Origin of the sequence: Alkalimonas sp. (genome assembly GCF_020831925.1) — a bacterium.
Classification (GTDB): Bacteria; Pseudomonadota; Gammaproteobacteria; order Enterobacterales; family Alteromonadaceae; genus Alkalimonas.
Window position 1 is genome coordinate 57,672 of sequence record NZ_JAFIFQ010000006.1, and the last position, 46,837, is coordinate 104,508.

Below are 46,837 nucleotides of genomic sequence, written 5' to 3' on the forward strand. Positions count from 1 at the left end.
TGGCTTTATGATGAGACTGTGGCAACACTTACCCGGCTGGCAGCAATTGCCACAACGAGATACTAAAAGCCGGTTGCTGGTAGTCGCTGTGTTGACGGTTTTCTGGTTGCAGCATCCCTTTATCCACGGCGGTGTCAAACAACAACTGCCAATCGCCATCCGGCAATGCAACCTTCTGCTGATGCTGTGCGGCATTAAAGACAAACAGCAAGCTGGCACCATCGCGGGTATTGCGGATACTGAACAAACAGCAAAGCCGCTCGGGATCATGCCAGTCGTGGCTTTGTTTCAGCTCCCCCGTTGGCAAATACCACTGCACCTGATGCTTATCGCCATGCAACTGATACTGCTCATCCAGCAAGGACAATTGCTGCAAACAAGGGTAACGCTTACGCAGTGCCATCAGTTGCTGCACAAACTGCAGAAAATCCTTGCTGTCACTATCCAGTTGCCAGTTCAGCCAGCTGATGTCGTTGTCCTGGCAGTAGGCATTGTTGTTGCCACGCTGACTATGGCTCAGCTCATCACCACCCAGCCAATGGATGATGCCCTGGCTCAGTAACAAGGTCGCGGCCAGATTTCGTTTGTGCTGGTAGCGCCTGGCGGTCACTTTGGCATCGCGGCTTGGCCCTTCCACTCCGTGGTTGTAACTGAGATTATGGCCATGGCCATCCTTGTTTTCTTCGCCATTTAGCCAGTTGTGCTTCTGCTCATAACTGACCAGATCCTGCAGGGTAAAGCCATCGTGGTAACACAGATAATTCACGCTGCAACTGGCCGGCATCCGATGCTTTTGAAAGATATCACGCGAACCGAGCAAGCGGGTGGTAAATTCGGCCAGACTGCCTTTGTGCCCCAACCAAAAAGACCGGAAGCTGTCACGGCACTTATCGTTCAACTCGGCCCAGTTGGCCGGAAACTGGCCTAAGTGGTAGCCAAAGGGCCCAACATCCCAGGGCTCGGCAATCAGCTTGGCTTCGCTTAGCACCGGGTCTTGCGCAATAATTTGAAAAAAAGCGGCATAGGGGTTAAAGCGTTTGTGCTCGCGGCCCAGGGTCACGGCAAGATCAAACCGAAAGCCATCCACCTGCATCTCGCTCAGCCAGTAACGCAGCGCATCCATCACCAGTTTCTGCATCACCGGCTGAGCCACATTCAGCGTATTGCCGCAGCCAGTAAAGTTACAATAGCTCTGATAATCGGTGATATCGGCATGGTTATGAAACAAGTAATACTGCCGGTTGGCCAGGCCGCGAAAGCTCAGCACCGGGCCATCGTCACCGGCCTCTGCACTGTGGTTAAACACCACATCCAGAATGACTTCGATGCCATGCTGATGGAAGGTGCGCACCATGGTTTTAAATTCGCTGACCGCATCTTCCAGCTGGTAGCGTGGATCGGGTGCAAAAAAATTGACCGGATTGTAGCCCCAGTAATTGCTCAGTTGCATGGCTTCGAGCCTGGGTTCACTCATAAAACTGGCCACCGGCAACAGCTGAATACTGGTGATACCAAGTTGCTGTAAGTGTTTGATAATAGCCGGGTGACATAAACCAAGATAGGTTCCGCGTAACTTTTCCGGCACCTCCGGATGCAGCATGGTTAAGCCTTTGACATGAGCTTCGTAGATGATGGTTTGTTCGGCCGGGATCTGCGGCTTAGCAACGCCTTGCCAGTCAAAGTCATGGCGTGCCAGCACCCCTTTGCTGATAAATAACGGGCTTTTTTGCTGATACAAATGCGACTGAAAACGCTGGGGCCGGTTCAGCCGCTTGCAGTAGGGATCAATCAGCAAGCGCTCGGCATCAAAGCGCACACCTAACAAAGAATTGTCTTCTCCTGCTGCAGACAGCGCATACAAAGCCCCATCCGGAATGCCAGCAACCGCCAGATGCCAGATGTCACCGGTGCGGCCTTGAAAAACCAGCTCAGCAATCGGCTCTTCGGTGTCGGGTTGAAATAACCAAAGATGAAGCGCCTTGGCATCGGGTGCATAGACAGCAAAATTCCAGTCGCCACTTGCCAATTGAGAAGGCCCCAAGGGTTTGGGCTGGCCAACCTGACTTTTTAGCAAGGGTACTTGCAATCCCATCATCAACTCCGGCGTCGCAGGTAAAGGGTGGATAAAGGCGGTAAGTCGAGCACCAGACTGGCGGCCTGGCCCTGGTGGGGTTGCGTCTTCGCCTGTAAAACGGTACCGACATCAAAATTACTACCCCAATAATAGCTGCTGTCGGTATTTAGGATCACTTCAAAGTCTCCTTGCTGGTCTACCCCTAACCGATACTGGTTACGCGGAATTGGTGTAAAGTTCGAGACCACATAAATACGTTCACCTGAGGCATCCTCACGGTAAAAGCTTAGCACCGAATGCTCGGCATCGTTGTGATCCAGCCAGCCAAAGCCCCGATTGTCGTAATCCAACTCGTACAAAGGCGCACAGCGGCGGTAACTGAGGTTCAAATCGCGGAACAGTTGCTGAATGCCGCGATGCTTGTCGTAATCGAGCAGGTGCCAATCCAGACTGCGTTGATGGCTCCATTCGGCAGCCTGCGCGAACTCCATGCCCATAAAGTGCAGTTTTTTGCCCGGGTGAGCAAACATATAGGCAATATAGGCTCGCAGGTTAGCCGCTTGTTGCCACTCATCACCCGGCATTTTGTGCAACAAGCTGCCTTTACCGTGCACCACTTCATCGTGCGACAGCGACAGCACGAAGTTTTCGTTGTAGTGATACACCATGGCAAAGGTCAGATCGTTGTGATGGAACTTGCGATAAGCAGGATCTTTACTGATATAACGCAGGCTGTCGTTCATCCAGCCCATGTTCCATTTAAAGCCAAAGCCGAGGCCGCCCTGATCGACCGGTTTGGATACCCCGGCAAAAGAGGTTGACTCTTCCGCAATGGTAATGGCATGCGGGAACTGGCGGTAGACTTCGGTATTGAGCCATTGCAGCAAACTAATAGCTTCGTAGTTGTGATTGCCACCATCCACGTTCGGTACCCACTCGCCCGCTTTGCGCGAATAATCCCAGTACAGCATGGATGCCACGGCATCGACGCGCAGGCCATCGATATGAAAATGCTCCAGCCAGTACAAAGCACTGGCCACCAAAAAATGCCGGACGGTGTCTTTGCCAAAATCGTAGATGCAGGAATTCCAATCCGGGTGCCAGCCACGACGAGGATCTTCGTATTCATAGAGCGCGCTGCCATCAAACCGGGCCAGGCCGTGGCCATCGTCCGGAAAATGCGCCGGCACCCAGTCAAGGATCACGCCGATACCGGCCTGATGGCAGGCGTCTACCAGAGCTTTGAATTCGTCTGGGCTGCCAAAACGCGAGCTGGGCGCAAACAAGCCCACTGGCTGATAACCCCAGGAGCCATCAAAGGGATGTTCCATCACCGGCAGCAGCTCAATGTGGGTGTAGCCCATATCCAGCAAATACGGGATCAGTTGCTCTTTTAATTCGAGGTAACTGAGCGGCTCGTTGTTGTCTTTGCGCCGCCATGAGCCCAAATGCAGCTCGTAAATGCTCATTGGTGCCTGATAAGGCGGTACTTGCTTGCGGTCTTGCCAGGCCTGATCCTGCCACTGATAACGGCTGTGATCATACACCTGAGACGCATGGGATGGGTACTGATCGGCCAAAAACCCGACAGGATCGGCTTTGTGTGGCAGCAGATGCCCCTGACTATCTTTAATTTCAAACTTATACCGCACCCCAGCGGCAACCTCCGGCATCACCAATACCCAATGGCCACAGTCGGTTTTTTGCATCGGGTGGCAACGACCATCCCAATCGTTCATATCGCCAATCAGACTGACACTGCTGGCATTGGGCGCATAGACGGCAAAGCGGGTTGCTTTCAGACGGCTTTTCCCCAGATCCAGCTCAATCAGTTGCGCACCAAGCTGCCGGTAGAGATTTTCTGGCTGACTGTGAACAAAATGCACCGCGTGGTAGGCTTCCTGCTGGAACTGGTAAGGGTCGACCAGACGGTACTGATGCTTGCCCTGGGTTACCAGCAACTGATACGGCGTGGTTTTACGTTTGCGCGGTAGCTCTAAGCTAAAGAGCCCTACCACCGCGGCATCCGGCTGACAAACGCCCAGGGATTTACCCGAAGCTAAATCCAGTACTTCCACCTGCTCTGCCTTTGGCAGATAGCAGCGAACAAGCCAGCCTTTTTGCTGGCCTTGCTCTTTATTTGGCTGCCCGTTGGGCTGCCAACCCAGTAAAGAAAATGGTTGTGCACAACGTACTGCTGTTAAGTCTAGCGCCTGAGTCATCCTGCTTCCTTTTTCGTTATCCGTTATTCGTATGCTTTACTGTTCATGCTCTAGTGATCATGGTTTACTGATAAAGCCAGTCACGCCGGGCCTGGCTAAGTTGTTGCATCAACGCCAGTTGCTCAGGCTGCCCGGCCAATTGTTCGAGTGTCTGGCTTAGCTTACGCCGCCAGTTCGGGTACTCGTCGCTGGTACCCGGCACATTCACCGGCTGGGTCATCTGCATCCAGTCTTCCAGCTGCAAACACAGCAACTGGCTCTGTCCTTTCGCCAAATGTAACTGCAAAGCGCGGGCCAATACCGGCTCCATTCCCACTTGTTCCACCTGCCTTGGATAATCCTGTGGTAAGGCACCATGGCCGTGCAGGGAGTCCAGGATACGTTGCTTGTTGCGGTGACGCTGCTCAAACAATTGCTGCAATTGAGCCGCATCCGGATACAAACCAAGCTGCTCGCCCAGCTTTAAATCGTCGCAATGCCAAAAGCCGATTAAGGTTGGCAAGTCATGGGTACAGAGTGTAGCCATAGCCTGCAACGGGTAATGGCCCGGTGAAATAAAACCACCATCTTCGGCCTGTTCAAAGAAAAACACCCGGTACGAATACACACCGTGCTCTTGCAACAAATCACGAATGCCATCCGGCACTGTGCCAAGGTCCTCGCCTATCACCAACACCTGATTGCGCTGACTTTCCAGTGCCAGAATGCCCAGCAAGTCCATAATCGGATAATAAAGATAAGCTCCACCCCGCGCATCGTCTGCGGTCTTGGGTACCCACCAGAGTCGCAGTAAGGCCATCACATGATCGATACGCAGTGCACCAGCATGTTGCATATTGCTGCGTAACAGGTCAATAAAAGGCTGGTAGCCTTGCTGAAACAGCTGCAAGGGCGACATCGGTGGCAAGCCCCAGTTCTGCCCCTGAGGGCCCAGAGGATCCGGCGGGGCGCCGATACTGGCAGCCCGACAGTACAAATCCGGGTTGGCCCAAATGTCCATCGACGCTTCGCTGACCCCAACCGCCAGATCGCGGTAAATGCCCAGCAACATACCATGCACTTTCGCGGTTTGCTGGGCTGCGGCTAACTGACGATCGCCACAGAACTGCAGGTAACAGTGCATATCCAGCTCATCAGCATGCTGTTGGGCAAAGGCTTTGCTAGCAGCAGAGGTTGGATCTTTGTAGTCATCCGGCCAGTTTGGCCAGCCCCAGTAGCTGCTATCTTCTGCATACAAATAGGCATGCAAGGCATCGTACAAGGCTTGCAGGCGTAAGCTATCGCCACCTGCTTGCTTAAAGGCGGTAAAAGCGGCTTGTTCATCCGCGCTGGCATGCGCCAGGAACCATTGATACGAAGCGCGCATCACCGGCTGTTTTAACTGCATGACTGCGCTGTAATCGACCCAGTCGCGACCGCGCTGTTCGCTCAGCTGCTGTTTAAAAGCGGGCGCATTGACCAATTGCTGGCATTCCGCCGAGGCGGCAAAGCCCGGCAGAGCGGTGACATCAAGATAAATGCAATTAAGCCAGCGCCGGGAAGAAGGACTGTAGGGACTGGCGTGCTCCGGCATAGCCGGGTACAGCGCATGAATAGGATTGAGGCCAACAAAGTCTGCACCCTGCCCGGCCAGCAATTGCAGCAGCTGCTGCAAATCGCCAAAATCGCCAATGCCCCAGTTGCGCTCTGAGCGCAAACCATACAGCTGCACACTGACACCCCATTGCTTTTTATCAGCAAAAGCGGCTGGCTGAAAACAACGGGCCGGTGTCACAATGAGCGACTGCTCGCACTTCACCGCTGCGGGGCTGGTCACCCGCAGCCGGTGGTAGCCTGGTTCAAGGTGGACCGAGATGGCATGCTGGTACAGATGGTATTCCTGCTCATCCTGCTGATAAACCTGTAGCAGCTCGCCGTCGACCGGGATGAACGAAAAACGATGCTGCTTGCCCGCTTCAGTGATGAGATTCAGTTTCAGTACTTCATTGGCCAGCGACAGCGGCACACGCAACTCCAGATGCAGTGGCTGATCTTGCTGTTGCACCGAGACCGGTAATAAAAGTTGTTGCCACAGTGCTTGCTGTTGTTGCTGCAAACTCTGGCTCAGGCTTGCTTCATCCGTGGTATCAAAGCCTTGTGCAGCCAGTAAGGCCAACAGATTGTTTTCACTTACATGTTGCAACTGGCCATAGGCATCGGTGTAACTGGCTTCAATGCCGGCAAATTCCAAAGCCTGTTGTACGAGCGCTTTATTCATGGCGTCCTTCCTGCTTATTTTCTTTGCTATGCTGAGAATACTCTGAATTCAGGCTTTTTGCGTTATTTAATTACAAGAATTCGTATGCAACTGCATTTACCGCTTGAATATTTCGCCAAATAATGTAATTTTACTACAAAATAACGTTTAACCAAGGGGTGTTCTATGACCATTCGTGTTGCTATTAACGGTTTTGGCCGTATCGGCCGTAATATTTTACGGGCTCTGTATGAAACGAATAAGTCGTACGACATAAAAATTGTCGCAATCAATGATTTAGGCGATGCCGCCATTAATGCGCACTTACTGAAGTATGACACAGCTCATGGTATTTTTCCGGCTCAGGTTGAACATTCTGACAGCGCTATTTTCGTTAATAAAGATGAAATCCGCACTTTAAGCGAGCGTAACCCGGCCAACTTACCATGGAAAGAGCTGCAGGTAGACGTGGTGCTGGAATGTACCGGCCTGTTCACTGATCGCAAAAGCGCTGGCGCCCACCTGGAAGCCGGTGCCAAAAAAGTCATTATTTCCGCCCCGGCAAAAGATGTGGACGCCACCATTGTTTATGGCGTGAACCACGACATTATCACAGCGGATATGACCATTATCTCCAATGCCTCTTGCACCACCAACTGCCTGGCCCCTATTGCCAAGCCGCTGAACGATGCTCTCGGCATTGAGTCCGGCCTGATGACCACCATTCATGCCTACACCAACGATCAGCGTTTAAGCGATGTGTACCACACCGATGTGCGCCGCGCCCGCGCTGCGGCTATGTCGATGATCCCGACCAAAACCGGCGCCGCCGCAGCCGTTGGTTTGGTGGTGCCAGAGCTGCAGGGTAAGTTCGATGGCCTGGCGGTACGGGTTCCTACCCTGAACGTCTCGCTGGTGGATTTATGCTTTATCGCCGGACGCAACACCAGCGTCGATGAAGTCAACGATATCATTCGCAAGGCTGCTGCAATGTCGCCACTGAACGAAGCGCTGGCGGTGAACGATCTGCCGCTGGTGTCAGTCGACTTTAACCACAACCCAATGTCGTCCATCTTTGATGCCAGCGAAACCCGGGTCAATGGCCGTCTTGTCAAAGTGATGTCCTGGTACGACAATGAGTGGGGCTTTAGCAACCGCATGCTGGACAACACCGTCCAGATGATGAAGTAACAGCGCCACCCTGATGCCAAGCAGCATCCGGCAACAATCTGGTTTTGCCCATCTTGACGAGCTGCCTTGCTGGCAGCTGCGTTTTGGTGAGGCCAGTGCGGTGATTACCAGCTATGGTGCTCAGGTTCTGTCCTACCAGCCAAGCCCTGGCGATGAGCTGTTATGGCTATCGCCCCAGGCAAACTGGCAACAACAAGCCATTCGTGGTGGCATTCCGCTGTGCTGGCCCTGGTTCGGGCCGGCCGATCCCGCGGTCATTCCTGACGCTGCTTCACAGCCAGCGCATGGCTTTGCCCGAACCCGGCACTGGCAACTGCTGCAACACCAGTGCAGCGAAACCTTCGCTTCACTCACCCTGCACTGCATCTTTGCGGACTTACCGCATGTCACTGCCCCAACCGAGCTGCAACTTGACGTTCGTCTAAGCAACGATGCGCTGCAGGTGACGCTCCGTTGTGAGCAACCACTGCCGCAACAGGCGGCTTTGCACAGTTATTTTCGCCTCCATCAGCTGAAGCAACTCAGTGTCAGCGGGCTTGGCAGTCATTATCTGGATAAAGTCAGCCAGCAAGAGCACAAAGATGGCCGTGAGCCGGCCCGGCTGGAGGGTGAAACCGATCGCATCTATCTGCAAGCTGGATCAGAGCTGTTGCTACAGGATGCTGACCACGCGGTTTATTTGCAGCAATCAGGCCATGACAGCTCGGTGCTGTGGAATCCCGCTGCAGCCAAAAGTCGTGCTTTAAAAGACGTAGCGGATAACGGCTATCAAGAATTTGTCTGTGTAGAAACGGCCCGGCTCAACTGGCAAACGGCTCCTTTGCTGCTCACACAAATTATTTCTCGTCGCCCAGGAAGCCACGGTTAACGCCAGCTACTTTGAAATAGCTCCGTAATCAGCTGTTCACGACCATCCGTATAGTGAATGTGCAGCTGCAATTGCCACTTCATAGCAGGATCGGTACAGGCCCCCAGTAAAAACTCTGCCTGCCATAAGGTTGCTTCAATTTGACGAAACCGAATAGGCACCCGCCCCATGTACATGGAAACACCCGTCACCTCGGCGGTGATGGCAGCAATAGCTTCCACCGATTGCAGCTTTAAAGTAAGAATTGATTCGACAGGAATGCTGGCAGGGCTTATCGACAGCTGCTTTGCTGTGCTATCATAGAGCAAAAGCTCGGATTGATCAGTCACTTGCGCTGGTTGGCAGCCTATTGCATTTAAGATGCAGCATAACAGTATGCATACACGAAGCTGTGTGGCATTCACCATGGATGGTACCAAGCCCATTTGCTAAAGAAAGGCAGCTGATTCTACATCGAATACAGCAAGACGGCCAAGTTAACCTAGACTTGTTTACTAAGTAAACAAGGACTTTGTTCTAAATCATAAAAGCGGCGGATTCAACTATCTTTTGCAAAGTGAAAACTTTATCATCCGCACCCAGAATAGCCCAAAGTGGGTACTGCACAGTGACGTGTGTATCGGCTTTGAGTGATAAAAAAAGGGCCACTTCCCGCAAGTGGATATTTTGTAACCAGCGAAACTGCAGTGGAACTCGATATGAGCCAGACTAAATCGTTAGAAGTTGACTACAACTATAGCGTTGTCCGCCTCTTTACCCTTGCTACCATCCTTTGGGGCATTGTCGGTATGGCGGTAGGTGTACTGATTGCAGCCCAATTGTATTGGCCTGCCCTGAACTTTGACATTCCATGGCTGACCTACAGCCGTCTCCGTCCTCTTCATACCAATGCGGTCATTTTCGCCTTTGGTACCAGTGCCTTGATGGGGACTGCTTATTACATCGTGCAACGTACCTGTCAGGTCCGGCTCTTTGCGGAAAAGCTGGCTATGTTCACCTTCTGGGGCTGGCAAACGGTGATTGTGCTGGCTGCCATCACCCTGCCACTTGGCATCACGCAATCAAAAGAATACGCCGAGCTGGAGTGGCCGATTGATATTCTGATTACCGTGGTCTGGGTATCCTTTGCGGTGGTCTTTTTTGGCACCCTGGTAAAACGTAAGACCAGTCATATTTATGTCGCTAACTGGTTCTATGGTGCTTTTATTATTACCGTAGCGGCTCTGCATCTGGTCAATAATATGGTGATCCCACTGAACCTGGTGAAATCCTACTCAATTTATGCCGGTGCTGTCGATGCGATGATTCAGTGGTGGTACGGCCATAATGCGGTAGGCTTCCTGCTGACCGCCGGTTTCTTAGGGATGATGTACTACTTTGTACCTAAGCAAGCCGGTCGTCCGGTCTACTCTTACCGTTTGTCGATTGTACACTTCTGGGCGCTGATTGCGCTTTATATCTGGGCTGGCCCTCACCACCTGCACTACACCGCCCTGCCAGACTGGACCCAGTCGCTGGGTATGGTGATGTCGGTTATTCTGTTCGTTCCAAGCTGGGGTGGCATGATCAACGGTATCATGACGCTGTCAGGTGCCTGGCATAAACTGAAAACCGACCCAATTCTGCGTTTCCTGATTGTATCCCTGTCCTTCTACGGCATGTCGACCTTCGAAGGCCCGATGATGGCGATCAAATCAGTGAATGCCTTATCACACTACACCGACTGGACCGTTGGTCACGTGCACTCCGGCGCTCTGGGCTGGGTTGCCATGATCACCATAGGGGCTACCTATTACCTGATCCCCACTCTGTTCAATCAAGGTCGGATGTACAGCATCAAACTGATCAATACGCATTTCTGGTTGCATACCATAGGCGTGGTGCTTTACATCGTTGCCATGTGGATCTCCGGTATTATGCAAGGCATGATGTGGCGCGCAGTAAACACTGACGGCACCCTGACTTATAGCTTCGTTGAGAGTGTTGAAGCCTCTATGCCGTTCTACCTGATGCGCTTTATTGGTGGTGTTTTTGTACTGGTGGGTATGTTTGTTATGGCATACAACGCCTACAAAACCCTGCGTGCAGAGAACCACTCTCTGAAGCCTGTTGCTGAAGCTGTGGCCTAAGGAGCGAGCAATGTCGAATAAAAATCATCACGAGAAAATTGAAAAAAGCGTTGGCTTGCTGGGTATTTTCACCATCATTGCGATCAGCTTTGGCACCTTGGTACAGATTACTCCACTGATGTATCTGGAAGAAACCACTACTCCGGTGCATGGGCTACGCCCTTACACTGCACTGGAAATGGAAGGTCGGGATATCTACATCCGTGAAGGCTGCAATAACTGCCACAGCCAGATGATCCGTCCGTTCCGTTCAGAAGTGGAGCGTTATGGTCACTATTCAGTCGCCGGTGAGCATGTCTGGGAGCATCCGCACTTGTGGGGCTCAAAACGGACGGGACCGGATCTGGCCCGTGTTGGTGGCCGCTACAGCGACGACTGGCATTATGCCCATATGATGGATCCACGCTCTGTGGTGCCTCAATCCAATATGCCAGCCTACCCATGGTTAGCTGATCGGGTCCTGGATGGTCGCTATACCGCCCGTAAGCTGGAGATTTTCCGTAGCCTTGGCGTGCCCTACACCGACGAAGATATTGCCGGTGCAGCCGCAGCCGTTCAAGGTAAAACTGAAATGGATGCTCTGATTGCTTACCTGCAATCACTGGGCACACACTTGAAGTGATTACGATGGAATTTGCAACCTTACACAGCATTTTAACCGTCATTTTATTTGTAGGTTTTGTTGGCCTGATTATCTGGGCTTACGGCAAAGGCCGGAAAAAAGATTTCGACGAAGCAGCGAACCTGGTGTTCGATGATGAGCCGGAACTGACAAAACCAGAACAAAAACAAAAACAGGAGTCCGATCATGAGTAGCTTCTGGAGCGCTTGGATCATCATTTTCACGCTGGTTGTACTGGTTGGCTGCCTGGTGCTGCTGACCTGGAACCTGAAAAACTACGTCGGAGTGTCTGAGGATGAAACGACTGGCCATGAACACGATGGCATCTCAGAACTAAATAACCCTTTGCCGAAGTGGTGGACTTACATGTTCTACATCACTTTGGCGTGGTCGTTGCTCTATTTGGCGGCTTACCCAGGGCTTGGTAATTACAAAGGCTTTTTGAACTGGACCAGTTCGAATCAGGGCATTTTGTCACTGGAAGAGTCGGAACAGGCCACCATTGCAGCCCGCGAAGCTGGCATGAATGTTCAGCTGGATCGCGAAGTGGCACGGGCTGATGAAGTCTATGGCCCGGTATTTCGCCAGTTTGCCGAACGGGATATTCTGGATTTAGCCTATGATCCGGAAGCACTGCGCATTGGTCAGCGGCTGTTTCTGCAAAACTGTGCCCAGTGTCATGGCTCGGATGCGCGCGGTCAGCGGGGTTTCCCTAACCTGACCAACAACGACTGGCAATGGGGCGGCACACCGGACAAAATTAAAGAAACTCTGCTGTATGGCCGTAAAGCCGCTATGCCTGGTTTTAAAGATGCGCTGGGTGAGCAAGGTATTCGTGAGATGACCGCTTTTGTGCTTAGCTTGTCTGGCCGTACTGTGAATCAGCGTGATGCCGAAGCCGGCCAGGCTAAGTTTGCCATGTGTGCAGCTTGCCACGGCAATGATGGCAAAGGCAGTGTGGCGCACAACCTGCCGTTCGGTGCACCGAACCTGACCAACAACATTTGGCTCTATGGTGGCTCAGCAGCCGACGTGACGGAAACTCTGGTGCAAGGACGCTATGGTGAAATGCCAGCCTTCCGCCATACCCTGGGCGAAGACAAGGTGCATATTCTCACCGCATACGTGTACCGTTTATCGAACCCAGAACCGAAACAGAACTGATCCGCACGCTGGATTAAGATAGAATAAACCCCGGCTTCGGGGTTTATTTTTACGAGGAGTTCTTTGATGCAAACCGATACCAAACCCTGGTACAAACAGCTTTGGCCGTGGATTTTGATTTTACTGCCAGCTATCGCATTTGCTCGTGGTGGTTGGGCCTTTTACATCATGATGCAAAACCAGCCAGAAATGGTAGTCGATGATTATTACCGTGAAGGCCGCACCATCAACAACCGGCTGGAAAAATACCGCGAAGCAGCACTGCGTAACCTGGAAGCGCATGTGTTGGTGATTGGCAACCGGGCCGTGGTGCGTTTTGCTGAAAATGCGGTGCTGGATGAGACCATCCACCTGGACTTTCATCATACCACCCTGGGCGCCAATGACTTCAAAGTTGAAGCTTCCCGCAGTGGTGAGTTGCTTTATGTCGCTACCCTGCCACATACCCCACGTGGACGCTTTCGGCTGGTAGTATCTGACGACAGCCAGGAGTGGCGTTTGCGTGTCACGCTGGATGTTCCTGCCGAGCAGGAAGTGAAACTGGGTTACTAAGCAGACCATGAGCACAGAGCGCTGTTTTCACTGCCACGAGCCGGTCCTGACCGGCCAGCAGTTTGTACTGGAATTTGAACAACAACAACGCACTTTCTGTTGCCTTGGTTGCCAGGCTGTAGCAGATACCATTATTCAGCAAGGGCTCGGCGATTATTACCGTTTTCGCACCGAGCCGGCCACCAAAGCCGATGCCATGCCGGCCGATTTAGCAAGTGAACTTGCCAGCTTTGACAGCCCGGATGTATTGGCCGATTTGACCAGCCAACAGGGCGAACTCAGTAAAATTGAGCTGTCTGTCAGCGGCATTAGCTGCGCTGCGTGCGCCTGGCTGATTGAACGGCGCTTAAAGCAATTAAAGGGAGTTGCCAGTATCACGGTTAATTCCGGCACTCAGCGGGCCCAAATTGAGTGGTTACCAGAGCAGTTGAAATTAAGCCGTATTCTGCAGGAAATCAGCAAGCTGGGTTATCAGGCCAGTCCCTTTGCAGCCGATCAGGAAGAAAAAATACACAAAGCAGAGCTGGGCCGCTACCTAAAGCGGCTGGCAGTATCTGGCATCCTGTCGATGCAGGTCATGATGCTGGCAATCGCCCTCTACTTTGGTGAGTGGACCGGCATTGATCCTGAGCATCAGGATTACTTGCGCTGGATCAGCATGCTGCTCACTACACCGGTAGCGTTTTACGCTGCCCTGCCCTTTGTCACCAGCGCCTGGCGCAGCATTGTTAACCGAAAAATGAACATGGATGTGCCGGTCAGTCTGGCAATCTACTACACCTACTTTGCATCGGCTTATGCCACCGTGACGGAGACCGGCGAAGTCTACTTTGAGTCGGTCTGTATGTTTGTGTTCTTTTTGCAGCTCGGCAAATTTTTCGAGTACAGAGCCAGAGCCAAAGCCCGGGATGCCACCAGCAACCTGTTAAAAATCATGCCGGTGACCGCAACCCAACTGATCGACGGCCAGCCACAAAGCACCTCGGCCAGACGGCTGCAACCAGGCGACTTGATTCTGGTGAAAGCCGGCGAAACCCTGCCTGCCGATGGTGAGGTTTTCGACGGCAACAGCAGTGTTGATGAATCCATGCTAACCGGTGAATACCACCCCATTGCAAAAGCACGTGGCGATGCCGTTCTGGCTGGCAGTGTCAATCACGATGGCGTGCTGCAGGTTAAAGTTAGCCAGCCGTTGGCCCTGTCCAGGCTGGGTCAAATCATCGCTTTGCAGCAAGATACCCTGAACCAAAAACCCAAACTGGCCGAGAAAACCGACGAACTCGCACAGTATTTTGTTGAGCGCTTGCTGCTGATCGCTCTGGCTACGTTTTTGGTTTGGTTCTTCTGGATTGATGCTAGCCGGGCTTTTTGGGTTACCTTATCCGTGCTGGTTGCCACCTGCCCTTGCGCACTGGCGCTGGCTACCCCTACCGCTATTACCTGTTCATTGGCACGGCTGAACCGTAAGCACATTCTGATTAAAAACAATCAGGTGCTGGACAGGCTGCCCGACATTCAGCACATTGTGTTTGATAAAACCGGCACCCTGACACAGGGACGCTTTAGTGTGCATCAGGTACAGCTGCTGGCTACAGAGTACGACCAAGCCAGCTTACTGAACCTAATCGCCAATCTGGAGCGGCACTCTGAACACCCAATCGGTAAGGCTTTTCAGCCGTATTTGCTGCAGGAGCTGGAGCTCAGCGATGTACAAATCAGCATAGGCGCTGGTATATCGGCCCTGTGGCAGGGACAGCGGGTACGGGTAGGCAATGCCGCTTTCTGCCGTGCCGAGCCAGTCCAGGGCGCTATGGTGTACCTGACCATAGACAGCAAGGTGCTAGCGGCGATTGAACTGCAGGATGATCTTCGGCCGGAAGTGCCGGCCTTACTGCAGGCACTCAAAGCCCAAGGTTATCAGTTGGGTTTGCTGACCGGTGACAGCTCCAGCCAGGCTGAGCGGGTCGCTGAGCAGTTAGGGTTTGACTGGCTGGAAAAAGGCTGCAGCCCGGAGCAAAAGGTGACGGTAATTCAGCAACTGACCGCACAAGGGCAAAAAGTGATGATGATTGGGGATGGCATTAACGACAGTGCCTGCTTTCATGCCGCCGATGTCTCTGTCACCCTGCAAGGCAGTACCGATTTAGCCAAAAACCAGGCCGATGTGCTGATATTGCGCAATGATCTGAGTCTGTTAACCACCCTGCTGAGCGGTGGCGAATTGGCCGCCCGTACCATCAAACAAAATCTGGCCTGGTCGGTTGGTTACAATGTGATCATCATTCCGCTGGCTGTGGTAGGCTTGGTCTCTCCTTACATCGCCGTGCTGGGTATGTCATTCAGCTCTTTATTGGTGGTGTCCAACTCGTTGAGGTTACTCAAGTCATGAGTGTGATTTATGTTTTGATCCCCATCGCAGTCCTCTTTGTGATGATAGGACTGGCCATATTTTTCTGGGCCGTCAAGAGCAAGCAATTCGACGATCTGGATAAACAAGGTTTTAGTATATTATTTGATGATGAGCCGAAGGCCCCTGCCAACACAGAATTAACCGACCAGTCAGACAACAAAACCAGCAACACTGACCATGAACCCCGCTGATCTGACCGCCGCCCTGCTGATAGGCCTGATTGGCAGCAGTCACTGTCTGGTGATGTGCGGAGGCATTGTAGCAGCACTGCAGCTCTCCATGCCCGGCATGTCAGGCCGACGCCGCTTTGCTTTTCAGCTGCTACTCAGCCTGGGTCGTTTAACCAGCTATGCCTTTTTTGGTGCTCTGGTCGGTTACTTTGGTTTAGTCGCCATGCAAGTAAGCGGAGCTTCCATGGTATGGCTGCGTTTGCTGGCCGGTCTTTTGTTAGTTGCTATGGCACTCTACATTGCCAGGCTATCCACTGTCTTAGTCTATCTGGAGCGCTTAGGCCAAGGTATCTGGCGGCAAATTCAGCCCATCAGTAGTCGCCTGATGCCACTTGATTCGCCATACAAAGCCTTCGGTTATGGACTTTGCTGGGGCTGGCTGCCCTGTGGCTTGGTTTACAGTACACTCAGCTGGAGCCTGGCCAGTGGCAGTGCCGGAGCCGGAGCCGGAATCATGCTGGCCTTTGGGCTGGGTACCCTGCCCGCGATTTTGCTGACCGCGACTCTGGCAGCGCGTCTGAATCAGCTAAAGCAACAAAGCTGGTTTCGCTACAGCACAGCTCTGTTGCTTGGCAGTTACGGTTTTTATACGGTTTATCTTGCCTTGGCGCGGCTAGTTTCTTAAGCTATCACCAATATAGCGACAACTATGGATGTCTTATGGCGCACTCGTCAATCAACTGTCAGGATTGTGGCTTCAGTCAGCTTTGTTTACCTTTTACGCTGAATGACAATGAGCTGGATACGCTGGATGACATCATTCAGCGCAAAAAGCCGTTGCATAAAGGCGACTACTTATTCGAAGCAGGTCGGCCATTTCAGGCACTCTATGCCATCCGTACCGGCTCTTTTAAAACCTTTACGCTGACGGAGCAAGGTGAAGAACAAATTACCGGCTTTCATTTGCCAGGTGATGTGCTGGGTTTTGAAGCCATCAACACCCAGCAGCATGTCAGTTATGCCCAGGCGCTGGAAACGGCCATGGTCTGTGAAATTCCCTACCACAACCTAGAGCAACTGCTGGGCGAACTGCCTAAGCTACGCCAACAAATGATGCGCTTAATGAGTCAGGATATCTCGGCTGATCAGCAACTGATGCTGCTGCTGAATCGGAAAAATGCTGAAGAGAAGTTGGCCGCTTTCTTAACCAATCTGGCACAGCGCTTTCATAGCAGAGGCTTCTCTGGCAAAGAGTTTCGCCTAACCATGACCCGGGGTGAAATTGGCAACTATCTTGGCTTAACGGTTGAAACCATCAGCCGTTTACTGGGGCGTTTTCATAAAGAAGAGCTGATCCATGTAGATGGTAAATTTATTACCATTGTCAACCACACAGCTTTAGCGGCGCTTGGTGGTATGGCAGCAATTGCCAGCTAGTATCCAATCTGAAACGGTACCTTGCCGTTTCATTTTTATTTGCTTTCTGTTTGATACAACGCATGTTTTGAGTTCGGCAATGCTCTGAAAATTGACTACACTGTTGGGTAGGCAATGCAGCAAAAGGAGCGATACTGTGTCCAAACCTCAACACATCATGGTGGTGATCGATCCCACCACTGAACAACAAAAAGCCCTGCACCGGGCCGTCGAATATGCCCGCTATCAGGATTGCAGTCTGACCGCTTTTTTATCCATTTACGATTTTTCTTACGAAATGACCACCATGTTGTCCGGTGAAGAACGCGAGTCGATGCGTCAGGCAGTGATTAAAGATCGCGAGCTTTGGATCAGTGAGCAAGTTGCACCCTATCGGGAAAAAGGCCTGGTGATCGATATTCATGTCGAGTGGCACAACCGGCCTTTTGAGGCCATGGTCAAAGCTGTTCTCGAAGAAGGCTACGACATGGTCTTTAAAGGCACGCATGATCACGATGTGCTTAAATCAATGATCTTCACCCCGACGGATTGGCATCTGCTGCGCAAGTGCCCCTGCCCAGTCTTGCTGGTAAAAGATCATGACTGGCCTCAAGGCGGTAATGTGCTGGTGGCTGTGAATGCTGGCAGTGAACAGGACTACCATAAATCACTTAACAGTCGCCTGATTAACAAAGCAAAAGCCGTTGCTGGCATGCTGTCTGCGCAGGTGCATCTGGTCAATGCCTACCCTGGTACACCAGTGAACATTGCCATTGAGATCCCGGAATTTAACCCGGATGAATACAACAGCACCATGAAGCGCCACCATGTAGATGCTGTCAGGGAGCTGGCTGGCCAGCATGGCATTGCCGATGGACATACCCATGTGCTGGAAGGGATGCCCGAAGACGTGATCCCCAAAGTTGCCCGTGAGCTCGATGCAGAAATGGTACTGATTGGCACCATAGGTCGTACCGGCTTTTCTGCAGCCATTATCGGCAACACCGCGGAACATGTGATTGACCGGTTGGATTGTGATGTGCTTGCAGTGAAACCCGAGAATTTTGTCAGCCCACTGGAGAAATAGTATTTAGCCTTCTTGGCTACTATGGAAACGGCGCCGGATCCGCTATACTGAGCGCCGTTTTTTCCCAGGGTGGTGATATGTCGCATTCTGCACAAGCTAAAGCTCAGTACAGCCTGAATAAGCTGCACAAAAAACTTCGTCGTGGTGTCGGCCAGGCCATTGCCGACTTCAACATGATTGAAGCTGGCGATAAAGTCATGGTGTGTTTATCCGGAGGCAAAGACAGTTATACCTTGCTGGATATTCTGCTGAACCTTCAGTTGTCAGCCCCAATCGACTTTTCCATTGTGGCTGTTAATCTGGACCAAAAACAGCCCGGCTTTCCAGCCGAAGTACTGCCAGGCTATCTCAGCCAGATCGGGGTCGATTTTAAAATCGTCACCGAAGATACTTACGCCATTGTCAAAGAAAAAATCCCGGAAGGAAAAACCACCTGCTCACTGTGCTCAAGGCTAAGACGCGGCATTTTGTATCGTACAGCTAAAGAACTGGGTGCCACAAAAATTGCCTTAGGTCACCACCGTGATGACATGCTGGAAACTTTGTTTCTGAATATGTTTTATGGTGGCAAAATGAAATCCATGCCACCTAAGCTATTGAGTGATAACGGCGAGCATATGGTGATCCGGCCTCTGGCCTATTGCCGGGAAAAAGACATTGCCCGCTACGCGGAAGCAAAAGCCTTTCCGATTATTCCCTGCAATTTGTGCGGTTCGCAAGATGGTCTGCAGCGCCAGGTAGTCAAAGAAATGCTGCAGGATTGGGATAAACGCTTTCCGGGACGTATTGAAACCATGTTCCAGGCGCTGCAAAACGTGGTGCCTTCGCACCTGGCCGATGCTAACCTGTTTGACTTTAAGCAGCTGTCCAAAGCAGATGCAATCTATGCTGGCGATACCGCTTTTGATCCTATCTCCTTACCTAGGTTGCCCCTGGTGGTGGAAGAGGACGCAGCTACAGCTGCATCGGCTAGCGTTCAGATTGTGCAGCTAAGCTAAAAACCACAACGATGCTAGCAGCAACAAAAAAGCCAGCAAATGCTGGCTTTTTCTCTTTGAAGAGCTGTTTAGCAAGACGGTGATATCGCCACCACTTGTTGGACTTCCTGCATAATGGGGCAGTTAAAGCGGATCATGCCGCTGATTTCAGCAATGTAATCCTCGCCCCGCTCGGAATAGCGCAACAAGCCTCGAGCAAGATCCTCGCCCCGTACCGGCTTATTACGGCTTCGCAATTGCGCCCGAATATCCCGCAGCTCTTCATAGCTATGAAAAGTATTCAAATTGTAAAAATAGCTCCGTATGCTGGCAGCTGCCGATTCAAAGCGAGCCACTTCATGGAACTGATCTTCACCTCGGTATAAAGGCACCAGCCCGCAGCCTTCACGAAAGCACCACTGACCAAAGAAGTTCAGCCCTTCCACAGCAAAACGGCTGGTACCCCAAGCCGATTCATTGGCTGCCTGCATTAATACCAAAGAGGCTGGCAGTACATCCACTCGCTTCAATAGCTCGTTAAAGCTGTCTTCATCAGTATGCGCCACATCCATCCGAAACTCATCGTACAAGGCATACAAGAATGCATAATCCTGCACAGTCAGCGGCTGGTGCTTTTCAATCTGAGCCTGCATTTCCAGCAGCTGCTTGCGTAAAGCCCGTAAACGCGTATTCTCACGTGCTACATGAGGCCCAAGGTAAGCAAAAAACGCCTGCTTCTTTTCATTAATATCGGCAATGGCATCAAAATCCGGCAATGGTTTTTTAGCAGGTGCCGGAGTTGGGTAAGCCAGCCGTTTGCGTACCAGCTCGGAGCGGACATAACCCATCACATCCGTTCGCAATGGATGCTCTAGTGGCTCATGCCAGACCAATGGCTCCTCTTCTGGTACAGCAGTATCCATAAATGGAAAATACAGTGCATACAACACCAAGGCTGTTATTGCCATCAGTAAAGGGTACTTCAACAATCGCATCAATCACCTTTTCGCTGCTTAAATTTATCTGGCTGTTGCCTCTGGATACTAGCTTGTCAGCCAGGCCCTTTTGCTTTAACTTAAAAGCATCAACAGCACTCTTGTAGTCTATTTTACCCTGAATTCATCAAATGCACGAACTATTCTGTACACTTGATGCGCACTTTTCAGCCATAAGTAGTACTACAGTGTTGATCTTAAAAACAAAAAAATTACTGGTATGATTCGTGCTTAAATGGTGTAAAACCATGCTTTTTTAAGCGCAAACCAAAGGAAATCACCATGAAAAGATTGCTGTTTATTACCTTACTGCTGACTTTTTCAGTGGCGCACACCGCCTTTGCTGATGAAAAACGGCTTGAATTGGACATTGATGCCTCAGCTCTGACTCTACTGGCTCTGGAGGTCGGTGTTGGGCAAATTCAGATCAATACAGCAGATACCGACCGTATTTTGCTTAGGGTGGATGTACGTGGTGAAAAACGCTGGTGGTTTTTCAGCCATAAAGTCGGCGATGTTGAGCTAAAGCAGCAATTGCGTGATGGTCGCTTGTATCTGAGCATTCCAAAAGACAACACCAAGCAACATTGGCAACTGACGCTTCCAGCTGAGTTGGCCGTTAAGGTTGAGCTTGGCGTTGGACAGTTTTACGCCAACCGTATCCACAGCAGTTATGATGTAGATGTTGGGGTTGGTCAGATTAGCAGCAGCCTGAATGCGGAGCAGTTCCAACGCATTGAATTATCAGCTGGTGTTGGTAATGTCAATTTGCATAATGCGCCAAGCAGTTTTAAAGCCGAGCGTCATTTGGTGGGGGGCAGCCTTGAATGGAGTGGTCCCGGTAGCACTGTTTTTAAAGCCAATGTTGGCGTTGGCGATATTAGTCTGACGCATAAGAATTAAAAAAACGTTTGCTTTACAGCCAAAAGCCATGCTTTTGGCTTTCTTTTGTCCTGCAACTTCAGGTAGTATCTGGCTATCCAGACGTATAAAAAAACTGAAGCAAAAAATTCTATGAAGCCCATTCAGCGTTCAAGCAAACTTGAAGGTGTTTGTTACGATATCCGTGGTCCGGTGGCTCAAGAAGCTAAGCGGATGGAAGAAGAAGGTCACCGCATTTTAAAACTCAATATTGGCAACCCTGCTCCTTTTGGCTTTGAAGCACCGGATGAAATTTTAAAGCATGTGATCCACAATCTGCCAACCGCGCAGGGCTACTCCGACTCCCAAGGCATTTACCCAGCCCGGGTGGCTGTTGCTCAGTACTATCAACAGCGTGGCATTCGTGGTGCCGACGCCGATGATGTCTTTATTGGTAATGGTGTCTCTGAACTCATACTGATGGCGCTGCAAGGCTTGCTGAATAACGACGATGAAGTTTTGATCCCCTCCCCCGATTACCCACTCTGGACTGCGGCCGTGAACCTGGCAGGAGGCAAGGCCCGGCATTATCGCTGCGATGAGCAACAGGACTGGGCACCAGATCTGGACGATTTGCGCAGTAAAATCAGCAAAAAAACCAAAGCTCTGGTACTTATCAATCCGAACAACCCAACCGGTGCGGTTTATTCCGATGAGGTATTGCTGGCCTTATTGGAAATTGCCCGACAGCACCAGTTGGTGGTGTTAAGCGACGAAATTTACGACAAAATTCTGTACGATGGTACCGAGCATACCAGTACCGCCGCTTTGTGTGATGATTTGCTGTTGCTCACCTTTGGCGGTCTGTCAAAAAACTACCGCATTGCCGGATTTCGCGTTGGTTGGCTCTTTATCTCCGGTGCCAAGCGCCAGGCCCAGCACTATGTCGATGGTTTGCGCATTCTTGCTTCGATGCGTCTTTGTGCCAATGTACCCTGTCAGCATGCGGTACAGACTGCACTGGGCGGCTATCAGAGTATTTTTGAGTTAACGGCTCCTGGCGGCCGTCTGTACGAGCAGATGGATGCCGCATGGCAGCAAGTCAATCAAATACCAGGGGTAAGCTGCACCCGCCCTAAAGGCGCCATGTACCTGTTCCCGAAAATTGATCGCAGCAAAATAAAAGTGAAAGACGACGAATTGATGGTGCTCGATTTTTTACGTCAGCACAAAGTCTTGCTGGTTCATGGACGGGCCTTTAACTGGCCTGAACCGGATCATTTTCGTATTGTGTTTTTGCCTCACAAAGAACAACTGGAGCAAGCCATCGGGCGGCTGGAACAGTTTTTAGGCAGTTATCAACAATAAGGCGTTAGCATGAATACTGAACCGGGATTTCGTCACGCCTTTGAGTGGTTTACTAATCAACTGTCCTCTGTGGTGTTCTATGCCATTCCGGTTGGTGGCGCCGAACTGCCGATGGTGGTGGTCTGGTTGATGGCCGGTGCCCTGTTCAGTACCTTTTATCTGGGCTTTATCAATGTACGCGGCTTTGGACATGCCCTCAAAGTGGTGTCTGGCCGCTACAAAGACCCACGCCAGCAAGGCGATATTACCCCGTTTCAAGCTTTATCTACTGCTTTGTCAGGTACAGTAGGTACTGGCAATATAGCCGGTGTAGCCGTGGCCATTACGCTGGGCGGTCCTGGTGCAACCTTCTGGATGATATTGGCCGGTATCCTCGGCATGTCGCTGAAGTTTGTCGAGTGTACCCTGGCGGTCAAGTACCGTCATCAGGCAGCGGATGGCAGCTATTCCGGCGGCCCCATGTACTACATTGAAGTGGCGCTTAGCAAATTCAACTTGCCACGACTTGGCAAAGCCCTGGCAATTTTCTTTGCCATGGCCTGCGTCTTTGGCTCGGCCGGTTTTGTCCATGTGAACCAGGGCTATGCGCAGGTCAAAGGCGTGACCGGCTTTGATAATGCCTGGTTATTTGGTGCTATCTACGCCCTGTTGGTCGCTGTGGTGATTATCGGCGGCATCAAAAGCATTGCCAATGTCACCAGTCGGCTGGTTCCTTTGATGTGCGCTATCTATCTGCTGGCGGCGCTGATCATCATTGGCAGCCATCTGGATGCGGTGCCAGCAGCGCTGATGACCATCGTCTATGGCGCCTTTGCCCCTGAGGCGGCTTACGGTGGCTTTATCGGTGTGCTGATTCAGGGCTTTCGCCGCGCTGCCTATTCCAACGAAGCCGGTATTGGCTCTTCCCCCATTGCCCATGCGGCGGCACAAACCCGGCATCCGGTTTCGCAAGGCTTTGTAGCCCTGCTGGAACCCTTTATTGATACCGTGGTGATTTGCACCATTACTGCTCTGGTGATCATTCTGACCGGCGCTTACCTTGGCAGCGATCTGGATGGCGTACGCCTTACTTCCAGTGCCTTTGCCAGCGTATTTGACTGGTTCCCGCTGGTGCTGATGGTGGCCTTACTGCTGTTTGGTTTTTCCACCGTCATCAGCTGGTCTTACTATGGCCTTAAATCCTGGAGCTATATTTTCGGTGAAACCAACCGGGTGCAAAACCTGTTTAAAGTGCTGTTTTGTCTGGTCGTGTCGATTGGGGCTGTGCCCAATATCCTGGCGGTGTTTGATTTTATCGACTCGATGATTTTTCTGATGGCAGTACCGAATATTCTGGCCATTTATCTTTTGATGCCCGAAGTGAAACGCGATTTAAAAGAGTACCTGCGCCAGCTGAAATAACACGGGCTCACTTTAAGTGAGCCCGTATTTTGGCCGATGCATAGTCCATCAACCAGACAATAGCAGCAATGACGATTACCAGCATGCCGACATCATTCCAGCGCGCCAGGCCCTGATACTGCATCAGCATGGTGCCTATCCCGCCGCCACCGACCAAACCAATCACCGTCGCCATCCTGACATTGATATCCCAACGATAAATGGTGTACGACAAATAGGGCAGCACCACTTGTGGTACTACGCCATACCAGATTACCTGGATAGGATGGGCGCCGGTTGCCGTCATGGCTTCAACTGGCCCATCCTGAATGGCTTCGATTTGCTCGGAGTACAACTTGGTCAATGAAGCGACCGAGTGCAGAAACAGCGCCAGCATGCCAGAGAATGGCCCTATCCCGACCCAGACCGAGAAAATAATGGCCCAGACCAATGGCTCAATGGAGCGGGTCAGGTTCATCAAAAAGCGCAATACCGCATAAATCGCAAAGCTGAGCGCTGAGTTTTTCATCAAGTTGCGAGCGGCAAAAAAAGCCAGCACAAAGGCAACCGGAATGGCCAAAGCGGTGGCAATAAAAGCCATGTAAACGGTCTCAACTGCTGCAAAGAGCGCGTCTTCGAAAATGGCAAAATTCGGGTTCAATAACGCGGTGAAAATCCGCTGTGCACCCGCCAAACCAGAGTCGGAAAAAAATTCCCGCATTGAGACCTGGGATATCTGCAAGCCAGCGATAAAGGTCAAGAGCAAAAACAGCAGGCCAAGCCGTACCGAGGCCGTGCGAAATAAAGAGCGCCCTTCATCAAAAGCAATGAGCCCATAGCAAGCCTTACCAACAGATGCTTTGGTGTAACTCAGAACGCTCGCTACCAGGCCTCCCACCAGCAGAGAATAGAGTGGCTCGGACCAGAAGAAATCGACATGGCGCAAATCAAGCCACCAACTTTGATAGCCTAATTTGTAAAGCACCAGAAAACTGTAACTCCATAGCAGCACATCCATGCACCAGGCTTTGATGCTGGCCTGATAGCGTTTCACCGGCATGGCCTCGGCCAATGGTTGCTTTGTGATCATGGTATTTTCCATCAGTTGATACTCACTTCGACGGCTTCTTCGCCATAAATGGTGGTAAACCATTGCTCATCAATATCTTCCGGCGCGCCCTGATACACGATCTTGCCGTCTTTCAGTGCCAGCACCCGGCTAGCGTAGGTTCTAACCAGGGATAAAAAGTGCAGATTGCAAATCACGGTCACGCCAAGCTCACGGTTGATTTTTTGCAGGTACTTCATCACCGAATGCGAGGTGGACGGGTCCAGGCTGGCTACCGGCTCATCAGCCAACAAAATTTTGGGGTTCTGCATCAAGGCTCTGGCAATGGCGACGCGTTGCTGCTGACCACCCGATAAATTATCGGCCCGCACATAGGCTTTATGCTCCAGCCCAACAATGCGTAAGTAGGCCAGGGCTTGCTCTCGTTGCTCTTTGCTGTAGAGCCCTAACAAGGATTTCCAAATCGGGGTAGAGGCCAGAGCCCCGGCTAGCACATTGGTAAGCACGCTTTTACGGGGGATCAGATTAAACTGCTGAAAGATCATCCCTATCCGGCTACGCTGCTGGCGTAAGGCCCGGCCTTGCAGCTGATCCAAGCGCTGTTGTTCAAAATGAATGGCACCACTACTGACCGGATGCAGTTGATTGATGCAGCGCAGTAAGGTCGATTTCCCGGAGCCGGATAAGCCGATCACCACCAGAAACTCGCCTTCTTCGACACTGAAATTAATCTGATTCAGGGCCTGGGTGCCATTCGGATAGGTTTTGCACAGATGTTCACTACGAAGTAATGTCATGGCAGCCTCCTACAGCAGCAGTCGGTTGGTATCAAGTTCAATGGCGCGGATCATCTCGCGAAGCGGGTCATAATCGGCATCCGTGGCATCCACTAAGCCTTCAACACTGTAGATATTGCGAAAGATGTCCTGCCCTTCGTCACTGGACAGAAACTTCTTAACAGCCAATAAAGCGATCCCGAATGTCATCCGGTAAATCTTTGCGAAACACAAAGGGATCATTGGGGATTTTTTCGGTCACCGCCAGGATCCGTACCTGCTGCTCCACATCGGGAAATTGCGTCAATACCCGCTGGCGGGCATCACGGATGCTGCCATCGGCGGCCGGAGCTGAATAATAGGCGGATCCTGCATCCACCTGGCCCTGGTACACCATGGTAATGACACTGTCGTGTTTCATCGCAAAGGTCTCATTGCCCAGGCGTATGCCGGCATCACGCAGCATTTTTAAGGGGAAAAAATAGCCCGAGGTCGAGGCCGGATCGGTAAAGGCAAAGCGTCTGCCTTCTAAATCGGCCAGCGTTTCAATGCCGCTGTCGGCCCGCACCACAATCTGCCCCTGATAGTAATCGACGCCATGGCGGATCATTTTTAAATGCGCCCTGGCACCGTAGCGCTCATGTGCCATCAGGTAACCAAAGGAATTCATGGCGCCAATATCCGCCCGGTCAGAACCAAAAGCTTCCACCACAGCGATGTAACTGGTCGGTATGCCGGTTACATAGTAATCGCCGGTCTCTTTTTCCAGAAAACGAATAAATTCCCGCGAGTTACTGGCGATGGTGTCGGCATCAACCGAGGGTGTAAAATACAGCCGGACTGGGTTATCCCGGCTACCGAGCTCTCCTTTCGGCTGGCAGCCTGCCAGCAGCAGCATTGTACTTAACCAGAACAATGAAGATACAATCCTGACTTTGAGCCCCAGCTTCATACAACTTATCCCTTATTTATTCATTTCGGGCACTGTTGTAACAAGCGAATATGACCTGCAGATGACAAGGCCGTCATCTTTTTGTCGTAATTGGCGTGAAAAATGGCTGTAGCTTGCTCGATCCAGAGTGGGCTTTGGCGTAAGATAATCGCCTCAACATAAGGAAGATGGCATGAGTACACCTTGGCTGGAGCGGCGCTCTGACCGCTCGTTGAACCGGCAAGATGATCAACGTACCCCTTGGCAGCGCGATCGCGCCCGCATTTTGCACTCGGCAGCCTTTCGTCGCTTGCAGGCAAAAACCCAGATCATGGGAGTCGGCCAGAATGACTTTTACCGTACCCGCCTGACCCACTCGCTGGAAGCCGCTCAGATAGGCACAGGTTTAGTGAATCAGCTAAAACGTCGTTACCAGCAACAATCCGAACTAGCCAGTCAACTGCCGGAAGAAAGCCTGATGGAAGCTTTATGCCTGGCGCACGATATTGGCCATCCACCCTTTGGCCATGGTGGCGAAACAGCACTGAACTACAAAATGCTGCATGTGGGTGGTTTTGAAGGCAATGGCCAGACTTTTCGTATCGTTAGCAAACTGGAGCCCTATACCGAGCACCATGGCATGGACTTAACCCGTCGCACCTTGCTGGGCTTACTGAAATACCCGGTGCTGCCGCCCGAGCAACTGGGCGATAACACCGAGCCGGCACCGCTTAGCCTGGCGCGCTGGAAAGCAGTGAAGTCCGTGTTCCATGAGGATGCTGATGTACTGGATTGGGTATTGGCGCCACTTAGTGCCACCGATCGCTCGCTGTTCCAACAAGTGGAGCAGCTGCCGCAAAGCCCCTGGCAAAAGTCGCGTTGCAAGTCATTGGATGCTTCCATTATGGAACTGGCCGACGACATAGCTTACGGCGTGCACGATTTGGAAGATGCCATTGTCACCGGCTACGCCACCGAGGAGCAGTGGCGCGCTCAAATTCCGGCGGCGGTGGATGCCCTGCCTGAAAATATGCAGCAGTTGATGCAGCCTGTGACGAAAGCACTATTTCGCCCTGAGCACCATATCCGTAAAAATGCCATTGGCGCTTTGGTCAATGCCTTTATTACCTCGGTTGAATTGTTTGAGAGCCTGCCGGATGCAAGCGAGCCGCTGATCCGTTTCAATGCCAGACTGCCAGCACCACAACAGCAACTTTTGGAGCTACTAAAAGGTTTTGTCTTTCGCAATGTCATCAGCCAACCCGATATTCAGCAAGCCCGTTTTCGTTGCCAGAACATGCTGTTGAAAATGTTTGACGCCTTTGCTTCGGATCCCAGCCGTTTGCTGCCACAAAATACCCAACAGCGCTGGCAGCAGGCACAAAGCGATGGCCTGGGCTTGCGGGTCATTTGTGATTATTTGTCGGGCATGACCGATGAGTATGCCGAAACCATGTATCAAAAGTTGTTCGGGGCTTTATGAGGTTACGCGTTCTTGCTGGGCCGACGGCTCTGGCCCATATTCAACAACATGGTTTGAGAGCAGACGATATCAGCACCCTGGTCGGTGCCAGCGGCGGCCCTAAATGGTTTAGTTTGTTTGGGCTGGATCAGTATTTGGCCGGCGAGTATTTTAAAGGCCGTCAGCAGCCGCTGCAATTGCTGGGCAGCTCGGCCGGTGCCTGGCGCTTTGCCTGTTACGCTCAGCAGGATCCGGTAGCCGCCAGTCAGCGTTTTTGTGACGCCTACTCCACTTTGTGTTACCCGGCTAAAGCCAGTAGCAAGGAAATTACCGCCATTTCCATGACGGTGATTGCGCGGGTCTTTCCAGATAGCGACAAAATCCGCCAAGTGATCAGTAACCCAGTGTATAAGCTCAACTTTACGGTGGCTCGCGCCAGAGCACTGAACCGCTCGCGCCACAAAATCGGCCAGTTAGCCGGTTTAAGCCTGACGGCAGCAGCGAATTTAACCAGTCGCAGGCACCTGCGTTTTTTCTTTGAGCGCTGCTTGTTTCATGCGCCTGGCAGTCAGCTGATACAAACGCAGCTGACCGATTTGCCTACCCGCAGAATTGAACTGACCGAACACAACCTGCTACCCGCTCTGCAAGCCAGTGGTTCAATCCCGCTGGTGCTGGATGCGGTGCAAGACATCCTTGGTGCCGGTAAAGGGTTGTTTTACGATGGCGGCGTCACCGATTACCACTTTGACTGGCCTTTTAGTCAGCAAGGCCTGGTGCTCTACCCGCATTTTTACCCGCACATAGCTCCCGGCTGGTTCGATAAGTCCTTGCCATGGCGGCGTAAGTTTTCACCGCACTATCACAATGTGGTATTGCTGTGCCCTTCGCAAAGCTGGATTGCTTCGCTACCGGCTGGCAAGATCCCGGACCGCAAGGATTTCAGACTGCCCGATGCAACAAGGATCCGGCACTGGCAGGAGGTAATTAGCCGCTCTTTTGAGCTGGCCGAGGATTTTAAAACCGGCAATTACCAATTGGAGCCACTGTACTGAATCTCACCGGGCTATAGCCAGGATCCGACTTTGGTGGCCCCAACTGAGCACACGCTTTACCGACTGTCCGGGCCAAGCTCCGTGATACTAAAACGGCTTGGTACTACATCAAGTAGAACAAAAGCAGCGCTGCTATTGTCTTTCATGCCATCCAGATACTGCCAGTAGCCCTGTGTTTTCTCATCCTGACGAAAGCGCAAGGTAAAGCCTACACCTTCGCCCTGATGAAAGTAACTGACTACTTCACTGGCCCCTTTGTTATCCACCAGGTCAAAACCAATCAGATCTTTCAGTCGGCTGTTGCGGCTAAACACACCGGAAACGACCACAGGCTCAGCAATGTTCAGATACTCCTGGCCAATGGTGGCTGATTTAGCCGGGTGCGGCGTGAAGCGATGCTCTGTTACATGGTAGCGATCACCGCCCTGAATAAAGCTGATACGGACATCCTTGATATGGTAGCCATAAGGATTGTTGATTTTGCGGGCTTCCCGCACATCGATAATGGTTACCCCACCATAGCCCAAGGCTTCAATTTCCTGTCGCTGTGGGTAGTACACCAAGGCCGCATCTTCATCAATACCGTAGCCTACCGGGAATTGGTCTTTGTGCTGTTGCACCGCCACCAACAAGCGGCCGAAGCGCGATTTACGATCAAAGTGCTGATCGATGATGCCGTCTTTGAAAAAACCAAGACCAGATCGCAGGATCAAAGGGCCAACCTCCTGGTCCTGCATGCCATCGTAACGATCACGAGGTGGCGCTGTCAGTGCATGCCAGGAGTCGCCACCGGCAATCATCACTTCGCTCATCATGGCAGCACCGGCACTGGTGCCGGCCACCACGCCCCCCCGCTGGTACAAATCCCTCACCGCCGTTAAGACCGGAGTCGGCTTATTATCCGGCAGCAGGGTTTGAGTTATGTTGGTCTGATCGCCGCCTAAAAACCAAACTGCCGTGTATTGCGCTAATGATTGGGCCAATAGTTCATCGTGGCCACCGAGTGCCCACTCACTTTCATCCACATCCGGTGTACTGCGGTCGTCTTTGACGGCAATAGGCAGCAAGGTGACCTGATCTTTGGTCAGGCCATAATGCACCATGTCGTCACGGAACTGTTCAAAATAACGCACTGGCTGGCCACTGGCAGCTGGGATCACCGCTATTCGAGCCTGAATAGGCCCACCCGCCAGCTCAATAAAACGCTGATAAACAGCTGCATTTGAGGTGCTAAGCGAGCCACCAACCATCACCAGGGCGCCTTTTTCGTTGCTGCGAGGCTCTGGATCTTTTTTAGAACATCCGGCCACTGCCAGGCAGGCAGCCAGTATCAGGATTGAGTACTTCACGTTTTTTGCTCCATTGTTATCTTTATGATTTAGCTACCCTGTTGCTTTTATTAGTGGGTATCGGCCTTTAGCCAGCCAAAATCTTAGCAAAAAAAACGCTTCACTTGCAGCAAAATCACGGTGCTGTTTGCGCGCGGATCTGATCAATGCCTTCGCAAAGCGCTTTGGCACCATCCAGGCTGCGCCTGCTAAAGCGGTACATCAAATCAGCATCTACTGTCAGAAACTGCTGTTTTCGTACAGCTTCCAGACTGGAAAAGCGTTGCCATTGTTCGGTGAGGATAGGCCGAGCACCTTTGGTTGGCTGAATGATCAGCTCTGGATTTGCCAGCATTAACTGTTCAGGTCCAAGCTGCGGATAATCATTGCTATTAACCGCAAAAGGGTTGTCCGCGCCACAGAGCTCAAGTATCTGCTGGGGCCAGGCTTTATTAGCAATGGTTGAGAGTGGCTGCTGGGACATGGCAAAAAACACCCGCACTGGCGCTTGCTGCTGATAGCGACTACGCAGCGCAGCCAGCTCTTGCTCATAACGCTGGGCCAGTGCTTCTGCCTGTTGCAGATGGCCGGTTAAAGCTCCCAATTGCCGAAGCTCTTTCGCGACGTCCTCCAGCAGCAGCGGATCAGAATACACCACGGTCACACCCAGTTGCTTTAAGCGGTGCAGATCAGCCTGCGGATTACCGGTACGCCAGGCAATCACCAGATCGGGCTTTAGTGCCAGTACGGCTTCCAATTGGATGTGCGCATAATTGGCGACACTGGGCAGGGCTTTGGCCGCTTCCGGGTAGTCACTGAAATCACTCACCGCCACCAGTTGTTCACCTGCACCGATATCAAACAGCAGCTCGGTAATGTGTGGTGCCAGCGCGATAATCCGCTCTGGCCTGGCCTGGACTGATGTTGCCAGGCCTATTATCAGTAAGGCCCATAAAAACCGCATCACCAATCCACGCCCTGCTGCGCCCGAATACCGGCATCAAATGCATGCTTGACCACCTGAATATCACTCACAGTATCAGCCATATCCAGCAAGCGGCGGTGGCAGTTGCGGCCCGTTACCACCACATGCTGGCCTGCGGGGCGCTGGCGAATGCAAGCCAGCACTTCGTCCAGATCCAGATAATGGTAACTAAGCATATAGGTCAGTTCATCCAGTAACACCAGGTCGATACGCTCATCGGCTAAAAAAGCCTTCGCTTGTTGCCAAACACTTTGTGCAGCCGCCATATCTGCGGCTTTATCCTGGGTATCCCAGGTAAAGCCGGTAGCCATCACCACAAATGGTACCCCGTGTTGCTGCAACAAATTACGCTCACCACAGGCCCAATCCCCTTTGATAAACTGCACTACTGCAGCTTTATAACCATGGCCGACTGCGCGGGTAACGGTGCCAAAACCAGCGGTGGATTTGCCTTTGCCATTGCCGGTTAGCACCAACAACAAACCTTTATCGTCGGTTGCTTTGGCGACCGCCTGATCGACTTGTTCTTTTAATTGCTGCTGCCGTTGTTGATGGCGCTTTGCTTTGTAATCTTCCGTCATCATTTATCCAGGTTGTTGTCGTCTAAGTAACAGCAGAAAAAACACACTGCCGAGCATCGAAGTAATCACACCGAGCGGAATTTCCTGTTGCATCAGTAAACTACGGGCGAAATTATCCACCCAGATTAGAAAAATGCCTCCGACCAGGGCCGACCCCAGCAACAATGGCAGCATGGTTACACCAAACCATTGCCGAACCAGATGCGGAATCATCAAGCCAACAAAGGCGATACCACCGCACTGTGCCACGATAAAAGCCGTCACTGCCGAAGTACAGAGCAAAAACAGCAAACGGATCCGGTCAACGGATACCCCAAGCGTACGGGCACTTTCGTCATGCAGCAGCATGGCATCCAACTGTCGACGAAACGCCAACCCCAGCAATAGCAAAGCCAGCACGGCTGGGGCGACGATTGCCACCCCTTGCCAATCGCTTCGGCTTAAGCTGCCCATCAGCCAAAAAATCACCCGGTTCGCTGCAAAAGGCTCGGCGAAGTACAAAATAAAACTACTGATGGCACTGAGCATAAAGGACACCGCTACCCCAGCCAGCAACATCACCTGCAGCTGCTGCCAGCCATGACGAATACACACCAATACCACTAAAAATACCGCCAGGCTGGCACCGGCAAAAGCCGACAGCGCGAGCGGTAATTGCTGCTCTGGGAAAACAATCATGGCTAAACTTGCACCCAGGCCAGCGCCAGCGGTAAGGCCAAATAAATAGGGATCAGCCAGCGGGTTGCGACTCATGTTTTGCAGCAAAGCACCGCAGATCGCCAGCCCGGCCCCGGCAAAAAATGCCATGGCAATACGTGGCAAGCGAATTTGCCAAACAATGGCGTCAAATGTTGGGTCAGCTGCAGTCCCGGTTAGCAGCTGCCACAATTGGCCATAGGATATAGCGGCACTGCCCAGACGAATGCTCATTAAGAGGGTTATGATCAGCAGTATCAACGCCAGCAACCAGCGCCAGGGGCTTTGCTTAGTCATGATCCTCTCCCTGGTGCTTCGGGTAGAAATGAATAACCGGTCGAGCTAACTCGTCGTGCGCTAACAGCAAACAAGGCTGATGAAATACCCGCGTTAAGCGCTCTGGTGTTAGTACCTGCTCAGCAGGACCAAAGGCTTGTACCCTGCCCTGATCCAGCAACAGAATATCGTCGCAATAACTGGCCGCCAGATTTAAATCATGCAGGCAACAGACAATAGTGAGATTGAGTTGCCGGATCAGTTGCAGGATCTGATGCTGATAATGCACATCTAAATGATTGGTGGGCTCGTCCAGTAGCAGTACCTTGGCGTTTTGCACCAGCGCCCGGGCAATAAAAGCTCGTTGCAGCTCACCACCTGATAGCTCAACCAGCTTTTTGCTTCGAAGCGCCAGTAGACCGGTTTTTTCCAACGCCAACTGCAACTGATGATGATCCTGACTGGTGGTTGGATCAAACCAACGTTTGTGGGGCACCAGCCCAAGCATCACCATTTGTTCAGTGGTTAAGTTAAACACCGGGACTGGACTTTGCATCACCACCGCCATCTGACGTGCCAGCTCGGCTCGGCGATAGGTGTTGATCCCTTTGTTATGAAACAGCACCTGACCCTGACTCGCCTGGAGCTCACCATACAATAACCGCAGTAAGGAGCTCTTACCGGCACCATTGGGACCAACAATACCAAGCGTTCTGCCTGTCATAACGCTGCAGCTTACCTGCTCGAGCACGGTGCGCTGCCCCAGCTGCAAGGATACATTGTGCAATTGCAACACTGCCGCCACGTTAGGATCCATGATTGAGTTAAGTTGACGGATTGTAACAGAAAACAGTTGAAACAGGGTGTCGTTTTAAGAAACGAAAAAACCAGCCGGAGCTGGTTTTGTTATAAAACGCGGTTCATTAATTCAATACAGACAACAGCGTTTCATCCAAGCCCTCAGTGCTAAGAATTTGGACTATAGCCTGACAATGATCGACCGTGAAATCATTGTCTTCAATTTGCTCATTTAACAAAGCCCGGCGGCGCAGCACGATCCCCGACAACATGGCTGAATCAAAATCATTCGATGCCTCGATTCGGGCTTGCAGCTTTTCCAACCAGGGATAAAGTTGCGCTTCAGCCTGATAAGCCGATTGCCGCACAGCCGGGTGAAAATCCTGACAAGCATTTAAATTCAGCAAATAAAAATTAAGATACCCCGCCACTGTAAGCAACCGGTAATCCTTTGTCGAGGCTTCGACCTGCCAACTCGCTGTGGCCATTGCTCCGAACACCATCGCTATCAACCATCTTTTCATCGTACGTCATCCCTTGCTTATTGCTGTAGATTCAATCTAAACAGAAATCTGTACTTTTTCAATGTTGCCGGCTAAATAAGCACAGTTTTTTAAGTAGTAGCTATGTTGTCGTTACAACCGATCAAATACTGAGCCCATATCCGGGCTAAACACCTTGTGGTACAACTTAATCGCATAACTGTCGGTCATACCGGATACGTAATCACAAATCACCCGCTCTTTATATTCAGACTGCTGGTAGCGCAACAGCACCGCCGGCGGCAGTAGACGCTCCGGATTATCCCTGAGCACCGCAAAGAGTTTCAGTACTAACTGCTGCCCTTTGTACTCTAGAGTCTGCACTTCTGGCCGGCGGATCACATGCTTGTAAACAAAATCTTTTAAGATTTGCAGGGTGGCGTTCGCCTCTGCCGATAGTTGCACCTGCAAATCCAGCAAAGGTGTGGCAAACCGTTGCTGGGCTTCAATGGTTATTTCTGGCAAAAAATAACGGATTAACTTACTGATGGCATGTTTACGTTCGGTGCTCGACTCTGAGAACAACTTACGGTTGTAAAAATCCAACTCGCGGGAAATCACATCATCACCGCTGAGCCGGCTAAGCACATCGTCTTGCCAGGCACGCTCAGTCACCAAGCGAAGCGCCAGTACATCTTCTAAGTCATGCACGCCATAGGAAATATCATCAGCCAGCTCCATAATGGCGGTGTCAAAGCCTTTAAAAGCAGCTTTGCGTTTATCTCCCCGCGGCTCCGTGCTACGAAATAACCGGATATCTTCATCTGGTAAACCAGCCAGGATCCATGCCAGCACAGCTTCATCCTCATCATGGATGCACTTGGGTGGTTTATAGCTGTCAATATTGCTGGTAGTTTCCGCCAATTCTATCGGATAGTTGGCCACTTCCCGGTGTAACACCGGGTATTTCAGCACGCCCAGCATGGTTCGCCGGGTTAGATCCAGCCCATGGTGAGGTGAATACTCACCAAGATGGGCCATCATTCGCAATGTTTGACCATTGCCTTCAAAACCGCCCATTGAGTGCATGTAATAATTCAGCGCCACTTCGCCGCCATGGCCAAAAGGTGGATGGCCAATGTCGTGCGCCAAGCATATCGCTTCAATCTGGCTCATACTTGGCAGCCAGTTGAGATAATCCTTGTTGGCAGCATAACGTTCACGCAGCTGTTCACAAATACCGGAGCCGATTTGCGCCACTTCCAGCGAATGCGTTAAGCGGGTACGGTAAAAATCATGCTCCCCAACACCAAGCACCTGGGTTTTTGCTTGCAAACGTCGAAAAGCCTCGCAATGAATAATACGGGCTCTATCGCGTTGTGCCGCACTGTCACTGGCACCGGAATGAAATTGACTGAACTCATTGCCATCCGGCTGACTTCGTCTGGCTGTCCACATTGTGTCGTCCATCCTGTTTTTTAAGCCATTTCCAGCCTGACACAGGCAACCAACTTTGGCAACTGCGGCTATCGTAATGGAAAACCACCATCCGCCGGATTTATGCGGCCAGCTACCGCTTTCGCTAATAGGCTTTATGCAGTTAATTTGTTAACCTTGCTAAAAAACAACAACCACCACTGGAGTCCACCATTTTATGAAGTATGCCGTCCCTCTGCTTACTGCCGCACTATTAACTGCTTGCGGTGGTGGCCAATCTGTCTCGACTGAACACCATCAGCAAGCGCGCAGCCATAACCTTACCTATCCAGACACGGCTCGAGGCACTGTGGTTGATAGTTACTTTGGCCAGCAAATTGCTGATCCTTACCGTTGGCTGGAAGATGATCGCAGCAGCGAAACCGAGGCCTGGGTCAAAGCTCAAAATGAACTGACTTTCTCGTATCTGGAGCAGATCCCTTATCGCGGCGCTATCCGACAACGCTTACAGGACTCATGGAATTTTGAACGTTTAGGCGCGCCTTTTAAAGAAGGCGACTACACCTATTTTTACCGTAATGATGGCCTGCAAAATCAGTTCGTGTTGTACCGGCAAAAACAGGATGGCGAACCGGAAGTTTTTCTCGACCCTAATACCTTCAGTGCCGACGGCACCACCTCGATGGCGACCATTCGCTTCTCACGAGATGGTAGCCTGGCCGCTTACGCCATCTCCGAAGGGGGCAGCGATTGGCGCAAGATTATCGTCATCGATACCCAAACCGGCGAACAAATCGGTGATGTGCTGGTCGATATCAAGTTCAGTGGCATCAGTTGGCTGGGTAATGAAGGCTTTTATTACTCCAGTTACGATAAACCGGATGGTAGCGAACTATCGGCCATGACGGATCAGCACAAGCTGTATTACCACAAGCTTGGCACACCGCAATCAGAAGACCGGGTGATCTTCGGTGCGGCTGATGGTGAACAGCACCGCTATGTCGGTGCTACCGTGACTGAGGATGATCGCTACCTGTTGGTATCTGCCGCAGTTTCGACGTCAGGCAACAAGCTGTTTATCAAAGATCTGAGCAATCCAGAGGCTGGTTTTACCACCATAGTGGATACCACAGCAAACGATGTAAACTTCCTGACATCCAAAGATGATCAGTTGTTCTTCGTTACCAACCGCGATGCGCCAAATCGTCGGGTGGTAGTGGCCAACGCAGCCAAGCCACAACCAGAACACTGGCAGGAGCTAATCCCACAGACGGAACATGTACTGCGCGCCAGCACCGGTGCCGGCTTCATCTTTGCCAATTACATTGTTGATGCCGTGGCCAAGGTCAAACAATTTGACTATGCAGGTAAGCTGATTCGTCAGATTGATTTGCCGGGCGTAGGTAGTGCCGGTGGTTTTGGCGGCAAAACCGATGCCGACACGCTGTATTTTAGTTTTACCAACTACATCAGCCCGGGCAGTATTTATCAACTGGATCCGCACAGCGGCGAAACCGAGCTGTACAACCGACCAGACACTGGTTTTGATCCGGCCAATTACACCTCGGAGCAAGTGTTCTACACCTCAAAAGATGGCACCCGCATCCCAATGATCATCAGCTACCGCAATGATATCAAGCGAGATGGCAGCAACCCGACTATCCTGTACGGTTATGGTGGCTTTAATGTTAGCCTGACACCGTCGTTCAGCGTCTCCAATGCCGTATGGATGGATATGGGCGGTATTTATGCTGTAGCCAACATCCGTGGTGGTGGTGAGTACGGTAAAGACTGGCACGATGCCGGCCGCCAGATGAATCGTCAAAATGTGTTCGACGACTTCATAGCTGCCGCTGAGTACCTGATTGACAGCAACTACACCAAAGCAGAAAAGCTGGCGATCCGTGGTGGCTCCAATGGTGGCTTGCTGGTTGCTGCAGCATCTACCCAGCGCCCGGAGCTATTCCAGGTGGCTATCCCGGCCGTTGGGGTACTGGATATGCTGCGTTACCACACTTTCACCGCTGGTGCAGGCTGGGCTTACGATTACGGCACCGCTGATCAGAGTAAGGAAATGTTCGAATATCTGCTTGGTTACTCGCCGGTACACAACGTACGTGAAGGTGTGAACCATCCAGCCACCATGGTCACCACGGCCGACCACGATGATCGGGTGGTACCCGCGCACTCGTTCAAATACGTGGCGGAACTGCAAGCAAAAGATGGCGGCAAACATCCGCAATTGATTCGTATCGATGTAAAAGCTGGCCATGGTGCAGGTATGCCGGTATCGATGATCATTGATCAGGCAGCCGATGTGTTTTCTTTTATTCTGTACAACATGGGTTATGACGAGCTGCCACGGCAGTAACAGCATGTCCCACCTGTAAACAAAACGGCGCCCGAAAGCGCCGTTTTTTTATCTCAGCAACAATTGCCCCTGCAAATACGTCCGTGCCTGACCGGATAACAGCACCCGCGACCCTTGCAGCGCACAATGCACTTCACCACCCCGCTTTGAGAGCTGCTTTGCTAACAATTGCTGTTTTTGCAATCGCTCAGCCCAATAAGGTGCCAATTGACAATGGGCTGAGCCGGTCACCGGATCTTCGTTGACACCAAGTTTTGGCACAAAAAAGCGGCTGACAAAATCCACGCCATCGGTGCCTGGTGCCGTCACGATAACACCGCGCTTTTCCAGACGGGTCAGCAGATCGAAATCCGGTGTCAGCGCCAAAATGGCAGCCGCATCTGGATACACCACCAGATAATCGTCTGCTACCAACACCTGATCGGGTTTCGTGCCAAGCGCCTGACGAATCAGAGCCGGTTCATCACATGGCTGCGGCATGCTGGCCGGAAAGTCCATTTGCAGCCAGTCGCCTTGTTTTTGCACGCTAAGCGCACCGCTACGGGTATGAAACACCAACTGTTGACCGGCAAAACCAAGGTGTTCAAACAACACATGGGCACTGGCTAAAGTGGCATGGCCACATAAGTCCACTTCCGAGACCGGGGTAAACCAGCGTAGCTGATAGCCATCGCCTTCGGGCACAAAGAAGGCGGTTTCCGATAAGTTATTTTCCGCTGCGATTTGCTGCAGTAAAGAGTCGTCCAGCCAGTGCCCCAGTGGACACACCGCAGCCGGATTGCCGCTAAAAAGCTCGGCAGCAAAGGCATCGACGATAAATTGTTGCTGGGCCATATTCACTCCCCAAAAGGTTTTAACTGTTGGTACCATACGAAGCTGTGCGCACCAGAGCAAGCCTTGATTCGCCAGATCCCCTTTAAAGGCAGCTAAAGCGTTTTGTAACTGGACCTGCTGCAGGCTTTACGGCATGCTAGCGCCGGTAAACAACCCGAACACTGGAACACCAGCATGCTGTATCTATGGGCCATTACCCTACTCTGGGCTTTTTCTTTTTCGCTGATTGGCGTTTACCTGACAGGCCAGGTGGATGCTTATTTTGCCGTGCTAAGCCGGGTGGTGCTGGCAGCAGTGGTGTTTTTACCGTTTTTGTTGCGCCATAAAGTCGCCCCGCGCTTAGCCGCTCAACTGATGGGCATAGGTGCCATTCAGCTTGGGCTGATGTATCTGTTTTATTATCAATCGTTTTTGTTGTTAAGCGTTCCCGAAGTGCTGATTTTCACCATTTTCACCCCGGTGTACATCACCCTGTTGCATGATCTGCTGGAGGGGCGCTTTCACCACCGCTACTTGCTCAGTGCCCTGCTGGCCATTGCCGGTGCCGCCGTGATGCGTTGGAACAGCCTGAATGAAGACTTCTGGCTGGGTTTTTTGGTAGTGCAAGGAGCCAACCTCTGTTTTGCCAGCGGCCAGGTGCTGTACAAGTACCGGCTGGCACATTGGCCAGCCGCCGAGCAACCGGCCCAGCATACCATTTTTGGCTGGTTTTATGTCGGTGCCCTGTTGATTGCCCTGCCGGCCTGGCTGCTGCTCGGTACTCCTCAGTACCCTACCACAGAGCTGCAATGGGGTATCTTACTCTGGCTGGGGGTGGTGGCATCTGGCCTGGGCTATTACCTGTGGAATCTGGGTGCGACCAAGGTCAACAGTGGACAACTAGCCACCATGAACAACGCCCTGATCCCGGCAGGCCTCTTGGTCAATCTAGTGCTCTGGAACCGGGATACCGATTTGCTGCGCCTGTCGGTCGGAGCCGGTCTAATGCTGCTTGCGCTCTGGTTGGTAAGCCGGAAGTAGTTTTATGACCGATTGCGATCTGCTGGATGGTTTACCCCAGCATAGGTTGGTACATCTGGTATTTTGAGTGGGTTGATCCCCTCGAGGCACGCAACATTAAACCCGTACTGCGTGGGGTTGGACCTGCGTTGATGATGCGTGTAGATGCCACAGTTACTGCAAAAATAATGCTTGGCTGTTTTGGTATTAAATTGGTAGAGCTTTACTATTTAAAACAGGCAACTCGTTACGGGACATGCAAAAATCATCATGATCACGCACATTGCATAACAGTATAATTACATACATCAAAATGGCATTCAACTTGTTGCCAGCTCAGCCAGCGAAGCCACACGGGACTTTTTTTGGAGTGTAAGTGATGAAATACTCATTGCTGCCAGGCTTCACCCTTGCAACGAAAAGCGGGCGAAACATTATTTAACAGCCCCTCTGGTAAAGACATGCAAAAGGATTTAGTGTGTTTGTATGTTAAGGCCTTGTTCAGCCTTTGTCTTCAACGTCAGTTGACAACCGCTTCATCAGCCATAGAAACCCGGAGCAGATATGGGTTCCACGCTATACAGCAAATACTGGCCCCTTGCAGTTACTGCTCTATTTGGATATTTGTTGCCCCTACAAGCTCAGCCGCACGAGTCTGTTCTCCCCTATCAAAACTGGACCGACGTAGTACGCAGCAAGCAGTATGCCGAAAGTCAGGGTGTCTATGAGAATGTGATGAACGTCAGGCGCTGGATCCTGACCCAGTCGGGTCACTGCACTGAGCGCAATCGCCATCTACTGTTTGATATGCGCGGTAACTTCCTGGAGTTTATTGAAGACGCAGCAGACTCGATGCAAACCCAGTTATTACTGAATCAAACCCGTCAGGGCATGGCACAACAAGGGCGGGTTCATGCCTGGGTGGAAGGCAACAGCCAAACCCTTGGCTACCCTTTTGCCATTCGTTGCCATCAACCATCCGTTGATCTGCCGCTGGCTATAGCGCGCTATTTAGGGGAGCACCCGGACGGTCGTCTGTCGGGTAACTGGGATGGCATCTCGGTTGGCAGTCCTAAAAATCAAGCATCCTTGCATGACGCCGTGCGCCTGGTCTATGCCCGCAGGGCTCAGCAGAAGCGCATCAGCCTGCCAGACGACCTGCTAGCGGATTTAGCGGGCATGTTGATTATTGAAAGTGGTGGTGTGCGCGAAGCTCACTCGAAAGCCAATGCCAGAGGCATCCTGCAGCTGACACCACAGGCTTTGAAAGATTGTGGAATACCACAGAATAGACAACTGCACCGTATAGCTCAGGTAGATTGCGCACTTTGGTTGTTTGAACGAAATCACCGCATGCTACGACCGGCATTTCTGACGCGCTTTTCCCATCTGCCAGATGAGAAGCAGGAGCACATTTATCGGCTGTTACTGATCCAGGCTTATCATGGCGGTCCTGGCCGGGTAAGATCACTGCTGCTAGATGAAGAGCTCAGCAAGCCCGCAGCCTATTTTGCCGAGCACCACCAAGACTTTAGTGCCGGCGATATTGCCTTTGGTATGGTGTTCCATAACCTTGGCCGCAATCGCCTTGGCTTCGCCTCACTCTATTACACTGCCGATATTCGCATTGCACTGCAGCTACTGGAGTCCAAACAGAGTCATTAATTCGAGTGGGATTTCCATAAGCCACGAATTATGGCAACGTAAACTCCTACGGCAATTACGCCTAGCGACAGGCCGATAAAGGGGTGGGACTGAAAAATTACCAGAGACAGCGCTATTGCCGTACCAATCCCCAAAGTAAGGCCGATGAGTTGCCGCCGATTTTTTGATGATTTCGTTTTCATAGATCTTTATCTACTGGAGCGCACGCTCAATACATCTGAACCAAGTTTCTTAAATAAGCCAGCTATCATCTATTTACCTGCCATAACGCAAAGCACACGGGCGACGAGCCGCGCAGTGGGTTGGTGGCGGCCCATCGACCAACGGGAGTGAGTGATGCGTATTGTTAGGCATTTTTTACACCTAAAACTGCCCACTGCTGCCAAGAACCTACAGCAAACAGACCGCCAATAAACAAACATATGCCTGAACTAATTAACCAAAACGTCAGGCTGTTTTCAGGGAACATTGGCATTAACCCAACGAAGGAAACGCCACGCAGTAGAAATATACCAGTAATGAGGATTAGCGCTAATCTTGTAAGCGGTAACCGCTTAATTGCACCTGCGCCCGACAGGCCATATAGAGCCCAAACCAGTAGTACCAAGACGATGAAAGAGGTAACAATCGTCGGATACCATAGCCCTTGCTCTGCCATCAGAGCCATCTGCTCACCTGCACCAAAGAAGCGATACCAATCTCCTCCGAAAACGATACAGCCAAGATGAGCAAGTGCGGCAGCAAAACAACATACTGCCGCAGCCAGAAGATACTTATTGCTACAACTGTGCATTTTTCCTCCCTGAATGCCTGGCGCTCAAAGCATCAGCGCTGCTGTTTGGCGTCGGCTGATTTTGCTTGTTAGCAGCCCACATTGGACTTGCGCGGCCAACCTTACCGGCAAGACCCAATAAGCCCACTGCAGCTTGTATTAAAACTAAACCGCGCATGATTTAAAACCTTTGTTAGCAGCTAACTCCAACATTCTTTAAAGACGATTTGTTTGTAATTTTCCAGTGCAGTAACTTGTTAAATTGCTATCGCTCACTTTCAAGCTCATGCCATACTCGAAGAACAATGACTGCACTGGTGTGAATAGAGTAGCGAACAACGTAATTTCCAAAAACCATATCACGGATGACATCTGGAACAGGAGCCATCTGAACCGGCGTGCCCATCCTTGGAAATTCTGGCAACAACTCCATTTTTGCGATCAATTCTGCTGCTATTCTACTGGCTGCGGTTGGATTATGAACTGCAATAAACTCCCGCAAACGCTTTAAATCTTCGATTGCATCATTGGTATACACTAGCTTCACTTACCAGACCTCGGGGCATCCTGCTCTTTTTCTGTACCCCAACTGTTTAACCAGTTGTGCACTTCACTAGCGTCAACCACTTTTCCTTGAGCAGCTGATTCCATCGCATCCAAGGTTTGTTTCCAGCGCTCTTGCTGCAAATGCTGTTTATCAATATATTCCGATAAGGCTTGATTGATCACCCATCCTTTGCTCCGATCAAGCCTGCTCGCAATAGCTTCCAACTGTTGCTCAACCTCTGCCTGTAAGCGAACTGTGGTAACACTCATGATGACACCCCTCTCAAAAAACAATGTAATACATTGTAGTCAACGAGGGCTCGCAAAGCAATTTAACGCCAGCGGCAGGGTGCGACGTCAGGAGCTTCCCTTGAGCGCACTTGTTACACATTGACTGAATACTTGAGATCACGTGCCTCATCTCCAGTCATACCCCGAAATCCCCAGCAGTGAGGTGGCTGTTCCTTTATTGTCACCTCGACGTCCACAGGTGAAATGCCAAGCTCTGACTCGATCTTGCTGAATAACTCCTTTATCAGCGTCTTTTGGGTGTCTGGAGTACGACCCTGCATCATGTTTATCTCAATAGCCGTGTAGGCATGCGTTCTGCCACCTGGATAATAAAAGTCTTCGGCTTCCATTGGGACAAAACGATGAGCCCGCTTGTCTTCGGGCATGCCCAAGACTGACTGCATACATCCGTGAATGACCTCAGAAAGCTGGGCCTTAATCGGATTAAGGTGGTCCTTGATACCATAGATGACTATCACGTTTCCTCCTGTGATGTGTAACGCCGCGCTATGGGGAAATTTAGGAGCGCAAGCGAGTAAATTTTCCGTAGCAGCGCATTGTTAGGCCAAGGCGGCATGTCGCTCAACCTTCAGTAACCATTTTGACCGCTGCGCTTCTGAGCTGCCACGAACTGGGCCAAATGAAGTGATCTTAACTGGCTTGATGCCGCAGAACTCGAGAATAGTCTTTTTAATCTGATGATGCCCTGGCATGGTGTAGATGAGCCGGTAATACCATGGCGGGGTATCCATGGTAACTATGGCATGAGCGCTGCGACCTACCAGCAGTCGATCCCACCATGGCGAATCCTTGCGGTACTTGAATGCATATCCTGGCAAAAAAATGCGATCAAACATTCCTTTAAGAATCGCTGGCATTGATCCCCACCAAATCGGGTAGACGAAAACCAGGTGCTGCGCCCAACTAATTGATTCACGAATATCGACAAGTGCAGGCTCTAACTCTTGCCGTTTGTTGTACCCATGACGCAGCACTGGGTCATACTCGACTTCTCCGAGCTTAAACAGCCTGACAGTATGACCCGCTTTCCGTGCCGATGTAGCGTACTTCTCCGCAATGGCATTGCAAAAGCTCGACCCATCGGGATGGCCGAGAATAACTGTGATGTTCTTGGGCACTGTGAAGGTGCTCCTTATCATGTATGCCTAACGCCCCGCACACGGGCGACAGGCCGCGCAGCGTAAGCCGTCCCAGTCGCGCATACGGCGACAATAGCGCCTTGTTAGAGTTTATCCTACCACCCTGGCAGCACCGACCGCTAATGAATAGATTAATCCTCCGATGCTCTTTCTTTTTCTTGATGGGATTAACTCTTCGATAATTACTTCGTTGTTTACAGTTAGTTTTGAGCGCCAAAGAATAAGCGCGAAAACATGAACTTTGTATATTTTTGATCCAATTTCAATTTCGCTTTCATATTTCGAACTGAAGACAAAAGACTTTGAAACCAGGACTTTGCCGTCGAGCGACAAGGTAAAAACTGTGCTGAAACGATCATAGCTAGCTGTAAGCTTTCTATCATCAACTATATGAGTTTGCTTTTGAATTCGCTCGAACATCTTCATAAACTCTAACGCCCGCCACAAACGCGAGCAACTTGTTGCGAGCCCAGCGCCCAACGGGCGCGTTTGTGATGGCGCTTGTTATACGTTGATTATTCACCATACTTTAATTTAAAAAGTTGTTTTAATAAATCAGTCCGTTGTACATTTGAATGACCAACACTACCAATTGCGATCGCAATTAATAATAAATTCATTGGCGTCCATGAAGCGTTCAACCACGTAGACAAAAAAAACCACATTATTAGTCCCGCACAAGTAGATGCAGGAACAAAACTGAGTCGATGTATTTTTTTCTCAATACGTTCAATTTGTTTTACTTTTTGATACTCATTTAGAGCATTAACATCATCAATTGAATTGATTTCCATCTACTGAATATCCTCTACGTATAACGCCAAGCACACGGGCGGTAAAAGTGTTAGCGTTTGACGTCCCAGCGGCTGTAGGCCGCGAGTGATGAGCCTTGTTAGTTTTACGTACCAAAAAAGACAGCAACTGTCCATGCTCTGCCAGCTTTATGAATCTTAAGATTTAATCCATTTTTATCTGAGGGCCAAATAGCATATACCATTCCCCCCAAAAAACCTGGTTCACCAGACATTACTTCGAACAAATATAGTGATTCAGCAAACTCATGCGTCTTCACGGTATCAATCTCTTCATGAACTAATTTGAGATTCCTCTCGAGAGCTTTGTACAAGGATATGGCAGTATCAACAGACTCCACCTCAAAAATAATCATTGCTCTTCGAAAGTTTTTATCGTCACAAAAAACAGCAGCTAACCCTTCGAAACCTTCAAAGTAGACAATTCCAGCAGACTGATCTTTTTCACGTTCAATAAAGTCAAACGTATTTATGATTTCATCGCATGAACCGTTAAGCTTGGGAACCAAACTCTCTGCAATGGAAGTAAGGCTATATATGAGGGCCATAAGAGCAAAAAAGTATTTCATAAAACTCCTTAAACTAACGCAAAGCACATGGGCGACGGCCGCTCAGCGGTTGGCGACCCAGCGACCGAAGGGAGCGAGTGCTGCGCATTGTTAGCCGAGCCTGATTTACAAAGCACGTTTTGTGTATTTATTTTTCGCTATCATAAAAGCTGGTAAAGGAATAATACAGATTGCCATTATGATAAGCGAATACCCTACGAGACCGACCCACTTAAAATAAACCGCAAGTCCCAAGAAAAGCATTAGAATACCTGTTATGGTAAAACTTTTTCCAAGGTACTTCGCAAACGATACAGCATCCGTAAGACTTGAAAAATCGACGCCATTAATCAGATTTAATCGTTGTTTTACTGAAATCAGATAACCAAGCATAACCAACACAAAACCTGAAGCGACAGTTAATACTCCAAGGAATACAGAAATATCCACTAAAATTTCTCCCAAGTGACAAGAAAGCCAAAACCGTAATAGCGGCTAACGCCCCGCGCATGCGTGCGAACTGGTGAGCGTCGCAGGGGCCGCAGGCACCGAATGACGCGGTTTGTTATGTGATATTCCAACTATGTGCTACAATGTCTAACATTGCAACACACGCTGGAGTAATTACCATGAAAAGCGAAATGCTTAGCACACGCATCGATCATGACACAAAAGTAGCTTTCACCAACATTTGCGATGATGTCGGGCTAAGTCCATCCCAAGCATTGAAGCTTTTTGCCCGTGCAGTTATCAATCATGGCGGTATACCTTTTGAGCTTAAGGCCCGTCAGCCAAATGGAACAACTGCCGCTGCAATTAAAGAATTGGTTGACGGCAAAGGCAAACAAAGCGCATCTGTCGATGATATGTTCAACGAGCTGACCGAGGGCAAGATTCCAAATGCTCACGCTTGAATATTCGACACAATTCAAAAAAGATTTTAAAAAAATCACTAAAATGCCCATTCCCGACATTCTCGAAGTCGGGAATATTATTTCCCAGTTACAACGCGGTGAAACGCTACCACCCAGAAATGTTGATCATCCCCTAACGGGAAACTGGCACGGCTTTCGCGATTGCCACATTAAACCAGACCTTGTTCTGATCTATAGAACCAACAACGATACACTACAACTTGCACGCATTGGCTCTCACAGCGAACTTTTCTAGCTGCCGCAAACATCACATAACGCACTGTTAAATTGCAGTAAGGAGCATAGCGAGTTAATGTCACTTTAAAC

49 protein-coding genes and 1 pseudogene are annotated in these 46,837 nt (G+C 51.0%); 23 read left to right on the forward strand and 27 right to left on the reverse strand.

Annotation, left to right across the window (positions count from 1 at the left end; genetic code table 11):
- Positions 1 to 28: 28 nt before the first annotated feature.
- From glgX to malQ, 3 genes are all read right to left on the reverse strand, one after another.
- Positions 29 to 2,092: a glycogen debranching protein GlgX gene (glgX, locus tag JJU14_RS03720; RefSeq protein WP_228611260.1), complete on the reverse strand. Its 2,064-nt coding sequence runs from the start codon at positions 2,090 to 2,092 to the stop codon at positions 29 to 31.
- A gap of 2 nt (positions 2,093 to 2,094) precedes the next feature.
- Positions 2,095 to 4,296 carry a 1,4-alpha-glucan branching protein GlgB gene (gene glgB / locus JJU14_RS03725; RefSeq protein ID WP_228611261.1) on the reverse strand — a complete coding sequence of 734 codons (2,202 nt, stop codon included), beginning with the start codon at positions 4,294 to 4,296 and terminating at the stop codon, positions 2,095 to 2,097.
- A 64-nt stretch (positions 4,297 to 4,360) separates the two neighbouring features.
- The gene (gene malQ, locus JJU14_RS03730) at positions 4,361 to 6,553 is read right to left on the reverse strand and encodes a 4-alpha-glucanotransferase (protein WP_228611262.1); all 2,193 of its coding nucleotides are present in this window, start codon (positions 6,551 to 6,553) and stop codon (positions 4,361 to 4,363) included.
- A gap of 165 nt (positions 6,554 to 6,718) precedes the next feature.
- Here malQ and gap point away from each other — a divergent pair, with 165 nt between their 5' ends.
- Both gap and JJU14_RS03740 read left to right on the forward strand, forming a co-directional pair.
- Positions 6,719 to 7,723: a type I glyceraldehyde-3-phosphate dehydrogenase gene (gap, locus tag JJU14_RS03735; RefSeq protein WP_228611263.1), complete on the forward strand. Its 1,005-nt coding sequence runs from the start codon at positions 6,719 to 6,721 to the stop codon at positions 7,721 to 7,723.
- 13 nt (positions 7,724 to 7,736) lie between these two features.
- Positions 7,737 to 8,591, forward strand: coding sequence for a D-hexose-6-phosphate mutarotase (locus tag JJU14_RS03740; protein ID WP_228611264.1), 855 nt, complete (start codon positions 7,737 to 7,739; stop codon positions 8,589 to 8,591).
- Here JJU14_RS03740 and JJU14_RS03745 read toward each other — a convergent pair.
- Complete coding sequence (locus tag JJU14_RS03745; RefSeq protein WP_228611265.1) at positions 8,588 to 8,920, reverse strand: hypothetical protein; 333 nt, start codon at positions 8,918 to 8,920, stop codon at positions 8,588 to 8,590. The two genes, JJU14_RS03740 and JJU14_RS03745, sit on opposite strands and share 4 nt — an antisense overlap.
- Before the next feature lie 369 nt (positions 8,921 to 9,289).
- On the opposite strand from JJU14_RS03745, the gene ccoN reads away from it, so the two are divergent.
- The 11 genes from ccoN (at position 9,290) to ttcA (ending at position 19,139) form a co-directional block, all read left to right on the forward strand.
- Positions 9,290 to 10,720 carry a cytochrome-c oxidase, cbb3-type subunit I gene (gene ccoN / locus JJU14_RS03750; protein ID WP_091345348.1) on the forward strand — a complete coding sequence of 477 codons (1,431 nt, stop codon included), beginning with the start codon at positions 9,290 to 9,292 and terminating at the stop codon, positions 10,718 to 10,720.
- A 10-nt stretch (positions 10,721 to 10,730) separates the two neighbouring features.
- On the forward strand, positions 10,731 to 11,342 hold the full coding sequence (ccoO, locus tag JJU14_RS03755) for a cytochrome-c oxidase, cbb3-type subunit II (RefSeq protein WP_091345347.1): 612 nt from the start codon (positions 10,731 to 10,733) through the stop codon (positions 11,340 to 11,342).
- Between the two features lie 5 nt (positions 11,343 to 11,347).
- A complete protein-coding gene (locus JJU14_RS03760) occupies positions 11,348 to 11,536 on the forward strand; it encodes a cbb3-type cytochrome c oxidase subunit 3 (RefSeq protein WP_228611266.1) in 189 nt (62 codons plus the stop codon).
- On the forward strand, positions 11,529 to 12,506 hold the full coding sequence (ccoP, locus tag JJU14_RS03765) for a cytochrome-c oxidase, cbb3-type subunit III (RefSeq protein ID WP_228611267.1): 978 nt from the start codon (positions 11,529 to 11,531) through the stop codon (positions 12,504 to 12,506). Before JJU14_RS03760 ends, ccoP begins: the two co-directional genes overlap by 8 nt.
- Positions 12,507 to 12,572: 66 nt before the next feature.
- Positions 12,573 to 13,058: a FixH family protein gene (locus JJU14_RS03770; RefSeq protein ID WP_091345342.1), complete on the forward strand. Its 486-nt coding sequence runs from the start codon at positions 12,573 to 12,575 to the stop codon at positions 13,056 to 13,058.
- 7 nt (positions 13,059 to 13,065) lie between these two features.
- The gene (locus tag JJU14_RS03775; protein ID WP_228611268.1) at positions 13,066 to 15,447 is read left to right on the forward strand and encodes a heavy metal translocating P-type ATPase; all 2,382 of its coding nucleotides are present in this window, start codon (positions 13,066 to 13,068) and stop codon (positions 15,445 to 15,447) included.
- Positions 15,444 to 15,659 (forward strand): cbb3-type cytochrome oxidase assembly protein CcoS, encoded by a 216-nt coding sequence (gene ccoS, locus JJU14_RS03780; protein WP_228611269.1) that lies wholly within the window; start codon positions 15,444 to 15,446, stop codon positions 15,657 to 15,659. Before JJU14_RS03775 ends, ccoS begins: the two co-directional genes overlap by 4 nt.
- Positions 15,646 to 16,323, forward strand: coding sequence for a sulfite exporter TauE/SafE family protein (locus JJU14_RS03785; RefSeq protein WP_228611270.1), 678 nt, complete (start codon positions 15,646 to 15,648; stop codon positions 16,321 to 16,323). The genes ccoS and JJU14_RS03785 overlap by 14 nt, the downstream gene beginning before the upstream one ends.
- Before the next feature lie 35 nt (positions 16,324 to 16,358).
- A complete protein-coding gene (gene fnr, locus JJU14_RS03790) occupies positions 16,359 to 17,075 on the forward strand; it encodes a fumarate/nitrate reduction transcriptional regulator Fnr (RefSeq protein ID WP_228611271.1) in 717 nt (238 codons plus the stop codon).
- Positions 17,076 to 17,211: 136 nt separating this feature from the next.
- Positions 17,212 to 18,141 (forward strand): universal stress protein UspE, encoded by a 930-nt coding sequence (gene uspE / locus JJU14_RS03795; RefSeq protein WP_228611272.1) that lies wholly within the window; start codon positions 17,212 to 17,214, stop codon positions 18,139 to 18,141.
- Between the two features lie 77 nt (positions 18,142 to 18,218).
- Entirely contained in the window at positions 18,219 to 19,139 is a 921-nt protein-coding gene (ttcA, locus tag JJU14_RS03800) for a tRNA 2-thiocytidine(32) synthetase TtcA (RefSeq protein ID WP_228611273.1), read from the forward strand.
- A 68-nt stretch (positions 19,140 to 19,207) separates the two neighbouring features.
- On the opposite strand, the gene JJU14_RS03805 is transcribed toward ttcA, so the two are convergent.
- Positions 19,208 to 20,113, reverse strand: coding sequence for a glucosaminidase domain-containing protein (locus JJU14_RS03805; RefSeq protein ID WP_228611274.1), 906 nt, complete (start codon positions 20,111 to 20,113; stop codon positions 19,208 to 19,210).
- Positions 20,114 to 20,395: 282 nt separating this feature from the next.
- On the opposite strand from JJU14_RS03805, the gene JJU14_RS03810 reads away from it, so the two are divergent.
- The 3 genes from JJU14_RS03810 (at position 20,396) to JJU14_RS03820 (ending at position 23,743) form a co-directional block, all read left to right on the forward strand.
- On the forward strand, positions 20,396 to 21,016 hold the full coding sequence (locus JJU14_RS03810; protein ID WP_228611275.1) for a hypothetical protein: 621 nt from the start codon (positions 20,396 to 20,398) through the stop codon (positions 21,014 to 21,016).
- 111 nt (positions 21,017 to 21,127) lie between these two features.
- On the forward strand, positions 21,128 to 22,342 hold the full coding sequence (locus tag JJU14_RS03815; RefSeq protein WP_228611276.1) for a pyridoxal phosphate-dependent aminotransferase: 1,215 nt from the start codon (positions 21,128 to 21,130) through the stop codon (positions 22,340 to 22,342).
- A 9-nt stretch (positions 22,343 to 22,351) separates the two neighbouring features.
- Positions 22,352 to 23,743 (forward strand): alanine/glycine:cation symporter family protein, encoded by a 1,392-nt coding sequence (locus JJU14_RS03820; protein ID WP_091345327.1) that lies wholly within the window; start codon positions 22,352 to 22,354, stop codon positions 23,741 to 23,743.
- Between the two features lie 7 nt (positions 23,744 to 23,750).
- Here the strand turns inward: JJU14_RS03820 and phnE are convergent, their stop codons facing one another.
- From phnE to JJU14_RS03840, 4 genes are read right to left on the reverse strand one after another with little or no spacing between them, the layout of a single operon-like run.
- Positions 23,751 to 24,812 carry a phosphonate ABC transporter, permease protein PhnE gene (gene phnE / locus JJU14_RS03825; RefSeq protein WP_228611277.1) on the reverse strand — a complete coding sequence of 354 codons (1,062 nt, stop codon included), beginning with the start codon at positions 24,810 to 24,812 and terminating at the stop codon, positions 23,751 to 23,753.
- Positions 24,813 to 24,823: 11 nt separating this feature from the next.
- Positions 24,824 to 25,588, reverse strand: a complete 765-nt coding sequence (gene phnC, locus JJU14_RS03830; RefSeq protein WP_228611278.1) for a phosphonate ABC transporter ATP-binding protein — start codon at positions 25,586 to 25,588, stop codon at positions 24,824 to 24,826.
- Between the two features lie 9 nt (positions 25,589 to 25,597).
- Positions 25,598 to 25,777, reverse strand: coding sequence for a hypothetical protein (locus JJU14_RS03835; RefSeq protein WP_228611279.1), 180 nt, complete (start codon positions 25,775 to 25,777; stop codon positions 25,598 to 25,600).
- The gene (locus tag JJU14_RS03840; protein WP_228611280.1) at positions 25,746 to 26,519 is read right to left on the reverse strand and encodes a phosphate/phosphite/phosphonate ABC transporter substrate-binding protein; all 774 of its coding nucleotides are present in this window, start codon (positions 26,517 to 26,519) and stop codon (positions 25,746 to 25,748) included. Before JJU14_RS03840 ends, JJU14_RS03835 begins: the two co-directional genes overlap by 32 nt.
- 172 nt (positions 26,520 to 26,691) lie before the next feature.
- Between JJU14_RS03840 and JJU14_RS03845 the strand changes: the two genes are divergently transcribed.
- Complete coding sequence (locus JJU14_RS03845) at positions 26,692 to 27,981, forward strand: anti-phage deoxyguanosine triphosphatase (RefSeq protein ID WP_228611281.1); 1,290 nt, start codon at positions 26,692 to 26,694, stop codon at positions 27,979 to 27,981.
- Positions 27,978 to 29,015, forward strand: coding sequence for a patatin-like phospholipase family protein (locus JJU14_RS03850; protein WP_228611282.1), 1,038 nt, complete (start codon positions 27,978 to 27,980; stop codon positions 29,013 to 29,015). The genes JJU14_RS03845 and JJU14_RS03850 overlap by 4 nt, the downstream gene beginning before the upstream one ends.
- 56 nt (positions 29,016 to 29,071) lie before the next feature.
- On the opposite strand, the gene JJU14_RS03855 is transcribed toward JJU14_RS03850, so the two are convergent.
- The 7 genes from JJU14_RS03855 to JJU14_RS03885 all read right to left on the reverse strand — a co-directional run bounded on the left by JJU14_RS03855 (position 29,072) and on the right by JJU14_RS03885 (position 35,619).
- Entirely contained in the window at positions 29,072 to 30,364 is a 1,293-nt protein-coding gene (locus tag JJU14_RS03855) for a cyanophycinase (RefSeq protein ID WP_228611283.1), read from the reverse strand.
- Between the two features lie 115 nt (positions 30,365 to 30,479).
- Positions 30,480 to 31,307 (reverse strand): cobalamin-binding protein, encoded by an 828-nt coding sequence (locus JJU14_RS03860; RefSeq protein WP_228611284.1) that lies wholly within the window; start codon positions 31,305 to 31,307, stop codon positions 30,480 to 30,482.
- The gene (cobO, locus tag JJU14_RS03865) at positions 31,307 to 31,909 is read right to left on the reverse strand and encodes a cob(I)yrinic acid a,c-diamide adenosyltransferase (RefSeq protein ID WP_228611285.1); all 603 of its coding nucleotides are present in this window, start codon (positions 31,907 to 31,909) and stop codon (positions 31,307 to 31,309) included. Before cobO ends, JJU14_RS03860 begins: the two co-directional genes overlap by 1 nt.
- 3 nt (positions 31,910 to 31,912) lie before the next feature.
- Entirely contained in the window at positions 31,913 to 32,902 is a 990-nt protein-coding gene (locus JJU14_RS03870; RefSeq protein WP_228611286.1) for an iron ABC transporter permease, read from the reverse strand.
- The gene (locus tag JJU14_RS03875) at positions 32,895 to 33,686 is read right to left on the reverse strand and encodes an ATP-binding cassette domain-containing protein (RefSeq protein ID WP_228611287.1); all 792 of its coding nucleotides are present in this window, start codon (positions 33,684 to 33,686) and stop codon (positions 32,895 to 32,897) included. The genes JJU14_RS03870 and JJU14_RS03875 overlap by 8 nt, the downstream gene beginning before the upstream one ends.
- A 118-nt stretch (positions 33,687 to 33,804) precedes the next feature.
- Positions 33,805 to 34,203, reverse strand: coding sequence for a hypothetical protein (locus tag JJU14_RS03880; RefSeq protein ID WP_228611288.1), 399 nt, complete (start codon positions 34,201 to 34,203; stop codon positions 33,805 to 33,807).
- A 111-nt stretch (positions 34,204 to 34,314) separates the two neighbouring features.
- On the reverse strand, positions 34,315 to 35,619 hold the full coding sequence (locus tag JJU14_RS03885; protein ID WP_300976147.1) for an anti-phage deoxyguanosine triphosphatase: 1,305 nt from the start codon (positions 35,617 to 35,619) through the stop codon (positions 34,315 to 34,317).
- 196 nt (positions 35,620 to 35,815) lie between these two features.
- On the opposite strand from JJU14_RS03885, the gene JJU14_RS03890 reads away from it, so the two are divergent.
- Entirely contained in the window at positions 35,816 to 37,969 is a 2,154-nt protein-coding gene (locus tag JJU14_RS03890) for a prolyl oligopeptidase family serine peptidase (protein ID WP_228611290.1), read from the forward strand.
- Positions 37,970 to 38,017: 48 nt separating this feature from the next.
- Here the strand turns inward: JJU14_RS03890 and JJU14_RS03895 are convergent, their stop codons facing one another.
- Positions 38,018 to 38,803 carry a PhzF family phenazine biosynthesis protein gene (locus JJU14_RS03895; RefSeq protein WP_228611291.1) on the reverse strand — a complete coding sequence of 262 codons (786 nt, stop codon included), beginning with the start codon at positions 38,801 to 38,803 and terminating at the stop codon, positions 38,018 to 38,020.
- Between the two features lie 174 nt (positions 38,804 to 38,977).
- Between JJU14_RS03895 and JJU14_RS03900 the strand changes: the two genes are divergently transcribed.
- Positions 38,978 to 39,823 (forward strand): EamA family transporter, encoded by an 846-nt coding sequence (locus JJU14_RS03900; RefSeq protein WP_228611292.1) that lies wholly within the window; start codon positions 38,978 to 38,980, stop codon positions 39,821 to 39,823.
- 2 nt (positions 39,824 to 39,825) lie between these two features.
- Here JJU14_RS03900 and JJU14_RS03905 read toward each other — a convergent pair.
- A pseudogene (locus tag JJU14_RS03905) lies at positions 39,826 to 40,029 on the reverse strand (GFA family protein); the annotation flags it as partial.
- A gap of 400 nt (positions 40,030 to 40,429) precedes the next feature.
- Between JJU14_RS03905 and JJU14_RS03910 the strand changes: the two are divergent.
- Positions 40,430 to 41,467, forward strand: coding sequence for a transglycosylase SLT domain-containing protein (locus tag JJU14_RS03910; protein ID WP_228611293.1), 1,038 nt, complete (start codon positions 40,430 to 40,432; stop codon positions 41,465 to 41,467).
- Positions 41,468 to 41,813: 346 nt separating this feature from the next.
- Here the strand turns inward: JJU14_RS03910 and JJU14_RS03915 are convergent, their stop codons facing one another.
- From JJU14_RS03915 to JJU14_RS03955, 9 genes are all read right to left on the reverse strand, one after another.
- On the reverse strand, positions 41,814 to 42,260 hold the full coding sequence (locus JJU14_RS03915) for a hypothetical protein (protein ID WP_228611294.1): 447 nt from the start codon (positions 42,258 to 42,260) through the stop codon (positions 41,814 to 41,816).
- 244 nt (positions 42,261 to 42,504) lie between these two features.
- Positions 42,505 to 42,786: a type II toxin-antitoxin system RelE/ParE family toxin gene (locus tag JJU14_RS03920; RefSeq protein ID WP_228611295.1), complete on the reverse strand. Its 282-nt coding sequence runs from the start codon at positions 42,784 to 42,786 to the stop codon at positions 42,505 to 42,507.
- Entirely contained in the window at positions 42,783 to 43,055 is a 273-nt protein-coding gene (locus JJU14_RS03925; RefSeq protein WP_228611296.1) for a ribbon-helix-helix protein, CopG family, read from the reverse strand. The genes JJU14_RS03920 and JJU14_RS03925 overlap by 4 nt, the downstream gene beginning before the upstream one ends.
- A 113-nt stretch (positions 43,056 to 43,168) precedes the next feature.
- Positions 43,169 to 43,555, reverse strand: a complete 387-nt coding sequence (locus JJU14_RS03930; protein WP_228611297.1) for a tautomerase family protein — start codon at positions 43,553 to 43,555, stop codon at positions 43,169 to 43,171.
- 81 nt (positions 43,556 to 43,636) lie between these two features.
- Entirely contained in the window at positions 43,637 to 44,215 is a 579-nt protein-coding gene (locus JJU14_RS03935) for an NAD(P)H-dependent oxidoreductase (protein WP_228611298.1), read from the reverse strand.
- A 111-nt stretch (positions 44,216 to 44,326) separates the two neighbouring features.
- Positions 44,327 to 44,662 (reverse strand): hypothetical protein, encoded by a 336-nt coding sequence (locus JJU14_RS03940; RefSeq protein ID WP_228611299.1) that lies wholly within the window; start codon positions 44,660 to 44,662, stop codon positions 44,327 to 44,329.
- A gap of 89 nt (positions 44,663 to 44,751) precedes the next feature.
- Positions 44,752 to 45,030, reverse strand: coding sequence for a hypothetical protein (locus JJU14_RS03945; protein ID WP_228611300.1), 279 nt, complete (start codon positions 45,028 to 45,030; stop codon positions 44,752 to 44,754).
- Between the two features lie 104 nt (positions 45,031 to 45,134).
- The gene (locus JJU14_RS03950) at positions 45,135 to 45,617 is read right to left on the reverse strand and encodes a hypothetical protein (RefSeq protein WP_228611301.1); all 483 of its coding nucleotides are present in this window, start codon (positions 45,615 to 45,617) and stop codon (positions 45,135 to 45,137) included.
- A gap of 105 nt (positions 45,618 to 45,722) precedes the next feature.
- On the reverse strand, positions 45,723 to 46,046 hold the full coding sequence (locus JJU14_RS03955; RefSeq protein WP_228611302.1) for a hypothetical protein: 324 nt from the start codon (positions 46,044 to 46,046) through the stop codon (positions 45,723 to 45,725).
- 179 nt (positions 46,047 to 46,225) lie between these two features.
- Between JJU14_RS03955 and JJU14_RS03960 the strand changes: the two genes are divergently transcribed.
- Together JJU14_RS03960 and JJU14_RS03965 are read left to right on the forward strand one after the other, a co-directional pair.
- A complete protein-coding gene (locus JJU14_RS03960; RefSeq protein ID WP_228611303.1) occupies positions 46,226 to 46,510 on the forward strand; it encodes a type II toxin-antitoxin system RelB/DinJ family antitoxin in 285 nt (94 codons plus the stop codon).
- The gene (locus tag JJU14_RS03965; RefSeq protein ID WP_228611304.1) at positions 46,497 to 46,766 is read left to right on the forward strand and encodes a type II toxin-antitoxin system YafQ family toxin; all 270 of its coding nucleotides are present in this window, start codon (positions 46,497 to 46,499) and stop codon (positions 46,764 to 46,766) included. The genes JJU14_RS03960 and JJU14_RS03965 overlap by 14 nt, the downstream gene beginning before the upstream one ends.
- Positions 46,767 to 46,837 lie beyond the last annotated feature (71 nt).

What these genes read in the sequence shown, in the direction of transcription:
- glgX (WP_228611260.1), bottom strand. Translation starts at nt 2,092, where the DNA reads ATGGGATTGCAAGTACCCTTGCTAAAAAGTCAGGTTGGCCAGCCCAAA.
- glgB (WP_228611261.1), bottom strand. Translation starts at nt 4,296, where the DNA reads ATGACTCAGGCGCTAGACTTAACAGCAGTACGTTGTGCACAACCATTT.
- malQ (WP_228611262.1), bottom strand. Translation starts at nt 6,553, where the DNA reads ATGAATAAAGCGCTCGTACAACAGGCTTTGGAATTTGCCGGCATTGAA.
- gap (WP_228611263.1), top strand. Translation starts at nt 6,719, where the DNA reads ATGACCATTCGTGTTGCTATTAACGGTTTTGGCCGTATCGGCCGTAAT.
- JJU14_RS03740 (WP_228611264.1), top strand. Translation starts at nt 7,737, where the DNA reads ATGCCAAGCAGCATCCGGCAACAATCTGGTTTTGCCCATCTTGACGAG.
- ccoN (WP_091345348.1), top strand. Translation starts at nt 9,290, where the DNA reads ATGAGCCAGACTAAATCGTTAGAAGTTGACTACAACTATAGCGTTGTC.
- ccoO (WP_091345347.1), top strand. Translation starts at nt 10,731, where the DNA reads ATGTCGAATAAAAATCATCACGAGAAAATTGAAAAAAGCGTTGGCTTG.
- JJU14_RS03760 (WP_228611266.1), top strand. Translation starts at nt 11,348, where the DNA reads ATGGAATTTGCAACCTTACACAGCATTTTAACCGTCATTTTATTTGTA.
- ccoP (WP_228611267.1), top strand. Translation starts at nt 11,529, where the DNA reads ATGAGTAGCTTCTGGAGCGCTTGGATCATCATTTTCACGCTGGTTGTA.
- JJU14_RS03770 (WP_091345342.1), top strand. Translation starts at nt 12,573, where the DNA reads ATGCAAACCGATACCAAACCCTGGTACAAACAGCTTTGGCCGTGGATT.
- JJU14_RS03775 (WP_228611268.1), top strand. Translation starts at nt 13,066, where the DNA reads ATGAGCACAGAGCGCTGTTTTCACTGCCACGAGCCGGTCCTGACCGGC.
- ccoS (WP_228611269.1), top strand. Translation starts at nt 15,444, where the DNA reads ATGAGTGTGATTTATGTTTTGATCCCCATCGCAGTCCTCTTTGTGATG.
- JJU14_RS03785 (WP_228611270.1), top strand. Translation starts at nt 15,646, where the DNA reads ATGAACCCCGCTGATCTGACCGCCGCCCTGCTGATAGGCCTGATTGGC.
- fnr (WP_228611271.1), top strand. Translation starts at nt 16,359, where the DNA reads ATGGCGCACTCGTCAATCAACTGTCAGGATTGTGGCTTCAGTCAGCTT.
- ttcA (WP_228611273.1), top strand. Translation starts at nt 18,219, where the DNA reads ATGTCGCATTCTGCACAAGCTAAAGCTCAGTACAGCCTGAATAAGCTG.
- JJU14_RS03805 (WP_228611274.1), bottom strand. Translation starts at nt 20,113, where the DNA reads ATGCGATTGTTGAAGTACCCTTTACTGATGGCAATAACAGCCTTGGTG.
- JJU14_RS03810 (WP_228611275.1), top strand. Translation starts at nt 20,396, where the DNA reads ATGAAAAGATTGCTGTTTATTACCTTACTGCTGACTTTTTCAGTGGCG.
- JJU14_RS03815 (WP_228611276.1), top strand. Translation starts at nt 21,128, where the DNA reads ATGAAGCCCATTCAGCGTTCAAGCAAACTTGAAGGTGTTTGTTACGAT.
- JJU14_RS03820 (WP_091345327.1), top strand. Translation starts at nt 22,352, where the DNA reads ATGAATACTGAACCGGGATTTCGTCACGCCTTTGAGTGGTTTACTAAT.
- phnE (WP_228611277.1), bottom strand. Translation starts at nt 24,812, where the DNA reads ATGATCACAAAGCAACCATTGGCCGAGGCCATGCCGGTGAAACGCTAT.
- phnC (WP_228611278.1), bottom strand. Translation starts at nt 25,588, where the DNA reads ATGACATTACTTCGTAGTGAACATCTGTGCAAAACCTATCCGAATGGC.
- JJU14_RS03835 (WP_228611279.1), bottom strand. Translation starts at nt 25,777, where the DNA reads ATGACATTCGGGATCGCTTTATTGGCTGTTAAGAAGTTTCTGTCCAGT.
- JJU14_RS03840 (WP_228611280.1), bottom strand. Translation starts at nt 26,519, where the DNA reads ATGAAGCTGGGGCTCAAAGTCAGGATTGTATCTTCATTGTTCTGGTTA.
- JJU14_RS03845 (WP_228611281.1), top strand. Translation starts at nt 26,692, where the DNA reads ATGAGTACACCTTGGCTGGAGCGGCGCTCTGACCGCTCGTTGAACCGG.
- JJU14_RS03850 (WP_228611282.1), top strand. Translation starts at nt 27,978, where the DNA reads ATGAGGTTACGCGTTCTTGCTGGGCCGACGGCTCTGGCCCATATTCAA.
- JJU14_RS03860 (WP_228611284.1), bottom strand. Translation starts at nt 31,307, where the DNA reads ATGCGGTTTTTATGGGCCTTACTGATAATAGGCCTGGCAACATCAGTC.
- cobO (WP_228611285.1), bottom strand. Translation starts at nt 31,909, where the DNA reads ATGACGGAAGATTACAAAGCAAAGCGCCATCAACAACGGCAGCAGCAA.
- JJU14_RS03870 (WP_228611286.1), bottom strand. Translation starts at nt 32,902, where the DNA reads ATGACTAAGCAAAGCCCCTGGCGCTGGTTGCTGGCGTTGATACTGCTG.
- JJU14_RS03880 (WP_228611288.1), bottom strand. Translation starts at nt 34,203, where the DNA reads ATGAAAAGATGGTTGATAGCGATGGTGTTCGGAGCAATGGCCACAGCG.
- JJU14_RS03885 (WP_300976147.1), bottom strand. Translation starts at nt 35,619, where the DNA reads ATGTGGACAGCCAGACGAAGTCAGCCGGATGGCAATGAGTTCAGTCAA.
- JJU14_RS03890 (WP_228611290.1), top strand. Translation starts at nt 35,816, where the DNA reads ATGAAGTATGCCGTCCCTCTGCTTACTGCCGCACTATTAACTGCTTGC.
- JJU14_RS03895 (WP_228611291.1), bottom strand. Translation starts at nt 38,803, where the DNA reads ATGGCCCAGCAACAATTTATCGTCGATGCCTTTGCTGCCGAGCTTTTT.
- JJU14_RS03900 (WP_228611292.1), top strand. Translation starts at nt 38,978, where the DNA reads ATGCTGTATCTATGGGCCATTACCCTACTCTGGGCTTTTTCTTTTTCG.
- JJU14_RS03915 (WP_228611294.1), bottom strand. Translation starts at nt 42,260, where the DNA reads ATGCACAGTTGTAGCAATAAGTATCTTCTGGCTGCGGCAGTATGTTGT.
- JJU14_RS03925 (WP_228611296.1), bottom strand. Translation starts at nt 43,055, where the DNA reads ATGAGTGTTACCACAGTTCGCTTACAGGCAGAGGTTGAGCAACAGTTG.
- JJU14_RS03940 (WP_228611299.1), bottom strand. Translation starts at nt 44,662, where the DNA reads ATGAAGATGTTCGAGCGAATTCAAAAGCAAACTCATATAGTTGATGAT.
- JJU14_RS03945 (WP_228611300.1), bottom strand. Translation starts at nt 45,030, where the DNA reads ATGGAAATCAATTCAATTGATGATGTTAATGCTCTAAATGAGTATCAA.
- JJU14_RS03950 (WP_228611301.1), bottom strand. Translation starts at nt 45,617, where the DNA reads ATGAAATACTTTTTTGCTCTTATGGCCCTCATATATAGCCTTACTTCC.
- JJU14_RS03960 (WP_228611303.1), top strand. Translation starts at nt 46,226, where the DNA reads ATGAAAAGCGAAATGCTTAGCACACGCATCGATCATGACACAAAAGTA.
- JJU14_RS03965 (WP_228611304.1), top strand. Translation starts at nt 46,497, where the DNA reads ATGCTCACGCTTGAATATTCGACACAATTCAAAAAAGATTTTAAAAAA.